We start from the raw sequence: 57,187 nt of genomic DNA on the forward strand, positions 1-57,187 counted from the left end.
CCTCACCAATCTCAAACTCGACTGCCTGGTTCTCTTCCAGCGTCTTGAAACCAGTGCCCTGGATCTCGGAGTAGTGAACGAACACGTCGTTGCCACCGTCAGCTGGGGCGATAAACCCGAAGCCCTTCTCCGAGTTGAACCACTTCACAGTACCCTGTGCCATTACAAAACTTCCCAACTTCAGGATTCGATAAAACAAGTATTCGCCACGCACATCCGGCCACACACGATGGGGTAAACACGGCCAAAGCACCCTTTCGCCTCGTGCGAGTTTTTGCTGGGTGCCCGTTGGCGGGCGATACACTCAAAAAGTCTGCCACGTTTGGGGCGCGAGCGCCGATTAGGAACAGCTTCTTGCCACCCCCGTAAACCCGTGTTCGAGACCCTGACAAACTGGGGTGTCGAATAGCGAGAATGTGGCTGATAGGCAGCGTCGTCAAGCATATGAAGTGCGCGTTTACAGGAAAGGGTGGTGTCGGTGGAGTCGTTTGGGCGGGAGCTGCTGGGGCCGGTTATTCGTGCGCATCCGCGGGCGACGGTGACGCACATTGCGGATCTTCCTGCACGCGCTGGCGTGACTGCGCCTTGGCCTGAGTGGGTGCCAAATTGGCTGAGAGAAGTGCTGGTAGATCGCGGAATTGAGAACCTGTGGACTCATCAGGCGACAACCGCGAACCTTGCCCGCGAGGGCGTGCACTGCGTCGTCGCGACGGGCACGGCGTCGGGTAAATCGCTCGGCTACCTGCTGCCCGTGCTCACAGAACTGTCCGCCACCCCCGCGGCCACCGCGCTGTACCTCTCTCCGACCAAGGCGCTGGGCGCCGATCAGCTGGACACTGCACGCGCGATGGCGCCGGTGTCGCTGAGTTCACTGATTTCGCTTTACGACGGCGACACCCCACAAGATGCCCGGCGCGCCATTCGCGACCATGCCCGTTGGGTGTTTACGAACCCCGATATGCTGCATGTTTCGGTCCTCGGCAACCATGTTCGGTGGACGCGGATGCTGCGCAACCTGCGCTATATCGTCGTCGACGAATGTCATGCCTATCGAGGCGTGTTCGGCGCCAACGTCTCCCAAATTCTGCGTCGCCTCCTGCGGCTATCCCGCGAGTACGGTGCCTCGCCGACCGTGATTTTTGCCTCTGCGACGACCAACGACCCCGCTGACCAGGCTCGTCGCCTCATCGGCGAGCCTGTCGAGGCCATCACCGAAGACGGCGCCCCGGTCGGCGAGCGGACTATCGCCCTGTGGGAACCCGGCCTGCTCCCCGACCTCCAAGGCGAGAACGGCGCCCCCGTGCGCCGCCCCGCCCCGACCGAGGCCGCGGACATCATGGCCGACCTGCTTGTCGAGGGCGCCCGCACCCTGACCTTCACCCGTTCGCGAAGCAGTGCCGAGAAGGTTGCACTCGGGGTGCGCGAGCGCCTGGAAAAGCGCCGCCGCAGCGATATCGCTGAGCGCATCGAGTCTTACCGCGCCGGCTACCTGGCCGAAGAACGCCGCGACATCGAGCGCATGCTCGATGACGGCAACCTGCTAGGTGTCGCCACCACCAATGCCCTGGAGCTGGGCATTGACGTCGGTGGCCTCGACGCGGTGGTACAGGCCGGTTTCCCGGGCACGGTCGCTTCATTCTGGCAGCAGGCCGGCCGCGCGGGTCGTCGTGGTCAGGGCGCACTGGTGGTGTTGGTGGCTCGCGATGACCCCATGGACACGTACTTGGTCCACAACCCGTCCGCACTGCTGGGCAGGCCGGTGGAAAAGACCGTCTTCGATCCCCGCAACCCGCATGTGGTGTGGTCACACCTCTACTGCGCGGCTGTGGAGAAGCCCGTCACCACCAGCCAGCTTCAAGCGTGGGGAACTTTGCCCGTAGCCGAAGACATGGTGTCCGCAGGCTGGTTGCGCAAGCGCACCTGGGAAGGACAAGAGCCCGTCTACTACCCAACCGACCGCGATGAAGGGCCGCGTATCGCCACTGCTCACGATGCCGTGAACGTCCGTGGCGGCGATGGCCAGGAAGTAGCTATCGTCGACCAGACCGATGGTCGACTGCTTGGCACCATCGATCTTGGCCGGGCGATGCAGCAGGTCCACGACGGTGCCGTCTACTTGCACCGCGGCGAGTCCTACGTTGTTGACCAACTGGACTTCAATAGCCTCGTCGCCCTAGTCCACCCCGAGCAGCCACGCTATTCCACCAGCTCGCGCATGGACACCACCATCCGCATCCTCGATATTGACGATATGCGCCACTACCAGGGCTTACAGGTCGCCTCCTGCCAGGTCGAGGTCTTTCACCAGGTCACCTCCTATCTTCGTCGCCTGGATACCGGCGAGATTCTCGACAGTGTTGAACTTGACTACCCTCCACAGCGCTTGGTCACGCGCGCCGTGGCCTACACAATGCCCGAGTCCACCCTGCGCTCGTGGGGCGTGGGCTCCGACATCGCGCCGGGGGCTCTTCACGCAGCCGAGCACGCGGCTATCGGCATGCTGCCACTGATTGCCACCTGCGACCGCTGGGACATCGGCGGTGTTTCCACGGTCATGCACGCCGATACCCAGCAGCCCACCGTTTTTGTGTACGACGGGCACCCTGGTGGTGCGGGGTTTGCCGACCGTGGCTACGAGGCCTTCGCGCAGTGGATTCGCGCGACCCGCGATGCCGTCGCCGCCTGCGAGTGCGAATCCGGCTGCCCATCGTGCATCCAGTCGCCCAAGTGCGGCAATGGCAACGATCCGTTGGACAAAGCCGGCGCAATCAAGGTGCTCAGTGGGGTGTCGCGCGCGCTTAACGACGGCCAGTAGCAGCATCCTCCACCGCTACCGGCCCTGCTCTGGACGTGGCTTTTCTCTCCTTTCGTTGGACGCTGACCTGCACGTCCTCCCCATCAATCTCACAGGTCACAAGGCGTGCGTGGTTAGCTTTTGCGATTGACCCCGCAGCTTTGCAGGCGTCGTCGCTCTCTTGCGCTGCCACGGCGCCGGCCACCGCGGCCAGGTCCGCTGCTACCGCTGCCTGCCGAGCCTGCACCACCCTCACCCCGGCCGTAACTCCGACCAAAGTCAGAACGACGAAAGCGGCGATGAACAGTGCGGCTGCGACTGTGGTGGAACCTTCTTCTTCGCGGAGAAGGCGGGCTGTCACGTTTCTCATGACGATGCCGCTCTTTCCCGCAGTGCGACCGCGCGTGCTTCCAGCGAAAATGGCCCCGCTGAGCGCCGAATGGTCACGCGCACGGTACCGGAGGTTTCCGATATCGCGACCTGCCCATCCGCGTCGGCGCGGAGCTCGGCTACTGTCTCCACATCGCCCCGCGCCTCAGCCCGTGCGATGGCTCCGGCTGCGTCGGTAAGCCCTAGGTACATTGCGATGGTGACCAGCCCTGACAGAGCCGTGACCATGACCGTGACCAGCGCCGCGAGACCGAAAGCGGTTTCTACCGTCGTTTGGCCTTCGTCGCCGACGCACAGGCGATGAAGCGTAGAGCGGATGCGGCTAGACATCGGTGTTGAGCGCCCTTTCGATGATGTCGGTAAGCGCCTGGGTGATATCGCCGCCGGTCACGATGGTGTAGAGCAGGGCTCCGAAAGCGGCGGCAGCGATCGTTCCGAGAGCATATTCCACGGTTGACATGCCATTTTCCTCGGTTACCAGTGCGCGCAGACGCTTGTGCAAATACGAGCGCAGCTGGGACTGCGCAGCGGTCAGCGGATTGGTTGAAGAGTTGGTTGGACGGTTGGCTGGATGGTTGGAGTTTTGAGTGGTCATGAGTGTTTCCCCCTATGTGGATGTCGAGTGACAGGTCAGTTGTGAGGTGTGGTGCGTGTTGGATTGCGGCGCGGCAGGCGGCCCGCGCGCCCGAGCGAAGCCACAGCTGAGAGCGCAACCAGCACTACATTCGGCGCGTGCCAGCGCGCGAGGCTTGGCGCAGAAGTGTCCACGCTTCATGACGGCATCAGTCCTGCAAACATTTCGTCGGCAAGCCCAGCGATGGTGGGCACCAACCCCAGCACCACAAACGCGGGTAGAAAGCACAATGCCAGCGGCCCGGCAATGAGGACACCTGCCTTTTCGGCGACGGCTTGCGCCGCATCGTGCGCTTGACTGCGGTACGTGGCAGCGGTGTCTTCCAATGCCTGCGCCAGAACGGTGCCGGATTCGCTTGCGCGGCGCCCAGCTGTCGCCAGGGGTACGAGCGCGGGTGTGGCAGCAAGGCTGTCCCAAGCTGAGTGCGCGCCCACGGACAACCTGGCGGAACACTGTCGAAGTGGCTCGGCCAGCTCAGGGTCTGCACCATCGGCGGCTGCCGCCATGGCCTGTGACAACGGCATGCCAGAGCTCAAACAAGCGCCAATGATGTCGAGGGCTGCTGCGGCATCGAGCAGCACAACCGGGCTGATGCGCTCACCGCCAATGACAGTTCGCGCACGTTCCCGCACCTGTGCGACAATTTGCGACACCCGATTGGCCACCTGCCGGCGTACGCTTCCCCGCGCGCGAGCATCCGACTCGGCTACCAATTCGGGCAGTCGGCTGCGGACGGGATTGAACGTCGGCAAGCAGAGGTAGACGGCGATGAGAAGTGCGGCGGCGATCACTGTCCGGCCTCCGCGCGATCGATGATGGCGACGGCCCATTCGATGCCCGCGCACACCAGCCCGACACCGATGACCAGCACGATTCCTCCGATGCCGCGACTGAGGAACTCGAATGGGGACGCTCCGAACGCTTGCCCCATGACCAAACCGAACACCGGCAGTGATGCCAAAATGGCAATCGTCATGCGTGGTCCCGCCAGCGCGGCAGACGTCTGTGAGCGATGCGCCTGACGAGCCTGCAAATCACCCCGCGCGCAGTCCAGCAACCCAGCCAAGCTCAGACCGTGTTGCTGCGCCACCGTCCACATACGCCCAATCCGGCGCAGTTGCTCCGAAGATTCTTCGCTCTCCCACGGGTCGGCGAAGTTCGCGCGATGCGCCGCGTGCGCGAGATGGTCAGCCAACACAGTCTCATCCCCTGACCTGCGCAATTCCGCCGCTGTCGCGTTGAGCGCTCGTGATGCCGCCGCACCTGCGCGCAGCTGCGCGGTCAAGGTTTCCAGCGCTACCGCAGCGCTGTCCGCTTCCCGACGTTCGCAGCGCCTCTCCCCCACAGCGTGCACTACTGCCCCTGCGGTGCGGCCCAGCAACAGCCCGGCTATGACACCTGGAATCCCGGCGAGCCACAACAACACGAGCGCCGGGCCTGCAACGATGAGGATTGATAGCCCTGTAGTTCGATTCGCACTGCCAGTGGTTGCTGCACTCGACCCCGTGGAACCAGCACCAAGTCCAACCATGCGCTGCAACCACTTCAGCCCGCCGGACACCTCGCGGGCACGGCCTGCCAGTGCTCGCGAGCGCACCGCCGCCGAGCTGTCCGGCCAGATAGCGACTGCTGCAGCCGCGCCCCCAATGAGCATCGCCACGCTAAATCCCTCCCCCATAGCTGTTAACCTCCCCGTCTAATCCCCTGGCTTTTCCTCTGGTCATTCCACCGGTTATTCCCCGCCGACCAGCAACTTCTGCAACGCTTCCCAACCCGGCCCAGGCCCATCCCGAGCAGTCCAGACCTCCACAACCTCCGGTGGGTTACCCCTCAGCAGCCCGATCTGAGCCAGCCGGCGAACATCAGCGCGTTCGACCACCAACACCACCTGCACCGCCGAGACCAACTGCGCATGCAGCCCGGCGCGACCAAGGCCACCGATCAGCCCCAGGGCCTCAAAGCGCGCGACGACATCCCCGATGCGGTTGGCGTGAATTGTTCCCGCCCCACCGCGATGCCCCGTGTTCAACGCTGCCAGCAGATCCACCACTTCGGCGCCTCGAATCTCCCCGACGACAATGCGGTCGGGACGCATGCGCAGCGCCTGCTTCAGCAACTCCTGCTGCCCAATCGCACCGGCACCCTCCAGGTTGGCGGCCCTGGTCACCAGCTTCACCACATGCGGATGCTGAGGTTGCAACTCCGGAGTGTCCTCGATACACACAATGCGCTGGTCAGGATTAACTTCTGAGAGCATCGCCGCCAATAGCGTGGTCTTTCCCGCACCCGTGCCTCCGGCAACAATAAATGACAGCTGTCCCGCCACGATTCCCCGGAGCACCGGCAGAATCTCTGGTGGAAATAGCCCGACATCGCATAGCTCCGCAAGTCCGCGACGAGCCGGACGCAGCACCCGCAGGCTAATCTGAGTGCCGGTCGCCGACGGTGGTGAAAGCACCGCATGAACTCGCACACCACAGCCGCCGACACCGCCAGGAATATGGCCGTCGGCCCAGGGTTGCGCGTCGTCAAGCCTTCGTCCACACCGCGAAGCGAGCCGCACCGCATACGCGCGCACCTCGCCCTCGTCCGCGAAGGAAATCTCGGCGCGCTCCAGTCCGTTGCCGGCGTCGACCCAGACCTCGCCCGGCGCGGTGACCAGCACATCGCTGACACCCGGGCGTCGCAACAGCGCATCCAACACACCCGCGCCCACCGTTTCCTCGCGAATCGTGCGCAGAATCTCCAGCACCTTCACATCGGAGACAACCCCCGAGGTCTCTGCGCGAATGATGTCGGCGACCTCGCTATGCGATGCCACCCCAGGCCGCTCCGCAAGCGCCGTCCGCACCGCCGCCAACAGCCTGACGTCATCCATCGCCACCACCGCCGACAAGGGCAAACATCGCTTCCAATCCCCGCGTCAGCTTGCCGACGGCCCCAGCGAGCCCGCCCACATCTATCTCGTGAGCTACCTTCTTGCAGTACTCAATCTCACCAACAATAGGCAGGTCGAGAGCGTATTCCACCTCTTCGACACTGATATCGCGGTACTGCTGGTACCTCACTGCAAGATTTGGGGTGAACCCCGCTTGTGCACAGATGCTCGCCAAGGGGCCAGCGGCTGCGATGGCTCGAACGGAGGTGGGCAGGACTATGACGGTGTCATCGGCAAGCGCGCCGAGAGTGGTGACGTACTCCACCTGCTTCGGGCAGTCCACGATGACCGTAATTCCGGCATGAATAAGGCAACTAATGGTGCTGGCAATGTGCCGGACATCGTCGGGCCTGTCGATTCTGTCGGTTCTGTCGGCGCTGTCGAATTTGTTGTTCGCAGAGGCGTGGTTGTAAGTCGTCTCGGGCGTGCGACTGCGAGTCCACGTCAACACTTTCAGCGCGGGCGATCGCGGGCAGGATGGCAGTGCTTCGTAGAGTGCCGCCCCGTCGAGACGGCCATCAGCAGCCGAGAAATCTTGCCACCTCAATCCCGGTTCCGTTTCCATCCCGAGCACCAGATCAATGCCTCCCGCCAGCGCGTCCGCATCCACCAAGCAGATGGGCCTTTCGCGGGAAAGAACCAATGCACTCGCTGCCGCCGCGATGGAAGCACCGGCACCGCCGACCGCAGGAACCAACATCAGGCACGTTGCCGAGGAATCGGTTGTAATTGCCGGCACGTTCGGTACGGGTTCTGTACCTGGCGCTGTAATCACGTCGGTGCTTGCAGGTGACGCTGGGTTCTGATGGTGGTTCAGGAGGCTCGAGCCGTTTTGGTGATCGGTGGGATTCGGAGCATCCGGGCGTACGTCGCCACGACCGAGCAGTTCGACAATATCGACGTTATCCGCGGGCAAACTGGCGCTGTAAACAGGCGCTAAAACCTTCGCTACCTGCACATCTTCCGCCTCAGTATCACTGCGGACCAGGAAGATCGCTCCCTCACTATGAGGCCGTCCGGTCAATCTTCGGGCTGCCGGTGCATCGACGAACACCGCTGGTGCCCGACGCCACAGGGCCGATGACACTCCCGCTCCTGTCGATACTGACGATGGGGAAGGCTCTGGGGCTGATGATGATAGTGATGCTGGCGGCGAAGCAAATGTTTGTGCGGCCACTGACGCTGCAGCCACAGGTGGCACGGTCTCCTGCACACAGTCACGACCGGTAGCAGCGACTATGAGCGCAACCTCTTCACGCAGCGCTTCATCATCGACGGCGTTGACTACTGGATTTGTTGGAGCCTCGGTTCGCTGAGCCATGGACAGTTTCTTGATCGCCATGGCCATAGCGTGCACTACAGGGCGGATTCAATGATGCCCACAAGGGGCCAAAACCTCGCTGTCTGTGGATAATTTTCAGACTGTGGATAACTGCAGAACGCCACGTCGCCTTTGCCTTATGCTACTGCGTAGCATGACTACTGCGCGGCCTAGCCAATGCAAGTTAGTGACTGCGTTTATGTCAGGTGGCGTTGGGTCGATGCGAGTTAGTGACTGTGTTTATGACAAAAATGGCACGAAAAATGACTTGAAAGTGTCATAAACTCATACAGTTTCACATTTGCAGCCCGCAATTTTTACTACGTACCCCTCAACATTGGGCCAAAAAGGGGCGACGCCCCGCGCCGGGGGGGGATTGGCGCGAGGCGTCTTTAACCGGCTCGGGGGGGGATTGAGCCGGGGCGGCCTCGCAGTCTGTTTCTAAAAAGAACAAGAAGGGGCCAGCCACGTCCAAGTATTACATATCCCGAGGAATCTGCAAATACCTTACAAAGGATTTAATGCCCAATATGTTCGATGTCACGTTTCCTCGATTAATCGCGCCCAGGAAATGCCGCGCCCCAATCGCCGCCAAGCCCCCACGACCGCCACCGCCCCAATCGCCCCAGTCCCCCACCCAGCAGTTAAACACTCATAATGCTCTCCCCGAGCCCGACATCCATGGGTAAGCTCGGAGTCTATGAACACCGGCGAGAACAAGGCTTCAACAACGCCGCAGCCGCGCGCTTCTACGGACACGAGCAGCTCTAAAGATGCCCAAATCGCTGCAGGCCTCCACGCCACCGCTGACTCTCGCGTCGCTGCGTTCTTTGACCTGGATAAAACCATTATTGCCAAGAGCTCGGCATATGCGTTCAACAAGCAATTCCTCGAGCGCGGCATCATTTCGCCGACAGACATGCTGCAAATGGCGCTCAGCCATGCCCTGTACATGTCGCAGGGGCACGATGAGGCGCAAATGGAGGCCACCCGCGAGCAGTTTTCCGCCCTTATCGCTGGTCACAGCGCCAGGGAGCTGCGCCAGGTCGCCATCGAAACCCTAGAGCAGAACATCACGCCGTACATCTACGCCGAGGCATTGGAGCTCATTCGTGAACACCGCGCACAGGGGCATCAGGTGTTCATTATCTCGGCATCGGCTCGGCAGATTGTTGAGCCCATTGCGCAGGCGCTCGGTGTCTACAACGTGGTGGCCACCGAGCTGGAGGTCCGCGATGGGCTCTTCACGGGTGAAACGGAGTTCTTCTGCCGGGGCGAAAACAAGGCTGTGCAGATGCGTCGGATAGCGGAAAAGCGCCAGTTCGACCTGGCCGAATGCTTTGCGTACTCGGATTCCATCACTGATGAGCCCATGCTGTCTGCAGTCGGCCATCCCGTTGTGGTCAATCCCGATCGCGCTCTGCGCAAGATTGCGACGGAACGTGAGTGGCCTGTGCGCCAATTCCGGAATCCCGTCCCGCTGTTTCGCGCGCCGTCGAAACGCAATGCTGCAATTCTTGCCGGCGTCACACTGGCGCTTGGCGCGGGTGCGACGCTATTGGCACTGCGCAAAAACGACGACGAGCCAAAGGCCGACTAACTCACCATCCAGCAGCCGGCCTGCCTACACCGCTTCGGCGATACCGCGTGCTTCCACGGCACCGGCCTTCAGCCCTTCCAGGTGCAGGAGAATCCACGCACGCAGGCCATCGGCGCTTCCCGACGCGAACCCCTCTGCAGCCTCGAAATACTCCTGGCGGTGGCGGGTCCAGTAGACCTCGGGCACGGCCAAGCCACGCGGATCCAGGCCGGTTGCGACAGTTGTCAGTCGCGAGGCGGCGCGGGCGATGATGCCGTTGTGATACTCGAAGGGGCGCAGAGTCAGCAGCTCACCGTGCACAATCGCCGAGAGCACGCCAGCATGGATTTGGCTGCGGCCAGTGATGAAGTCACCGAGCACGTGCAGACGCTGCTCCTTCATCGCGGACGAGAGCTTGTCGTCACCGACCGGACGGCCGGCCTTCATCCGCGCCTCGGAACCGTCTTCAGTTTCACCTGCGGGCGATGCGTTCAACGCAAACTTGGCCAGCACCTGCTGCGGAGCGCGCTGCCACACGCGGGTGGTCTCACCAATTGACTCCGGGGAAATGGTGTCGGCAACCCGCAGGGCTGCTGCGAGTACGGGGTCGGTGATGTTGCCGTCGTCGGGAAGCGATGGCTCGCCGCCTTCTAGCCACGCCGATGCCCGAGCGCCACGCAGGACCGACTCGGAGCCGGTGACGTTGTGCTTGCGCAGGTTGGCCTTGTGCCTGTGGACGGACTGGATGGCCTTGGCCGCAACATCAGCCGCGTGTGCAACGCCGTCGAGCTGCCACAGGGGCGCGAGGGGGTCTTTGGGGTCAAGCTGCGGAATAGCAGCGGCGGGAGCACTGTCAGCGCCACCGGCACCCGATTCAGATGCCTTCGCCTGCGCTGCCTCACGCTCTGCGCGCTTCTTCGCCGACACGGAGGACACACCCAGGCTCATGCCAGCTAGGCCACCCTTTCCGACACCGGCGCCATTGCCGACACCGTTGCCAGCACCGGCGCCAATTCCATCGGCTCCACGCACGTTCTCAGGCTGATTGTTCATATCCCACACCCTAATTCTTCACCGCTAAGTAAGTGACAAACTTATATAGAAATGGTCAAAGATGAGAAAAACTTCAACGAGTTCTTGGCTTTTTCGCCCTTATGGCGCGCCCTACCCACAATCAGAGGTAGTATGGCAGTTTGTAACTGCAGTTTTAAAGTTTCAAACCATCTTTTCCAACCATCTGCGTAGGAGGAAGTACACGTGAGCAACGACGATACGAAGGGTCTCTTTACCGACGGCACCGAACCGCGTGTTACCGCTATCCCGCTGAGTGATGTGGATAGCAACGCATCGGGTGATGCTAGCGTCGGCCAGCTCGTGTCTAATGCTTCTTCGCAGATTTCCGCTCTGGTTCGCTCTGAGATTGAGCTGGCCAAGGCCGAAATTGCTGGCGAGGCTAAGAAGGGCGCAGTTGGCGGTGGCTTCTTCGCGGTTGCCGGCGTCGTCGCACTGTACTCCTCGTTCTTCTTTTTCTTCTTCCTCGGCTGGCTGCTGGATGTTTGGCTGCCAACCTGGGCTGCGTTCCTCATCGTTTTCGTTCTGATGCTGGTCATCGCCGGTGTTGCAGCACTGCTGGGTCTGAAGAAGGTCAAGTCGATCCGCAAGCCGGAGAAGACCATCGAGTCGATGCAGGAGCTGAAGGGGGTCGTGCCGTCGGGGTCGGCGAAGAAGTCTTCGCAGTCGAACGGTATGTACACCTAAAGGCTTAAAAGAAATTGGGCGGGACTTGTTGGTCTCGCCCTTTTGTCTTATTCAGTCCCGGTTTAAGCCCTTCGGAAAAGGTATTTTCCCCTCATGACCTCCCTCAGCGATTCTCTCACTGGCCCCTGGCGTCATCGTCTCATTCACGTCCGCGGCCAGCGCCTACACATCGCCGAGTGCGGCCGCCCCTCCGATCCGCTCGTGTTGTTTATTCACGGCTCGACTGGCGGTTGGTTTGAATGGCGCGAGGTTCTGCCACTGCTTAACGACGACTCGGGCGACCCCCTCCCCGTGCACGCTGTGGCTATCTCTATGCGTGGCTACGGTCAGTCCGACCGAACACCGCAAGGCTACGATCCGTTTGAGGCGGCCCAGGACATCGCCTCATCGATTCGCTCGTTGGGGCACTCGACCGCGCTGCTGGTCTGTCAGGGGTTCGGCACCTGGGTGGCGTGGACGTTGGCTTCGCGGCAGCCCAATCTTGTCTCCGGAATTATTGGTTGTGGTGCTGCACATCCGAAAGTGTGGCTGAACCAGTTGAAGAGCCCGTGGTCGGAGGACTTCCGCAGTAGCCTGGCCCCGCTGCTGCGCCGTTCATGGTGGGATTCGCGGCCACGGGTACCGCAGTTGCGTCGCAATAAGTTCAGCACGCAGGCGGCTGAGGCTCGCCAGCAGCGGCTCATTGACCGCATCGTGCGCGAGTCCATGTCCACCACCGGGCAGGGGTTTGCCGAGACCCCTACGGGGAAACAAACCGCGGAACTCATGGCTGACAGCCTGGCCAGTGGTGCACTCCGCCCTGCACTGGCTCACATGAATTGGTGGACGCGACCGGCTCCGGCCGCTTTCCGCAAGTGGTTGGGCGCGATGGAGGGGTCGTCGAAAAGCGATGAGCACACGGTGCTGCTCGTCGGCGAGCAGGACACTCGTACCCCACGTGCGCTAGTGGAGCTCAGCTCGAGTCACGTGCGCGTTGTGCCGGATTGCGGGCACTTCCTGCCGGCAGAGAAACCGCAGGCTGTGGTGCAGGCAATCAGGGATCACCTGCACTGGTTGCCAGAGGGGTCTTAGACTCCGGCTCGGCTGGGGCTGGCGCGCCCCACACAACTTTCCGCTTACCCCGCCACGCACTGCTGCGTGCCGATGGCCCCGTAGTTATTCATCGCCTCATCGATGTGTGGCTGGACCTCGGCGTGCGTCAGCGCGTAACCAGTCTGGTCATTGTTCACACCGGCACCGAAGACCAAGCCCAGGATCTGGCCCTGCGGCGTAATCAGTGGGCCGCCCGAGTTGCCGTGGCGCACATCCGCCTTCAGAACATAGGACTGACGCTCGTGCCGAGTCGACGAATAAATATCCGGGCCTCGAATAATGATGTTCTCCGTCACGCGCGCAGGTGTGGCCTTAAAGGGGCCGGACTCGGGAAAGCCCAGCACTACCGCGTCATCGCCCGGACGAGCTTCCTGATCCGCCCACTGCATGGGCTCCAGGGGTAGGTCGGTGGTTCGGAGCAGTGCGACGTCGTCAAGCGGATCGTAGTGCACGACGTTCGCGTCAGCCATGCCGACCACGGTTTCCAGCCGAACAGTGGTGGCGCCAGCGACCACGTGCGCGTTTGTCAGAATCAAATCCGGCGCGATGACAAAGCCAGTACCCTGCAGCAAGCGTTCACACTGCGGGGCCTCGCCCAAGACGCGGACGATGGACGGTCGAATACTGTCGACGACACCTTGTGAAATCACATTGGGGTCGGCGGGCTCATCGGGGACGTTCTGCTTGTAGCCGAATGGCGGAGCGATGGCGGGCATTCCATCATCGCGAAGCTGACGGAGGATGCCACTGAAGCCGTCACTCCATTCGTCGGGCGCGACCTGGTCAATGAGGTTCATGCCCTTGGACTCACGCACCCAGTCGGCGAACTGCCCGGGCACGGCGGTGGCCAGCGGCACGGCGATCATCCATGTCACTACCAGCGCCGTCACGGACTGCACGATGGCACCGAGGCTAGAATCCAGGCCGACTGCCAGCGGCGAGCGAATGGTATTCCGCAGCGACTGCCCCGCCACTGTTCCCACCGCATGACCAATCAACGCCAACAGAATCACCGTGCCGAGGCCCAGAAGAACCTTTCCCGACTGGTTCTCGACCTGCGCCATAGCTAGCGGCGCCAAGGGCACACCAATGACCAAGCCCAGGACAACGCCCAAAATGGCCATAATCGACGAGACGGCGCCCTGCTGCCAGCCGACGATAAGCGCGAAAATGAAGACCGCCAGCAGCGCAACGTCAAACACAGCGATTGCAGGCATCATCGTCGGCCTCCCTTCAGTACGGACAGTTTTTCACCATTAGCGGAACGCGCGAGCACCGGCAAAAGTTTCTGCACGTTGGTGTCGTCCCACGGTTCCGACCAGCCGGCCACGTCTAGCAAGTAGGACAGCACGCCGCCGGTAAAGCCCCAAACGACGAAGTCACCAACCTTAAATGCTGGCCCTGTCCAGCCGTGATAGCCCAGCATCATGCGGTTGTCCGGATTCGTCAGATGGCTAATTGGCACATTGAGCACCGATTCCGTCTCTGCAGGGTCGACCACACGCAGCGGATGCGGTGCATGCCAATACGCCAACACCGGATTCACCGCGAAGCCAGTCCGCGAAATGTCAATCGAGTCCAGCACCCGCACCGGCGTCACCGTCTCTCGGTTCAGGCCGGTTTCTTCCTCGGCTTCACGCAGCGCGGTATCGATTTCATCCACATCCTCGGGATCGACACGACCGCCCGGAAAAGCCATCTGGCCTGCATGCTTACGCAGGGTTGTCGCTCTGTGCGTAAGTACCACGCTGGCATCCTCCGGCCGCTGGTGCGCCTCCGCATCACCGCTGATCAGCACCAACACCGCCGACCGCGCCGGATTCCGCAACGGTTTCTCCTGCGTCGAGGAGTCTCGCCGCAACTTCGCAAACGCGCGCTTCACGCTTGACGACGAAGCGGAGCGGCCGGCCACCTGCTGCTCCGAGTGGCCTGTTGTGGCGTGGCTGGCGCTGCTGGCGTGACCTGCCGCGTCGTGATCAGCGCTGACCAGGTGCGGCGGCAAACTATTGGTCAACCACTTCGGCAGATACAGCCCCGAGCTTGCGTCACGATTCCACGACTGTCCCTGAGTCACTTCAATGCACCTCGCACGAGATCAGTAATCTGCTGCGCATCGGTGAATTCACCAGGATGAATAGTCGCCACCGTGCCATCTGCCTTAAACACCACGGTGATGGGCACAACTCGCGGTAGATTCAACGCTGGTCCGACCACGTCGACCGTGTCCGAGTAGGTCGGTAGCTTCACTCCGATTTCCTGCAGGAAGGCCTGGCCACGCCCCGCCTCGCGAGCCGCATGCACCGTCGCCACCTGCACGTCCGGATTGTCCTTGGCCCATTGCTCAATAAGCGGTAGCTCTTGGCGACACGGCGCACAGTTCCACGCCCAGACATTAAGCACCGTCGGCTTGCCCTCGACGACCTGCCCCATGTCCACCAGTTCCACTTGCCCAGCCTCGTTGTCCTGGCCTGCCGAGTCTCCCGACTCCGCCAACAGCGGCAAGCGCACACTGGTCAGCGAGCCACTACCCGCTACCGCCGCGATCTCATCCTTCGACATCGCTGGCGCTGCCGGTGCACCATCCACTTCACCCTCACTGCCAGCGCCATCACCATTGCCAGCGCCATCCGCACCGACACTCACACCAGATCCGGTCCCACCACCGTCGGCCTCGTCATTGCCACCAGTGGTATTCACAATCGCGAAAATCACCAGACCCACAATGCTAACTCCCGCGATGAGCAGCGTAATCAGCGATGCCGAACGGTTAACGTCCGCCTGCCGATCCTCATAGTGGCCACCATTGTGACTATGACCGCCCTGCTCATTCACGAAAAGTGCTCCTCGACTAGTCCTGTGTCGCTGTGGTGTTGCGCGCGCTATCCCCGTCGTCAAGCGCGGAAAGTTCCTCCCCACTGTAGCCGTCATTAAGACCGGCCAGGTAGAGAAGCCATTCCCTGTCGTCTGACTTAATCAACTTCTCCGCAGTCTCCGGCTCCGCCGGACCCGCGATGCCGTACGACGGGCAATCCGCCGCCAAGAAGCACGCCCCGCACGCCGCCCGGCGCGAATGGCACACCCGGCGACCGTGGAAAATCAGCCGATGCGAAAACCACGTCCACTCCGCGCGCGGCAGCACCTCCATCATCTCGTGCTCCACGCGCACCGGATCTTCCTGCTCCGTGAGGCCCATGCGCCGCACCAGACGCCCAAAATGCGTATCGACCGTCAAACCCGGCACCCCAAAAGCATTCCCCAACACCACATTTGCCGTCTTTCGCCCCACGCCCGGCAGCTTCACCAGCTCCTCCAACGTGCCCGGGACCTCGCCGCCGTGCTGCTCCATCACCCCCTGCGCAAAACCGATAATGTTCGCAGCCTTATTCCTATAGAAACCCGTCGGTCGAACGAGCTCCTCGACCTCCTCCTGATTCGCAACCGCCAAATCGGCCGGGCTGGGGTACCTAGCGAACAACGCCGGCGTGGTCATATTCACCCGCACGTCCGTACACTGCGCCGACAGAATCGTCGCCACCGCGAGCTCATACGGATTACGAAAGTCCAGCTCACAGTGAGCATTCGGGTACGCCACCGCCAGCGTGCGGTTAATCCGCCGCGCGCGCCGCACCATACCCAGGTGCGTCTCCTTCCCCCGCGCCGCCGGATGCGCCCCCACCGCCCGACGCTTCTTCGACGTCAGAGAGCCCTGCGGGTGCGTGGGTTGGGGTTTGCTTATCTGGTGCGTGCTTAACGACGATGCCTTGCCGGTCGTATCCATGGTCGTAGTGTATCGGCTACCCCGGATTGCAATTCGCGTGCGCACTTTTCGCGGGCCGAATCTTTAGATTCGTCCGGGATGCGGATGGAACCGGTAGCAGCTCGGGCATATTCGGTCAAAAACCAAAGAAGTCATGCCCCACCACATCTTGGAACACCGTTAGCGAATTGTTAGTTATAAATACACAGTTCAGCGGCTTTTCACCAGAATTCCCCACAGGCGCAGTGGCTCTTTTGCTACAGTGGTGCTTATCACATCTTGGTGACGGCGTAGTTTTGGGATGCATCTGTAGAGGCGATTTGTCGTGAAATTCGTCCAGGGATGAACCTGCCTTGAAAGCTGGCAGCGGCGTTACCGGGAAAGACCGAAAGTAGTGGGACTAGTGGGACGGGGCAGTTTCTCTTCCTGTTTGGCCACTGCAATCTGTAGTCGAGTGTTAATTTGGTGGCTGCTGGCCTGTATTTACGGTGGTTAGTGGCCAAAGACAGGAGAATTTTACCGTGGATGACGTCAAGGAGATTCTCTCCCGGGCCGGTGTATTTCAGGGAGTTGACCAGGAGGCTGTGCAGGCCCTGCTCGGTGAGCTCGAGACGGTTCGCTTCCCGCGTGGAACCACCATCTTCAATGAGGGTGAGCCGGGCGATCGGCTCTACATCATTATTGATGGCAAGGTGAAGCTGGCTCGTCGCTCAGCCGACGGTCGTGAAAACCTGTTGACCATCATGGGCCCATCCGACATGTTCGGCGAGCTCTCCATCTTCGACCCGGGCCCGCGCACCTCCTCGGCGGTCTGCGTCACCGAAGTTTCCGCCGCGTCCATGAGTGCCGATCAGCTGCAGGAATGGGTTGGTTCACACCCTGATGTTCCAGCTCAGCTGCTGCGCATGCTGGCCCGCCGTCTGCGCCGCACCAACAATTCACTGGCTGACCTCATTTTCACCGACGTCCCAGGTCGCGTTGCTAAGTCCCTGCTTCAGCTGGCCAATCGCTTCGGTGTTCAGGAAGGTTCTGCTCTCCGCGTGAACCACGACCTGACTCAGGAGGAAATCGCACAGCTCGTCGGCGCCTCCCGAGAGACCGTTAACAAGGCTCTGGCAGAGTTCGCCCACCGCGGCTGGATTCGCCTTGAGGGCAAGTCCGTACTCATCTCCGATACGGAGCGTTTGGCCCGCCGCGCACGTTAGCTTGTTGCGCACGTTAGCTTGTGGCGCACGTTAGCTTGTTGCGCTTGTGGCGCTGCCCAAACGACTCACATCCCGCAGCCTCTGCTTTTGGATCCCCGGTTCCCGTAGGAGCACATGAAACGCATGAGGCTCGCGGGATTTTTGTTGTCTTCCCCGCTGGCCTGGCATGCTGACCTGGCCCGCTGGCCTGCCATGCCGGCCAAGTTTGGCGCACTTATCGACGCTTTTCTGCCACTTATCGATGCTTTCCCGGCACCTATCGATGCACCATTCACCGATTTCTCCCCGCATCAATCACTTGTCGATGCGCTGTTCACTTATGCGCGCGCTATAGCTCATCGACAAGTGGATACCTCATCGATAAGTGATTGAGCTGCCCCCAACGAGGCCACCCCAACCCACCCCAACCAGCACTAGCCCAAACAATAAGCGCGCAACCCGCAAAACTGCAGGTCACACGCTCTTTTCATGCGGTGAGTCAAGCTCAGCTTCACTCAAGCTCGGCTTCAGCCCAGTCTCAATTAAGCCCAGCCCAGACCAGCCCAGCAACTGGCCGAAGCCCAAGCCGAAGCCAAAGCCAAAGCCCAAGCCGAAGCCAAAGCCCAGCAATTACTCCCCGTGATCGCGCAGGTAGCGCAGGGTCACACGAGTCGACTGCTCAGCAGCATGACGCAGCACCGGATCGACATCGGTGTAAATCTCATCCACAATCTGGTCGACTGTAGCTTCGTCGCCCAGCTTGGCAACGGCATCCTTCACCTGCTGCAGGCGCAGCTTACGACGCTCAATGTACTTCTGCGTCATTACAGTGATATCCGGCAGGTCAGCACCATGACCAGGCAGCAGACGAACACCCTTGCCGCGCGAATCCAGCATTTTCAGGGTTTCCATATACTTACCCAGGTCGCCGTCGGTCTCCGAGATCATAGTGGTGTGGCGGCCAGCGATTGTGTCACCGGTAACGATGCCTTCAACATCGTCCTCGCCATCACCAGTGTGGATGAAGAAGCAGACGGAATCAGCGGTATGACCAGGGGTTGCCACGACCTCAATCTGCGGAGTCACTCCGTCGAGGACGATACGTTCGCCGTCGACAAGCGGATCCTGACCTCCCGCGCAGTACTGAGACTCCAGCTCACGAATCGGCGCGCCGGTGAGCTGGCGGAAACGTGCGGCGCCATCAGCATGGTCGCCATGACGGTGCGTCAGCAGAATCAACGCAACGTCGCCGGCATAACGCTGCAGGACGTTCAGGTGTCCCTCGTCCTCCGGGCCCGGATCGATGACAATGCTGCGGCTATCCCCCTCAGCCTTAATAACGTAGGAGTTCGTACCCTCCAGCGAAGAGTAGCTGGGGTTCGGGCACAGAACGACGCCCACAGACTGAGAAATCTGACGCAGTTGGCTATACGCAGGATGCTCCATGTCCTCTATCCTACGTGGTTGCGCAATCCGGGGAGCGCGCCACGTCGTCCAATTCGGCTCATTTGGGTGTAAACACGCTTTACGACGACTCGGAGAACGCAGCATTCCCGCTGCTCACGGCAGCAAACACAGCAGCTACTGGGCTACTTCAACGATGATCTCGACTTCCACGGGAGCGTCCAGCGGAAGCTGATTCACACCCACTGCTGAACGAGCGTGCTGGCCGCGTTCACCGAAGACCTCGCCGAAGAGTTCCGAGGCTCCATTGATAACGCCCGGCTGACCAGTGAATCCGGCGGCGGAATTGACGAAGCCGACGACCTTCACGATGCGGGCGACATTGTCTAGGCCAACCTCAGCATCGACTGCGGCCAAAGCGTTAAGAGCGCAGGTGCGGGCGGCCTCCTTGGCCTCCTCAGCAGTGACTTCTGCGCCGACGTGGCCGACGTGGGTGAGCTCGCCGTTAACGAATGGGAGCTGACCGGAGGTGAAAACGAGGTTGCCCGTGCGCGTTGCGGGTACGTAGGCCGCAACTGGCGCGGCAACGGCAGGCAGAGTAAGCCCCAGGTCCTCGAGGGCCTGGGACGGAGTGCGAGATTCAGAGTTGCTCATTTGAGTTAAGCCTTTCCACGGCGACTGGGGCCCGACGAATAAAGCCGGACAAAGCAAGATGGCAGCCAACTGTTAGTCAGCTGCCAATCGAAAGCACAACCGCCGTTGTTAGTTAGGTGCTAGACACTGAGGTAATTAGTCAGCCTTCGGGCGCTTGAAGTAACCGACGTGGTTTTCGCCGGTCGGACCCGGGAGAACAGTGACAAGTTCCCAGCCGTCCTCACCAAAGTTGTCCAGGATGGCCTTGGTGTTGTGAATGAGCAGCGGTGCGGTGAAGTATTCCCATTTAGTAGTCATGGAAGCTACTCTATCTGTCCCCCAGCCTCGCGCGCTGGGGGTTCAGTTTTACTTCGGTTTAAGTTCGGTTTTTACTTAGCCAGCTTTGCCTTGCGCTGAGCTGCGTACTGCTCAGCGTAGAAGTCGGCCCACGAAGTAATTTCCGGGTGCTCGCGCAGCATTGCGCGGCGCTGACGCTCGGTCAGGCCACCCCAGACGCCGAACTCGACGCGGTTATCCAGAGCGTCGGCACGGCACTGCAGAACCACTGGACAGTGGCGGCAGATAACTGCGGCTTCGCGCTGTGCGGCGCCGCGAACGAACAACTTATCCGGGTCAATATCGCGACACTTAGCGCGCGGGACCCACTCCTGGCGATCGCGGAAGCTCTCTACACCGAGCTCGTATTCTGGCGTAGTAGCAGTGCGGTTGCGATCTGGAATCGTGGCGGTCATTGTAGCCTCCTCGTGCCTGCGATTTTCGTTATTTCGAAATAGTTTCAACTAAATAGTGCTGAAATTTTGTTGTAAGTCTATTCACACCACCCAAATAATGTCGATTGGGTCACACTAGAAGGGTGGACGTGGCGCAGCTCTAAATATAACGATGCAGGTGGGGCAACTTTTTCCAACAAAAGCACGGGGGTGATTTGCGTCACTATGAAAATCTTTTTCCGGAAACCACTACACGACGAGTTGCGCGGTGTTGTAAGGGCATTCGTAGCGCCCCCTCCCCCGCTCGCCAGGCGTTTTACTGGACTCCCCGGGCATGTCACTAGGTGGATTTTCGAAAACCCACTTCGGCTCAATCCGCCCTACCTTGTAGTGTGATTGCTGTGAATAAAGGTTCGACGCTGTTCAAGCTCTCCGTTGCCACTGTGTTGGCAGCGTTGATTATGGCCAGCGCCCTCTTTCCTCTTGTGGGCGGCTCGGCCTACCTCGTTGCGCGCACGGCTGATGAATTCGCGTCGGCGTCGCGGTCGGTGATTTCTAAGGACGCACCAGGGGTCACCACTATTACGGATCGTAATGATCAGCCAATTGCGTGGCTCTATGATCAGCGGCGGTTTAATGTGCCGTCGGAACGCATCTCGCCAGCTATGAAGGATGCGCTGGTCAGCGTGGAGGATAGGCGCTTTTATGAGCACTCTGGTGTGGACTGGAAGGGTACTGCTCGTGCGGCGGTAAAGAACTTCATGTCTCAGTCGGTGCAGGAAGGCGCCTCCACGATTGAGCAGCAGTTGATTAAGAACCACACGCTGCTCGTGGACGCGCAGTCGGAGTCGGAGCGCCGCGCTGCCACTGCCACGGATTATGGTCGCAAGATCCGCGAGATTCGCATCGCGTTGGATCTGGAAGATGAGCTGACGAAAGACGAGATTCTGACCAAGTATTTAAACTTGGTCCCCTTCGGCAATGGCGCTTTCGGCGTCGAAGCTGCAGCTCAGACCTACTTCGGCATTCCCGCGTCCGATCTGAATGTCCCGCAGGCCGCTCTGCTCGCGGGCATGGTTCAGCAATCTTCCGGGCTCGATCCGTATACAAATCCGGAAGGTGCGCATGCACGGCGTAACGACGTGCTTGCGGCTATGGAATCCACGGGGGCAATTGGCCCGCAGGAGGCTCAGGACGCCAAGGCAGCTGATCTCGGTATTCTTCCGGAGCCTCAGCGCCTGCCGCAGGGCTGTATCGCGGCGGGCGATCGGGGTTTCTTCTGTGATTATGTGGTCTCCTACTTGGAGAACCACGGTATTGAGACCGATAAGCTCAAGCGCGGTGGCTTCCATGTGAAGACCACACTGGACCCGCGTGTGCAGGACAGCGTGCAGGAGTCTCTGCGTCAGCAGGCGTCACCGACTGCGGATGGCGCAGCCGAGGTTATGAGTTTGCTTGAGCCTGGGGATGACTCCAGGAAGTTGCTCGCGATGGCGTCGTCACGCGTATACGGCCTCGATGCGGAACAAATGCAGACCGTGCAGCCGCAGCCATTTACGCCGGTGGGCAATGGCGCGGGCTCGATTTTTAAGATTTTCGCGGCGACGTCGGCGGTGGAAAAGGGGCTGGGTATTGACACCAACTTCCCGGTGCCGCGTCGTTATGAGGCCTCCGGACTGGGCACCGGCGGCGCAGAGGGCTGCCCGCCGGGCCTGTACTGCGTGGAGAACGTGGGTAGTTTCCCGCCGTCGATGTCGCTGCGTGAGACGCTCGCGCGGTCGCCGAATACGCCTTTTATTCAGATTTCGGAGCTGGTTGGCGTTGATGGCGTGATGGACATGGCGGTACGCCTGGGCATGCGCTCATACACGGAGCCGGGCAGTTTTGATGGTGAGTCCTCGGTGGCGGACTATGTCTCGGAGCATAAGCTCGGCTCATTCGTGCTGGGTCCGACGGCGGTGAATAACCTTGAGCTGTCCAATGTCGCTGCCACCCTGGCCAGCAATGGCCGCTGGTGCGAGCCCTCTCCAATTGAGTCGATCACGGATTCCAAGGGCAATGCGGTCAAGCTGAATGTGCCACCGTGCGAGCAGGCAGTGGAGCCGGGTGTCGCGCACGCAATTGCTAATGCGCTCAGCAATGACGCCACCGATGGCACCGCGAAGGATGCCGCGAAAGAGCTGAATTGGGAAGGCCCAGTCGCGGCTAAGACCGGTACCACCGAGTCGAACCAGTCCGCGGCATTCCTGGGCTTCACCGGCGGCCTGGCCGGATCGGTGTACGCCTACAACGACACCCCGACGGTCACGGAGCTGTGTACGTCACCGCTGCGCCAGTGCCCAAGCGGCAACCTCTTTGGTGGTCGCGAGCCCGCGCGGACATGGTTCGGCGCAGTTGGCCCAGTCATCGAGGACTACGGCGGAAAGAACCTCCCACCACTGGATTCGGACTACGGCCTGGGCACCTCGATCACCCAAATGCCGAATGTGGTGGGCATGCAGAAGGCCGAGGCTCGGGAGACCCTTAAGAAGGCTGGCTACAAGGTAGAGGAACGCACAGTCTCCCTCACCGGCGAGTCGCGCGGAATCGTGGTCGGGCTGGATCAGCCGCCGCTGCTTCTCAAGGGTGGCACCGTCACAATCCGCGTGGCCGATGGCACCCGCCGTCCGACCCCGCCACCAGCGCCGTCGCCGCGGCCGGACTCGACGACGACCCGGCCGGATCCGCTACCGCAGTTCCCTCGCCCGAACACTCCGCCAGCGCCGAGCTTGCGGGATCTGATTCCGCTGCTGCCGTTCTAGTTCACCCTAGAAGGCAGCTCCAACGCTTATCGCCGAAAAAGGAAACGGCGAAAGGTCGCGCTAGCCCTGCAGGGCAGCCTTAACGGCCTCGGAAAGCCGCTTGCCATCGACCTGGCCAGCGGCCTTTTCCTTAGCCACCTTCATAACCTGGCCCATGATCTTCATGCTCGGCGCGTCATCACCAGCAACCTCGGCCACGGATTCCGCGACGAGGTTCTTCACGGCGTCGTCGTCAAGCTGTTCCGGCTGGTAGCGGGCGAAAACCTCTGCTTCGGCGAGCTCGGCGTCGGCAAGTTCCTGGCGGCCGTTCTCGGCGTACATCTCAGCGGACTCGCGACGCTTCTTGACCTCCCGCTCAATCACACGCAGCACCTCGTCATCGGTGAGCTCGTGCTTGGAGCCGGAGACCTCCTCGGTCTGGATGGCGGCCTTCAGCATGCGTAGCGCCGCAACGGTTTCCTTGTCGCGGGCCTTCATCGCGGCGGTCATATCGGAGACAATTGTGTTCTTCAGTTCACTCATACGCCCTAGATTACCGCTGTAGTTGATAGTGTCTCTGTCATGACATCGCGCGCTTTTTCCAACCGAATTCTGCGGTCTGCCGCAGCTATCGCCACGCTTGGCTTGACGACGTTCATCTACGCGAACCAAATCGAATTGCGCGCATTTAAACTCCACCGTGTGCAAGTTCCCGTGCTGGCACCCGGCACGCTCGCCCGGGCGGGAAAGCGCGAGGGTGAGCCTTTCCGGATTCTGCATGTCTCCGACTTCCACATGCTCCCCGACCAGAAGTTGAAGCAGAAGTGGGTTGCCAGCCTCGATGCTCTGAACCCTGACCTGGTGATTAATACCGGCGACAACCTGGGCAGCGACAAGGCCGTCCCCAGTGTCCTCGCAGCGCTCGGCCCCCTACTGAACCGTCCGGGTGCCTTCGTGTTCGGTACGAATGACTACTTCGCGCCGCGGCCTGTCAATCCGCTGAAGTACCTGACGGGCAAGAAGCGCAAGCCCTCGCGCGTCGAACTGCCGTGGCGCGGCATGCGCGCTGCGTTTATCGAACACGGTTGGCAGGATGCCACCCATGCCCGGCTGGAGTTTGTGGCGGGTGGCGTGAAGGTGGCGCTGTCCGGTGTAGATGACCCTCATCACGAGTTGGAGGATTATTCGCAGATCGCCGGTGCCCCGAATGCGGATGCCGACATCGCTATCGGCCTGTCGCACTCCCCCGAGCCGCACGTGTTGGACGCTTTTGCGGAAGACGGCTACGACCTGGTGCTTTCCGGCCATACCCACGGTGGTCAGGTCTGCCTGCCCGGAGGGAAGGCCATTGTGACCAACTGCGGTATCGACCGCTCGCGGGCCTCGGGGTTGTCGCGCTGGACCGAGAAAACATGGCTGCATGTCTCCAATGGCCTCGGCACTTCCCCTTACGCCCCGGTGCGCCTGTTCTGCCGCCCATCCGCGACCTTGATTGAGGTTGTGGAGCGGGATTCGTAGTTCGTAGCTCGTAGGGGTGCGGTTCGTAGTTTGTAAGGGCGCGGCGGAGACCGCGGCTTGTCCCCACAGCCCGTTAAGCAGGCGTTTTGCATTCTGACTCAGCGTCGGGCTAAAGTAAGTCCTCGCAAGCACAGCACTAAGACGTATGTTCCCAGTTTGTGTCTGTGGCCTCGGGGTATGGCGCAGCTTGGTAGCGCGCTTCGTTCGGGACGAAGAGGCCGTGGGTTCAAATCCCGCTACCCCGACCAAGTAGAAACCCTCTCTCACCTGGAGTTATCCAAGTGAGGGAGGGTTTTGTCATTGGCTTCTGGGCCTACTTTTCGCCGCCGTTCAGGGTTGATAGCCAAAGAGTGCATCCAGTTCTCAAGGTAGTGACTGGTCAGACCCCGACTTCGGCAGCACCACAGCCCGGGGTTACGTGGCAAAACTGTCGACCCGAAAACTCAGGGGCTGCAAATGTGAAACTGTCTGAGTTTATGACACTTTCAAGCCATTTTTCGGGCCATTTTTGACATAAACGCAGTCAGTAACTCGGATCAATCCAACGTCACCAGACATAAACGCAGTCAGTAACTCCCACCGACGCCCCGTTCATCACTCGTTCCTATGTATTTTCATTACTGGATCCACAGAGCCTTTCCCCGCTCCCCCAAATGCCCCTTTCACCCCGCGTGGAGCAATTTCGTGGCTGTTAGTCTGTAGAAGTACGAACCTTTTTAACAGCAATGTGAAAGTAGCCCCCAAGTGACGCACCTGGCAGCAGCTCTGGCATCAGCCAGCTCCTTTACAGCCAGTCCGCCGTCGGCGACCGCACCACCAGACCAGACATTGGCTTCTGAGTTTGCGTCCGGCGGCGTATCGGCAACATTGAATTCTTTAGATTCCGTTCTTTCTGCCCCGGCAACGATTACCGCCCAAGCAAGCAGCTCCGCAGAGCACGCAACAACGCTCGCGGCTCAAGCAGCCCAAGCTGCCCAAACAGTCCAAACTTCCGCCAACAGCCTGACCCTCCTTTCGGTCCCGCTGTTGGTCGCGGTTGCCCTGGCGCTGACCCCGCTGTTTGTGAAGCTCCTTGGTCGTCACGCAGGCTGGCCCATCGTCGCGTTTTTTCTCGCGTCGGTGGTCCAGCTTTCGCGTGTAACGGGCGATATTCTCGACGGCACCACCTTCACCTGGTCCCGCGTCTGGTCCCCGGAACTGAACGCGGCGTTTGCGCTGAAGCTCGATCCCCTCTCCATGGTGTTCAGCTTCTTGGCGCTGTTGGTGGGCTCGATAGTCTTCATCTACTCCACCGCGTATTTGCCGCCGAAGAAATCCGCGATGAGCTTCTACGTCCTGATGACGGCGTTCATGCTGGCGGTTTTGCTCCTCGTGCTTGCCGACGACATCATGCTCCTCTTCATCGGGTGGGAGCTGGTCTCGATGGCGTCGTTCCTGCTCATTGCAAGATCGGGCTCGTCGGGTGAGCTGGGCTCGTTGCGCACACTTCTGCTGACCTTCACCGGTGGCCTGCTGCTTCTGGCCGCCCTCGGCGGTGCGGTGTGGCTAACCGGTTCCACGAACCTCACCGAGGTTTTGGCTTCGCCTGAGTGGGAGGCCAACCCGGCAGCGCGCAGCCTCATTGCCGCGCTGGTGGCCCTGGGCGCTTTCACGAAGGCAGCTCAGTTCCCCTTCCACGCCTGGCTTCCAGAGGCCATGGCGGCGGCAACTCCCGTCTCGGCTTTCTTGCACGCTGCGGCCGTCGTCAAGGCAGGCGTTTACCTGCTGATGCGTTTTTCCACGGTCTTCGCGGACGTGCGCGTGTGGCAGTTGCTGCTGATCGTCATGGGTATGTGGACGGCTGTTGCCACGGCCTACTTTGCGCTGCAGCAGACTGACCTGAAGAAGCTGATTGCGTACTCGACGGTCTCGCAGTTGGGTTGGATTGTCGCCACGATTGGTGTGGGCACGAAGTTCGCGATTATGGCTGCGGTTGTGCACACCATTGCGCACGCGATGTTTAAGTCTTCGCTGTTCATGATGGCTGGTGTGGTTGATCATCAGGCGGGCACGCGCGATATTCGTCGCCTCGGTCCGCTGTGGAAGCAGATGCCGTGGAGCTTTGGCTCGATGATTTTCGGTGCGGCATCGATGGCGGCAATTCCGCCGTTCTTCGGCTTCATGTCGAAGGAGGGCATGCTGACCGCATTCGAAGGTGCGCCGCTCAGCAACACCGGTGTCGTCATTCTGCTGACGGTGGCGGCGATCGGTGCGATTGGTACTTTCGCGTACTCGGCACGTTTGGTGTTCGGTGCATTTGTGGATGGTCCGCGCAACGTTGACCACATCACTGAGGCTCCAATTTCGCTGTGGCTCCCGGCTGCCATCCCTGGCGTGCTCAGCCTTCCAGCCGCCTTCGCTGCCGGCGCTATTTTGAACCGTCCGCTGGACCGCGTGGCAGATACGGTCGGTCAGCTTCCGGCTGGCACGACTCAGGAATCGCACTTGAGCCTGTGGCACGGCGTGAATGTGCCGCTGATCATCTCTGTGATTGTGCTGGCTGCCGGCGTGGGCTTCATCTTCACTCGTGCCCGCGTAGGCGCCGTTATGGCCGACCGCAAGCTCTTCCCGTTCACTGGCGTGGAGGCAATCAACGCGTCGCTGAGCGTCTCGCAGCGTGTGGGGCGCGCGATGGGCAAGGTGGCGCGTTCGCATCAGCCATCGCGTCACCTGTTGCCGCTGCTTGGTTTGCTCGCGGTGTACGCCCTGGTTATTGCGATCGCTCCGGGTGTCGGCGGCGCTCCGGTGCTGCCGAAGATCGACGGCATCGATCACCTGACCGATCTGATTCCGCTGGTTGTTGTCGTGATTGGCGTGTGGGCCACACTTCGGGCGAAGAACCGCTTGCAGGCGGCTGTGCTGCTCGGCGTCACCGGTGTTGGTGTCACGCTGCAGATTCTCCTGCTGGGCGCACCGGATGTGGCATTGACGCAGTTCATGGTGGAAATCCTGACTGTCGTGTTGATGATGCTGGTGCTGCGCTTCCAGCCGCGCGCGTTCTCTGAGACCTCAAAGAACCGCCAGGCTTCCGCCGCGGTCGTGGCGGTTGCCGTGGGCTTGGCTACGTTCGGCGCGGTGTGGTTCCTCACTGGCCGTCGTCAGATGCCTGAGGTCGCGCAGTGGTACATCGACAACACTGAGAAGGTCACGGGCGAAACCAACATTGTCAACGTGATCCTGGTTGAGTTCCGTGCTTTCGATACGATGGGTGAGCTGGCGGTTCTCGGTATGGCGGGTGTCGCGATGGCGGCGGTTGTCACGTCGATGCCGCGCTTCCCGCACCTGCTCGATCAGCCTTCCCCGCTTGCGGAGCCCGCTCTGAACTCCATCATGATGCGTTGGCTGGTCCGCTGGTTGGCTCCGCTTCTGTTCGCCCTGTCCGCTGTGGTTCTCTACCGCGGCGGTACCGCTCCGGGCGGCGGCTTCAACGCGGCGCTGATTGGTGCCGCTGCCGTCATGCTGATTTACCTGTCCAAGGACCGCGACGAGCTGGTCTTCGGCAAGAAGATCCCGGTGGCGCTCAGTGCTGCGGGTGTCATCACGGCTATCGGCACGGGCTTCGTCGGATTCGCCAAGGGGTCGTTCTTGGCACCGTTGTACGGCGAGTTCCTGGGGCAGCACCTCACCACGGCATTGCTTTTCGACGTCGGCGTGTACCTGGCCGTCATCGGCATTGTGGCAACCGCGCTGAATCTCCTGGGCGGCCCGAACCGTCCTGGTGTGACCGGGTCGGACGATGTGATGCAGGATCTCTACTCAGACCGCTCGAGCTTGCGGGTGCCGCCGGAGATGGGCGTGTTCGCCTCAGAAGCGGAGAGCGCCTCCGCCCCCGCCCCAGCTCATGCCACCGTTGAGGAGGCTAAGAAGTGATTATCGCCATCATGGCTGCCGTCCTCGCAGGCGGTGGCACGTACCTGGTGCTACAGCGCGGCATGCTGCGCACCATCATCGGCATGACTCTGATTTCCCATGCCGCCAACCTGATTATTTTGTCCACGGGTGTCGGCGCCTGGCGCGGCGAACCGCTGCTGGGCAACGAGACCACTGCGGGCGCTGGCGCTGCCGAGCAGATGGCTGACCCGCTGCCGCAGGCATTCGTGCTGACGGCCATCGTGATTACCATGGCCGTCACCGCGTTCATGCTGGCACTGTCTGGTTTGGGCCGCGATGACGACACTCGTATCCATGAGGACCGCGAGGCTATGCGACAGCTGTCGACGGCTGGTCGTCGTGCGGGTAAGCACATTCCGTCGGACTCAGACTCCACGGTCACCGGCACCCCAGGGGTCTCTTCGGCTCCGAATAAGTTCCCGCGCGAGACCACATTCGGCGGTGACGAGAAATGGTAGAAGCCTCTGCAATGACCTCTGCAATGTCCCCTTCAACTCTGTCTTCGCTACTGCCGCTGTTTGCGGCACTGCCGCTGATTCTGTCGGCGGTCGCAGCCATTCTGCCGAAGCTGTGGATGCGCGCGACGATGGGCATCGCCGTTCCGGCCCTGTCGTCGCTGGCTGCGTTTTGGGTGATGTTCTACGTCGCTGAAAACGGCCCGGTCGGCCACGGTGTGGGCGCGTTCCCCGGTGGTATCTCGATTCCTTTCTTAGCGGACACGTTCTCCATGCTGATGCTGGGTGTGGCCGCAGCTGTGGTTGCCATCGGTAACTGGTTCGCCCACGTCGCAGGCGAAAACACATCGCGGTTCTTCCCCTCCCTGACACTGATGATGTTGTCCGGTATGTCGGGTGCTTTCCTGACTGCCGATTTGTTCAACTTCTTCGTGTTCATGGAGGTCATGCTGCTTCCCTCCTACGGCCTAATTGCGGTCACCGGTACCTGGCACCGCTTGGCTGCTGGTCGCAACTTCGTGCTGGTCAATCTCTTGACCTCCACGGTGCTGCTGATTGGTGTCGCGCTGATTTACGGCTCGGCGGGCAATGTGAACATCGCAATGCTGGCCGACATGGCCAGTGAGGGCGGCCCTGGCGGCACGGGTGTGGTCGCACTCGGCATTGTCATCATTGCGCTGTGCGTGAAGGCTGGTTTGGTTCCGGCGCACACATGGCTGCCGAGGACGTACCCGTCGACAAGCCCTGCGGTGATGGCACTGTTCTCTGCGGTACATACAAAGGTTGCGGTGTACATGCTCTTCCGCATCTACGTCGTGATTGTCGGCATGAATCCCTCCTGGCACTGGCCGATCATTATCATCATGGCGATCTCGATGCTGGTCGGCGCGTTTGCTGGGCTTGCGGAGAACACCATGCGTGAGGTGCTGGCCTACCAGATGGTCACGGGTATGCCGTTCATTCTGATTGTGCTGGCGTTCACGGATGCTAACGACGGGGGCGGCGCCAAGGCGGCGCTGGCTGCGGGTATTTTCTACGCAATCCACCACATGGTGACTGTCGGCGCCCTCATTCTGGGCTCCGGCGCAGTGGAAGAGACCTACGGTACGGGTACGCTCTCCAGGCTTTCGGGGCTTGCTCGCCGCGACCAGGCGGTTGCCTGGGTGATGGCGGCAATGAGCTTCTCCATTGTGGGCTTCCCGCCGTTTTCCGGCGTGTGGGGCAAGGTGGGCATTGTCTTTGCCTCTGCCGCCACTGGCGATGCCCGCTCGATCGTTGCGATCACCGCAATCATCGTTGCCTCGCTGGGCTCGCTGCTGGCCATGATTCGCCTGTGGCGCGCGGTCTTCTGGGGCCGACCCATGCAGGGCGTGGATGATTCTGTTCGAGTTCCGGGAACGCTGGTTGCGCCGTCCGCCATGCTGGCAATTGTTTCTGTGGCCATGTTCGTCGCGGTCGGCGCCGTCACTTGGGCGACCACCGGCGCGGCTGATGCGCTGCTGAATATTGATGGCTACCGCGAGGCGACTCTCGGCGGAGTTGAAAACGCCATCGGAGGTACTTACTGATGAAGTTTCTGCATGTTATCCGCTATTCCCTATGGCTGGTCTGGCAGGTTGTTGTGGCTGCGACGGACGTGGTGCTCGATACTCTGCGCCCGAACCAGAAGCAGCAGCCGGTGCTCATTGGGCTGCCACTGCGTGTGAAGTCTGACCTTGAGGTCACTCTCTTTGCCGAGTCCATCACCATGACCCCGGGCACGCTGGTCTGTGGTGCCCGCGAGACCGATGCGGGGCGGTTGTTCATCATCCACGCGATCTTCGGTGCCGACCTGGACGCGCTGTACGACTCCCTCTACGACATGGAGGAGCACCTCGTCCCCAGCCTCCGCGATGTCCCCCGCCCGAAGGCTTTCGTCTTCGAGGAATACAACGCAGACCAGTTCATTGACCCGGATGCCGTCGTCGGTGTTGCCGCTGAGGTCGACCATGGTCTGCCACTGCCGGACGGCATTGCCTCCAATGGCGAAGACAAAGGAGCACGCTCATGAATGACACATTGATTGATCCCACCGCAGTACAGGTAATTAGCGGCATTGGCATTGCTCTGTGTTCAGTGGCGCTGCTTGTGGGCGTGGTGCTGATCTTCCGGGTCAAGGGCAATGTCTCACGGGCAGTGCTTTCCGACGCCGCTTTCTACCCCATGGTGGGAGTGTTCCTCACAACTGCCATGCTGCGAACTACGGCCATTACTTTCGATATTGCAATGCTGGCGGGCTTGCTTGGCATTTTGTCGACCGTGGGCCTGGCCCGAGTTATTTCCCGTGGCCGCCGCTAAGACCGATTAAGGACGAATCGCAATATGAGTATCGCTTCAATCCTTGTAACTATCTTGTTTGCCGTGCTGGTCATTGGCGGATCTTTGTACCTGCTTCTGGCGGGTGTGGCCATGTGGCGCTCTAAAGATGCCCTGAGCCGGTTGAACCAGCTTTCGGCCGGAATCATGGTGGGCATCCCCGCGCTGGTGATTGCCAACTTGGTCTTAGAGGCCGACCAGGGCAATCTGACGTGGGGCAAAACCCTCACGGCCATTCTGGCCATTGTTGCTGTTCTGGTCGTCGCTACCGTCGCCTCCGAAGTACTTGGACGCGCGGTGCTGGGTGCCCGTGACGGCTCCGCTGAGGACTACGCCCCGGAGCGGTAGCTAGCGGCGCGGGAAACGTCCTGAACACACCGTTAGCGGCCAGTTTCACAGCGACCCCTCAGCGCGCTCCGACACCCCCTTTAGGCCACCCGGCCTACCCAAAAGGGGGTATATTTCCCCACACTTTTGGCCTCCCACAATGTGATGTACCTCTCATAGGCTATGGCCCGGTCGTTAACTCCATTTATGCCCCTAAATTGAGTGGCAGTTTTTGCCGTTTACTAACGTTTGGTTTTCCTTACTTAGGGAACCCTTAGTTATCATTTTTGATGAATTTGTCGTTTGCCTGCACCTTTGTGACACCAAGAACAAAACAATCAATGCAATTCCGGTAAATTTTAAGAAAACAACACTCTTGTCATCCGATATTCAGGCAGAGGCCGGAGTCGTCACAGACACCACCAAACCGCCCTCTTTCCAATATTTTTAGGCGAATTTGAGCGAGCTTTGAGGGACGCAACCGACCGGAAGCGGATCGAGGCACTTATTTTTTCATTGCAGCCCCTTGCCCCATCGGTTAACTTAATTTCTGTGAGTTCGCCAAGAGCGACTCAAAATCTTTACCCCCGAGAACCTAAGGATTTTCTCATGTCCTGCTCCGCAGAAGATATCGCAACCATCCTCGAAGCCCTTCCGGCCGTCACCGTTGAGAGCCCGCTGCCGGCTTTCGAGCAGCTGGCTGGCAACGACGTCAACTTCGCTAACGTTGGCGGCGACCTGAACCTGCCGTTCGGTAACGACTTCCTGGACATCTCCGTCACCGACGACCACTCCACCACCGACTCCCACGACGTCGAGGTTTCCGACTTCCTGAACCCGGAGACCACCGTCGACAAGTCCGACCAGCGTAAGTTCGACTTCCTGAACCCGACCATCTCTGGCATCGGCGGCTAAGCCCCCGGGCTTCATGGCAGGACAATAGCTCCGCCAATCCTTGACACAATAAACCGCGAGTCTCTAAAAAAGACTGCGGTTTATTGTTCAGTTAAAACCGATATTCTTCATTTCGTTACTGTCTAAAAGGAACACCAAAAATGGACGTCACTCCTATCGTTGAGGTTCTGGAAGCAATGCCTTCCGGCCCGACCGTCAACGTCACCTTCGAGATTAACCCGACCATCGATGGTGATCTGACCCTCCTGGAAACCGGTGACTGGAACGCTCCGTTCGGCCGCGACTTCATGGACATCAACATCACGAACGATCAGTCCACCCACAACGACAACTCCACCCACGTCTCCGGCGTTGAGGCTGATAGCGTCTCCGACGCTGCCGAACAGGGCCGAGAGGTGTCCGAGTCCGCTGATGAGGCTGACGAGGCTGCAGCTGCTCCGAAGTCGCTTTTCAACGGCTCCCCGAGCCTGCCGGGCATCGGTGCCTAAAACAGCTCACACTTAGGGTTGTTCCTTAGCCGCCCCAACCGGGGTCGGCGTGCAGACAACCACAAAGCCGTGGCTGTCATGCACAGACAGAAGTTTTAAATAAAGCGTTAGCCCTGCAGATGGTTTGACCATCTGCAGGGCTAACGCTTTTCTATTTACTTTGACCTACCGCATGACTGTGCAACTTTACTCTGCGGTTTTACTGCACAGCCCTACGCGGTTGCTTTACTTCGTTGCCTTGAAGCGCTTTTCCACCTCGGCACCGAGCCAGGAATCAACGTTGGTCCAGTACTGGTAGACACGCTGCTCCACCTCTGGAGAAACACCCTGCATGGCACCGACGATGTTGTCTGCCAAGCGATCGCGCTCGGCATCGTCCATCACGTTGCGAACAAGGTCGCCTGGCTGCGAGAAGTCATCATCCTCAGGGTGCTGCACGTAGGCGCCAGCATAGAACTCTTCGCCCACACTCTCCCACTGACCAAAGGCACCAGCATCGACCTGGCCGGCGTGACCGGAGCGCACTGGGCAACCAGCAGCCTTAGCTGCAGCCGCAGTATCGGCCTCCGGACCGCGAGCAGTGGCGTTGGAGCCGTGAACCGGCAACTTCGGATCCGAGTAGTAGTACGTGGCCGCACCATCCTGCGAGAAGGAATTCACTGGGCAGCGAGACTGGTTCACCGGCAGCTGATCGCTGTTGACGCCAAGACGGTAGCGGTGCGCATCAGCGTAGGAGAACACACGCGCCAGCAGCATCTTGTCCGGCGAGAAGCCGACACCCGGGACCGTATTCGACGGTGCGAAAGCGGCCTGCTCAACCTCAGCAAAGAAGTTGCCCGGATTGCGGTTCAGAGTGAAGTGGCCGACCGGAATCAGCGGGTAGTCCTTCTGAGACCAGGTCTTGGTCAGGTCGAACGGGTTCACCTTGTAGCTGGCGGCCTCGTCGTAAGGCATGATCTGCACCTTGACATCCCAGGTTGGGTAGTCGCCGCGCTCAATCGCCTCGAAGAGATCCTGGCGAGCGTGGTCGGTGTTTTCGCCAACCAGCTCGGCGGCTTCATCATCCGTCAGGAACTCCCAGCCCTGGCGAGTCTTAAAGTGGTACTTAACCCAAAAACGCTCCCCTTCAGCGTTAATCCACTGATAGGTGTGAGAACCGAAGCCATCCATATGACGGAAGTCCTTCGGAATACCGCGGTCACCCATCAAGTAAGTGACCTGGTGAGCGGACTCCGGAGAGGCAGTCCAGAAATCCCACTGCATATTGGCGTCGCGCAAACCTGTGTCCGGCAGGCGCTTCTGAGAGTGGATGAAGTCCGGGAACTTAATGCCATCGCGGATGAAGAACACTGGCGTGTTGTTGCCCACGATATCGAGGTTGCCCTCTTCGGTGTAGAACTTCAGTGCAAAGCCGCGCACGTCACGCCAGCCATCCGGGGAGCCCTGCTCACCTGCGACAGTGGAGAATCGCGCCAGCATCGGCGTGACCGTGTTCGGCTGGAATACTGCAGCCTTGGTGTACTTGGAGACATCCTCGGTGATGGTCAGTTCACCGAAAGCACCTGCACCCTTAGCGTGAACAACGCGCTCCGGAATGCGCTCGCGGTTGAAGTGCGCGAGCTTTTCCAGCAGGTGGATGTCGTGGAGGTTAATACCTCCCTGTGGGCCATTGGTTAGCGAGTGCTGCTCTGTAGGAACCGGCGCACCGTTGAGGCGAGTGGTCGGGCCATTGGAGCCTTCATAGAGATTGGACATGGGGATTTCCTCCTAAAGACAGGGGCTAGATGGCAGTCACAACATGCCCTGACGTTTTCCACCCTACACGAAGTTTCATATTTTTCCTATCAGTCTCCCGCGATTGATATGTGGACTTAATTATTAGTCCGATTAGGTTCGCTGTATCAGCCACAAAAATCGACCCAAAAAGGGCAACATCTCCTCCACAAAAACCACACGCAATGACCGTCGTAAAGCACTTACCGCGCTTTCATGCAATACCTATCAGCACTGAATAAAAGGTATAGCCAGCACTACCACTGCCCGCGGAGGTTAAGGGTAGGATTTCACGCGTACCACGCTGTCAATTTGGATTCTGATCGGATACTTCTGCAGACATGAAAAAACAAGGGAGGGGCGCGAAAGCGCTCACAGTCTTCAAGTACACGCTGGCGTTGCTGGCGACCGTTGCGCTTCTCAAGATCGCATTCTTCCCCGCTAACGACGAGGACTATGCGCAAGCAACCGGTGATTTCTCCCAGCCCACCACGGAGCTATCCCCTCAGCGGATCAATAACACGCAGAAGCTGTCTGCCACCATCGTCCCGGACGAGCCCACCGTGATCCGCGCCAACGCTTCCGGCGAAATCACTGACGCCTATGTCAACAGCGGCGGCAACGCCGTAGAGGGGCAAAACCTGCTTCAGGTGAAGAAGACCTCGGTATCTGAGACTGCCAGCACCTCCGGCGGCGCGGATTCCGATGAAGAAGGCGCCGCAGCCGCCGCACCCGAAACTACCGTGACCTGGGGAAACATCACCGCTAAGGCCTCTGGCACTGTGCAGTGGGATATCGTCATCGGCCAGACGGTTGAGATCGGCCAGGAGATTGGCACGATTTCGCCGAACAGCTTCCACGCCGTAGCACCTATTAAGCCGAGCCAGCTGTACACGCTGGGAGACTCGATTAACAATGGCCGCCTCGCCATCACTGACGGCCCGGCACCATTTTTGTGTGATTCGGTGAAGACTGTCACGGGAAGTAGCGCGGGCTCGCAGAACACTGGCGCCGGAGATGGGGCTGGCATGGGTGCCGCCGCTGCTGGGAATTCCTCGGGCGGCCCACAGCTACGCTGTGACATTCCCGCAGATCAGACCGTCTACGAAGGTGTTCCTGCCACGCTGATTCTTGGCAGTGGCACCACCTCGGAGGTCCCAGCACTGCCGGTGACCGCCGTGGAGGGACGCTTCCGCGAAGGTGTCGTCTACGCTCCGGCTAAGGATGGCGGCAAGCCCACAAAGATCAAGGTTGAGCTGGGCGCCAACGATGGCACTTTCATTGAGATCAAGCGCGGCCTGAAGGAAGGCCAGCAGGTCTTGGAGTACGTCCCTTCCTACAAGGACGAGTCCGCCGGCGACGGCACTGGTGATGGCGCTGGTGATGGCAGCGACACTGGCTTCGATGAGTCCGGCGATGACGCTGGCTCTGAAAAGTAGGCCCGCGCCATGCTTAGTTTGACCGCAGTCACTCGAACAGTGACGCTCCCCAACGGCGAGGAGCTGCCTATTTTGAAAGGCATCGACCTCGACGTGCCCCGCGGTGAGCACCTCAGCATTGTCGGCCAGTCAGGTTCGGGTAAGTCAACGCTGCTGAACATCATTGGCATGCTCGATTTGCCGGACTCCGGCACGTACACGTTCGACGACACTGATATTTCCACCTTGTCGGACAGGAAACGCGCTGCACTTCGCGGCGATAATTTGGGATTCGTCTTCCAGCAATTCAATCTCTTCCCCTCCCGCACCACGCTGGAAAACGTCGAGGTTCCGCTGATGTACGACCGAGGTGAGAAGTTCTGGAATCGCACCGAGCTCGCCGCCGCGATGCTGGAGCGCGTCGGCCTGGGCGATCGCCTAGAGGCCACGCCTTCCCAGCTTTCCGGTGGTGAACAGCAGCGTGTGGCTATTGCCCGCGCGCTCGTGCGCCAACCGCAACTCATTCTTGCCGATGAGCCCACCGGTGCGCTCGATGTCGACACCGGCAAGATCGTCATGAATTTGCTCGAAGAAGTCGCGGCGGAAAACAACGCCGCATTGATTCTGATCACACACGATTTAGAGGTCGCCGAGCGCGGCGATCGTGTGCTTGAGCTTCGCGACGGTCAGTTGCACGCCGACTCCGTCCTGCTATCTGCTGCCAACGTCATGCACGGCTCCGAGGAGGTTGCTGATGACGACGAATAATGAAACCGAATCGAAGTCACGGCCTTCCTTCCTCTATGCAGCAACGCCTTATCTCGGCGCTCTGCTGGAAGCGTGGCATGAGCTGCGCATTAACCGTGGCCGCATCATGCTGTCGCTGGTCAGTGTGGCCGCCGCAGTGTGGGCGATGACTACGGTTATCGCACTTGGCAATATTCTCACCAGCTCTCAGGATGCGGTCACCGCACAGAGCACGGGTGTCGCCGGAACGGTCACGTTGACGGCCGGAGCGGGTAATTCCGATTCCGAGGAAGGCGGTAACTTCGGCGACGGTGGCTTCAGCGGTGACGGCAGCGCCGGCACAATGGCCGATAGCTTTGGAAGCTTCGGCGGCGAGGGCACCGGCGGAAACGGCCCGGACGATTTGAGCGTCATCAACCCAGACGGGTCTATCAACGACGCCTTTTCCGCTGCCACCCACCGCCTGGTGGAGACCACTCACGCCAACTTGTGGTCGCGAGTTCGAATGCAGCCAGCGACTCCCGAGCAAAATATGGATGACTGCGCCCCGGATGATTACGAGTGTTTTTCGCCAGGTACTCCCGAGCTGATCGCCGCTGACCCGGGATGGTTCGACATCTACGCCCGCACCATCGTGCAGGGACGCCGTTTAGAGGATGCCGATGGCCAGCGCTTGATGAACCCCGTCGTGATCAACGACCAGTTCTACGAAAGTCTGGGCAACCCAGCACTAGCCGACCATCCAACCTTCAGGTTGAAGGAAACGGGCAACACCACGTTCACCGTGGTGGGAGTGTATAAGTCCCTCGGATCGTGGGACGCCCCGAGCATCGTCACGCACTACGATTCCTTCCTCAACGCCGGCTACGAGGGACAGGTGGGTGAGCCGCAGCTTCTCGTCGCAACGCCTGAAGAGTCCGCGAAGGAGAACCAGAAGGCGCTGCACAACATTTTCCAGGCGGAGCTCGGCCCCAGCTGGAAGGTGAATACCTCCCTGTCGGAGAAGGACACGCAGATTTCCCAGGAGATGAATAACACCATCACCACTGCGCTGGGCATTATCGGCGGCATTGTGATTGCGCTTGGTGCATTGGGGCTGCTCACGGTCTCGATTGTCACCATTGGCCACCGCGTCCGTGAGATTGGTATTCGTCGCGCAATGGGCGCGTCGGCAGGCAGGATCTTTATCTCTGTGTTCCTGGAGTCGATTGTCGCCACGACGGTGGCGGGTGTGGTTGGCGTGATTGCCTCGATCATCACGGTCAAGCAGCTGCCGCTGGATAAGATGCTGGCGTTGCCGCTGGAGACCGGTGCCGTGGCCTACCCCGTCACGGCCGCTGTGATTGGCGTGCTGGTCGCAACATTAGTGGGTGCCTTGGCGGGCATCATCCCCGCCACTATTGCCGTCCGCGTCAAGCCCATCGACGCCATCCGCTTCTAGCATTTCAGCCCCTAGTTCGCCTGGCTGCGTCGCCTCCTGCTTTTTGCAGGTGAGGCCATGTGCAGCCAGGCGAATTATCTTTAGGTTTTAAGTTGCTAAGCTATGTCCATGACTCCCGCACGCCTCGTCTCTAATGACGAATACATCACGCAGCTGGCGCTGAAAGCCGGCCGCGGTGATCAGGCTGCGCTGACGGAGTTCGTGCGGCTGACGCAGAAGGACGTGTGGCGTCTTGTCGCACATCTGGGCGGCGTTGATGCCGCAGATGATTTAACGCAGGAGACGTATCTGCGTGTCATGGGGGCTCTTCCCCGCTTTGCGGCGCGTTCTTCTGCCCGCACGTGGCTGTTGTCGCTGGCCCGGCGCGTGTGGGTGGATTCGGTCCGCCATGATTCGGCGCGCCCGAAGAAGTCTGCGGTGGAAGTGGAAAACGCTGCCGAGCAGTTCACGACCGGCGAGTCGTGGTCAGAGCTCGCTGATGCCCGCGTGCTGCTGGAGCAGCTGCCGGAGGAACGCCGCGAGGCACTCATTCTGACGCAGGTGCTGGGGTACTCCTACGCGGAGGCCGCGGAAATCGCAGGTTGTCGCGTGGGCACTATTCGCTCACGCGTCGCCCGTGCGCGCCGTGATCTGGTTGCCGCGCTTGACGACGGCGACAGTGCCAGCGGCGACTCTGCAGCTGTGTAAACCCGCTCCCCCCAATGGACGTTGATCTTTCTTCTACCCCATTTTTGGAACACTATCGCGCATGATTGCTCAGTTGAGCGTAGGTTCTGCCTTAACTGATAGTTTTATACATTTCCTTATATTCGCGATACGAAACGGGTATATGAACTGCCCAGTACGCATACGTTCCATCTTTTCCGACGAGATTAGCTTTGTTTTGGGCCACCACCGACCAACTCACTGAGGAGCAGATTTCCCCATGAATAGACCTTCATGGATTTTCACTGTCACTGCCGTTATCACCGCTACAACCGGACTACCCGCCTACGCCGCCACCATTAACCAAGGTGATCCAGTAGTCATCATTCACGCTAATGGACCACAAGCTAGTGTCTGTACAGCTGGCTATGTCGACAAAACCAAGTCGCAAATCTACACAGCAGGTCATTGTGGACAAGAGGGAGACACAGTGACGGATGGGACCTTTCAGAAAATTGGAGTTTTCCAACCGTCTCCCACCTATGACCATTCACTAGATACGGGGAACGATATTGGCGTTGTCTCGCTTGACGACCCCGCTACTGCAGGCGTGAATTCGTATTCGGGCGACTCAATGCTATCCCCCACCGATGTTCAAACTGGCGAGACAGTCTGCATATACGGAAATACTACGGGGAAAGTTTCCTGCGGTTTAGCCGCTGATCGCGAGGCATACCAAATCGAGGACAACGCTCTACAGGTTCAAAACGTACAGGCTCAACGCGGCGATTCCGGAGGGCCTGTATGGGTTCCGGAGAAAGGTGCTGTCGGTGTTGTTTCAACTACCTGGAACATCATCGATGGGAACGGACAGAAGCTGGGTTCCTATATCACCGCTAATTCACCCTGGTAAGAGCGCTTTGTTTACGTAGGGCTTGTCATCCTCTGAGGTCACGTCACCCGACCGAGGAAAACAAGCCATCACCGATAGCCAAAGGCGAAAGCCCGCCTCTCCTACCGATTACTCAGTAGGAGAGGCGGGCTTGATTCGTCAGAGGGAATTGGCTCCCTCCGAATCCCTAGCTCTTAAGCGTTACGACGTCGCATTGCGAAGACTCCGGCAGCTGCCAAAGCAGCACCAGCCATCGCCCACAGTGCCACACCGTTGCCACCAGTCTTAGGCATTTCGCCCTTGGTCACATCGGCAATCTGCAAAATGCCCACCTTCGAATCACACTCTGGAATGCCAGTCTTATCGCACTGATTTCCAGACACTGCGACACCGCCACCGGAGAGAACTTCGATAATCGCATTGCCCTTTTCATCCCACGCCGTGGAGAACTTAATGGGCTCAACGAGCAAGTTGTAACCCTGCGGTGCCTTAGTTTCAATCAGGTAGTAAACACCCGGCGCATCCAGGCCCTGGAGTTCAACACGGCCCGCAGTGTTTGTCTGAGACTGTCGCACTACTGGGTTCGTATCAAGGTTGACACTTCCGTCAGAATTCAAGTTCAGCGCGCCATTGGGGTCGGCACGGTGAACTGCAAACTCTGCACCGTCGAGCAGTCCGCCGGTTTGAATCTGATCCGGCGCATCCGGGTTGTAGCTGACCTTCTCCAAGAAGATTCCCATCTTCTTTTCTGGAGGGGTCAACGGGATACAGTCGGTATCCTTCCAACCGCCCATTTCTGCCTCATTCATAAGGCCAAAGTTGGGTTCGTAGAGACCATTCTCCTCATAGCAACGGTAGTTACCGGACGGCTCTGATGGGTGCCCTTCAGGCACAGATGTTTCATCCAACTTCGATGCGTCGAGAGTGAAACGAACAGTGACCTCATAGACATGCTTGCCGGTACTACCGTCAACACCTTCTGGTTTCGTAATCTTCGGAGTGTTGTTGCCATTTAATGCATACGGACCTGGGCCACGGAATTCCCTAGGCTCACTTAGGCGGTTAAATTCGTCGCGGAACACTACCGTTGCCCCGGTGACGGCCGCCGCACCGACAAACTTCGGCGTGTCTACCAGTTGCCCATAGACGACTTCATTCGACTCGTACCCCGGAGTCTTAGGGTACTCCACGACCACGTTGTACCTTGCAGTAAATTCATTTTGCGTGCCCGGTACCGGCTGAGGTTCTGTATCTACCGCAACCTTGTCTACGCAAGCTTCAGTGGAGACATTATCCGCGTCACCCGGACCCGACTCAGAGTCTGTTGCGACGAGCTTCACACGGTTAGGGCTACAGACTGTCTTTAGATTGCCGTGTTCATCTGTACGCACTGGAGCAGATACAACGAATTCAACCTTTGCATGAGGAGGAATCGTACCGACATAGCCGGTCATGTATTTTCCTTCGCCTCCCGCAGGGGCTGCCGCATTCATGCCCGCAAAAATACCGCTGCCGGCACCAATCTGGTCTGGTCCGGGTTTACGTCCGTTGACCAACGAAGACCCGGGACCAAAGCCCTCAAACTTCGCAGTTGGCTCCTTAGCATTTACACCGTAATGGGTATCTGTCGGAAGGTACTCGTAGAAAGTACCACCGGAGCTTGGGAAATCACTCGTGTTTTCTACCGTAATCGTCCAGAAGGTTCGTGGAACTCCATTGACAATCTCCGTCTTAGAGCGGAGCTTTTTCACAGCAAGGTTGGACTGAAACTCTGGCGGAGGCGCCACCAAGTTAGACGCCGCGTCCGTATTGAACGAATCCGGAAGATTGTTCAGAATGTTAACCAACTCAAAGGTCGGCTGGCTGGAGGAAGGGTTGTCAATCTTTAGCTCAAAGCCATTTTGGCCAGCACTTTGACTACCAGCACCAAAACCCAGATTTCCGTTCGCGTAAGTCCAGGCCTTACCCCAAGAGGCTGAGCTAAATTCAACCTTGCGTCCATCGAGCGTGGTCAGGTTAGACAAATCCCAGGTAGAGATCTGGCCCGTAGCAGTATCGATCCGCTCCAGAATCACCCTATCTCCGGCCTTCGCCTTACTCTGGAAGCCCCACATATACCGTGGCGCTTCCGGGAGTACTGCCCAGTCTTCCGAGTAGGAGGCTTGGTTACCGAAGACTCTCTCTGCGGTGGAATTATCTGTGTTGACCCGGTAGAGCTTTCTGGTACCCGACGTCGAGGTATTGGCCACAAAGTAGCCATTTTCGGTCCATACACCTGTATTCGAGACATTACGGTCGCCATCAGTTTCGAACGCAGTGACTTGGGTTCCTGGTTTCGTAATCGGCCCCAGATTGTGGACCTCGCCTGTGCGAGGGTCAATCTGAAGCAGATTACCGCCTGGGTAGCAGGGATTACCTTCGAGACCATGCACTTGGCTCACCGCGTAAAGCCAATTGTCATTCGGGTCATATGCCAAAGAGTTATAGACCCAACGCGATCGACCGACCTCCTGGTAGGCCTTACCTTGATCAATTTGTCGGCTCAAAATCGAGGTATCTCGCCTAAGGTCCTTCGGTGTACTGGTGACGACGTACACCGGGCTGCCGTAGGCAAACTCTTCAGCCGTCAGCTGACGCGGTGGCAGCTTTCGGACTACTTCCGTCTCTGGGGTCGGGTTCTCGCACTTCGGGACGATTGGCGGGCTGGGAAGATTAAAAGTCGCCGAAAAAACCGTGTTGGCAGGACCACGATGCACGCCCTTGAACTGGATCTGTGTGCTACCACCGATAGTAATCTGCGGCAAAGTTACTTCGTATTGCGTATTGCTAATTCTCTTGTAGGGAACTGCAATCTCGCGCCATTTGCCACCCTCATCAGTGTAGAAAATGGTCAAATCGGCCTGATTGGTGGAAAGGTAACTCGTTATATTCGATTTGAGAATGACCTTAGTTCCAGCGGGTAGGGTAATCGATCCATTCGTCAACTGATCCGAAGGAATATTAAAGTTCGGAATATAGCGACTCCCCTTGAGGACGTAGTCAGTATTTTGGGGAATCGTAAAAGTATAAGGTCCGTCAGCCGCCGCCGGTGCAGCCATCCTCTGTGGCGCACGCTGCGGTTGTGCAGCACGAGGTGCCGCTACCGGATCTTCAAGGGAGGGCTCTGACACCTCAAGCGGTGGCTCACCGGCTTCCACTCCCGGAACATCGGGCGAATCGGCAGCAACAGAGGCGTCTTCCTGCTCGACCGCGCTAGAAGACTCAGATGGTTTAGCCGACTCCGAATTATCTGGCTGAGGGGCTCCAGAAGTCTGAGCAATCTCGCCTGATGCTGCTACCGAAGTATTGCTGAAGATAGCGCCACTCGAAATTTCGGGGGTCTCAAAAACAAACGTTGTTCCATCGGCGACTTTAGCGTTCAAGCCCGTAATGCTGAACTTTACGGGATTCGAAGAAACATCGACCCCTAGATTGTCTCCCTCACGGAGAGCAATCTTTTTACCATTGATGGTCAACGAATACTTGCCGTCGGCAAACTCCAAATCAGAGGCACTATCTGCGCTAATCTCCAACTCGCTGAGAATTGCATCACTGGCAAACTTTCCTTCAAACTTCGCGGTATCACCGCTGGTGACCGTTAACTGGTCGCCTGACGTCAACGCCACACCGATATCAGTGGTCTGCGCTTCCGCCACAACACCAGCCACCTCTGGCATGCCTGCTGGCATGACAACACCGAAAGTGAGGGTCAGCGCCGCAGCGACCGACGCCATCACGCGCACATTTCGCCGCGCGGATTTCGGCTTGCTAAACATTGTCCAGGACATTAGCGTCCCTCACTTCCTTTATCTTTCTTCCTGCTCACCGCAATAATGATGAAGCCCGCACCAATTAATGCGGCAGCTGCCGCCACCAATCCAGCAACCTGCACACCTGTCAGCGCCAGAGAACCTGATGCCCCTGACGATGACGACTGGCCTTGACTTGAACCTGACGCCGATTCGCCAACCGGTGTCTTCGGAGGTTTGGTGGGCGCAGTAGTAGGCGTTGTCGCCGGAGTAGTCCTACCATCCTCCGGAGTCGTCGGAGGAGTGTCCGGCGGAGTCGTCGGCGGTGTCTTAGGTGGCGTCGTCGGAGGTGTCTTAGGTGGAGTTGTCGGAGGTGTTGTCGGTGGTGGAGTTTTACCCGGCGTATGCGACTTCGCCACGATGACGCCTTCGACCGGGTTGGGGTCTTCCGTCACTGTGTGGAAAGGTACCGCGACCAGGAAAGCGTTGATTTCACGGTAGTTACCGTCCGGCGCACTTGAGGTCACAAGGTAGATACCGTCGACAAGCCCGGAAAACTGAACCTCGCCGTTGGCATCTGTCACCTTGGAAAGGTTTAAGTCCTTGTTCCATTTTTGGATTTCGTCAAGGCGGGCCGATTCCACTCGCTTCATATCCGCTGGATTTTTGGGGTCAATCCCCTCCAACCGATCTAGGTGAATGGTCACTCCCTCAACGGAACCTGCGACAGTCTGACCGTCATCATCGGGGTTTCCCTTGGTCAAACGAATCTTCAGCACATTCGTGCCAACAGACTGCTCGACTCCCGCCACGCCGTCACGTCCTGCGACAGGGACAGCCTGCGCGATATCCGCACCTGCCCCAAGGCCAGCGCAGGTGAAAGCAAGCGCAATGGTTCCTGCAACTACGCTGTTCAGCCGGTTATCACGGTTATTAATCATTGTCATGCTCCCACCAGCGGTCTTCATCGTCTCCGTCTTGCTCGGAAGCTGATTGCGGCTGCGACGGATCCGATTTTTCAGCTCGCTTTCTCGTGCGCCTGTGGCGACCGCCAGCGCGATGGCTGGTAACGCTTTCGTCGGCCTGATCGCCGTCATAGTTATCAAAGGAATCTTCGGCCATATCGCCGTCGTGATTGTCTTCATCGAAGGCGTCGTCAATATCTTCCAGCTGGCGTTGACGCCATACCCACCAGGCAAAAGCGGTGCCAAGCACTAGCACGACTACAAGCAAGGTGTACATCCACCACTGCCAACCCGCACCGTGGGTCTGACTGAAAACTTCATCATCCGCTTCATTCAGCGGCACTTGATGGCCACGCACCAAAAGCCTGTGGGTGTTAATGCCATAGGGCGTACACGTAATAAGCGTGACGTAGTCCTGATTGGGCACAGGCCTCAAATCGTCAGTTTCGTGTGGCAGAACGACCTTAATTTGATCGACTACATACTTGAGCCGATGACCGGACACCTGAATATAAAAGGCGTCACCTTCACGGGCTTTGGCTAAATGGTCGAACATTGTTGAGTTCGACAGACCAGTGTGCCCAGTGATAATCGAATGCGTTCCGACGCCGCCGACCGGTAAATCGGATCCATACAAATGACCTAAACCACGTTGCAGGGTCTCATCCGAGGTTCCATGCAGTACAGGCAAATCTACATTGATGGATGGGAAAATGAACCGAGCCATCGCTTCGGTCTCATTTAGTTGATTTAAGTACTCTGCGTACTCGGGATTATCCGCATGGATGCGGTTCAACCACGGGTCCAGGATTGGACCGGTATCGCGGCCCTCGTTGTACGCATGCGCCCGTTCCCACTGTGTGTTCTTCACATCTTGTGGAATGTCTTTATCCAACTGCGCATACGCTCGCGCGGCGCGCGACGCATTCATGTTGTTCCATGCTGTCGACACCACCGGGTACAGCATGACCAACAAGCCGATTACAACAATAATTGCGGGCAGCGTAAGGCTTTTACGGGCCGGCTTTTCTGATTGCTGGCTAGCATCCAGCTCGACTACCGAAGCAGACGACTGTTCCACGGGACAACTCCCCAAAGATTCCTAAATACGCATAGCCTTCAACAGCCAGATACACCAAACCCGCCGCCAATTGCCACTGCGCAGACAACCAAAATCAATCACAACAGCAGCGCACTGACCACAGTGCGCTAGGCAAAGCAGGGTACACAACGCGTACCCTGCTTCACCGTCCTTAGAGCGGCTTTCGCTCTAAGGCACCGAGTACAAACTCGGATTTAGTTCTTCGATCCGCGGCGAGCGAACCATGCACCAGCTGCGACGATAGCTGCACCGATGGCAGCCAGGATGCCGACACCGGCACCACCAGTCATCGGCAGGTTTGGAGTGTCCTGCTTGATGTTCTCAATCTCAGAAACCAAAGTGACCTCATCGTCACCCTCGCGCTCACCGGTTGCAGATACATTGGCTCGAGTGAACTCAATCTCAGTGACATCCTTTTCCGGCAGCGCGTAGCCAGCAGGAGCCTTGGTCTCCTTCAGGCAGAACTTCTTGGTTGCCGGGGCTTCCTTGCCATCCTCGAAGTCAGTCAGGTGCAGACCATCAATGGTGAAAGTACCGTCAGCACCGGTGGTCCACTTGTCCTGGTCCTTGACCTTCAGCTTCGCGCCCAGGTCAGTTGCCGAGGTGCACTGGTAGAGCTCGAACTCAGCGCCTTCCAGGACCTTACCGGCCTCCTTGCCGTCCTTCTTCACAACCTTCAGCTTGCCGTGGTAGGTCACGACCTCGTTGGTCTTGTTCTTGACCTCGTTACCGGTATTCGGGTTGTTGAAGATGACGTCAGCCTGGTTCCTCAGCTCAGTGGTGTCACCAACCTCCTTGCGCTTGACCTCGAAGGTCAGGGACATCTTGGCGCCGGACTTAACCTTGGCCAGACCCTGCTCAGTCAGCGTGACGACGAGCTTGTTGCCATCGCCAGCCGGATTGTTGACAGTGTAGTCACCGTCACCCAGAACGACCTCTCCAGCCTTGACCTCGGTAACCTTCTGGAAGTCCAGGCGCTGATCCAGCTGATCCTCGAAACGGAAAGCAGTCAGGCTCTTGTCCCCACCCCAGGTCGGAGCGTCAGCATCAATGGTGTAGGTGTATGCGTCCTGGATGTGCTTGTCCGCATCCTTGACGGTCTTTACGGTCTTGGTCTCCGTGTTCTTCGGGTAAGCAACGACGTCGTAGTTCCACGCATCGGAAGCCTCATTGACCATCGGAACAGAAACGATGAACGGAGCACCAGCAACGATGCCGGCCGGAGCGTCCGTTTCCTCGACCAGGTAGATACCCAGCTCCAGGTTCTGGAACGACACCTTGCCATCGGCACCGGTGGTCTGCTCAAACGTCTTGTCGGTCTCGTGGCCCTTGGCATCGGCAGCGTTCTTCGGGAAGGTCGACCAGTCACCATTCTGCAGGTCGTAATCCAGCTTGGTGATCCTGTAGGTCACACCAGCGAGCGGCTCGCCCGGTACACCCTCCATCTCCTGGCCGGTAGCCGCAGTGTCCGACTCAGCACCCTTCTTCTTGTGGAGGGTGATCGACCCCTTCTTGTTGAAATCGATGTTTGCCTTGTTGACAGCCCCCTGCTCAACAGCAGGCCCTTCAGGCTGAGCAATAGCAGCAGGAGCAGAGATGCCCATAGACAGGCCGACGATTGCGGCGAAGGTTACCGAACGAGCGGTACGAGAGAACTTATTCACGGAAAACAGGTCCTTTACAACGGTCCAAAATGAAGCGACACGCTTCAATACGTCTCGCGATTCACTCCAGACGGCGACACTAACGTTCCCCGACTTGCCAAAACTGAGACTTTCCTTAAGAGAAAGACCAGTCTGTCTAACCTTTTAAGCCTAAGCGTAATGAACTTTAATGTTTATATGTTCAAACATTGCAGCTCAAGCCCATTGCTCGCTCGGTTAATAGCGCTCAGTGAACCGCTTATAAATAACTTAACCTGTTCAGCACTTTGTTGATACTCGACATAGAAAAGACACCAAGGCGGACACCTGAGAAACCTACACAAACGTAAGAATTGCAAGAGATTGATATCTTTTTATCGAGGTCACAGCGGTTTTTTCCCACCACACCCGAAACCCTCTCAATTTCCCACACAATCAAACCCACCCAAAAATGGGGGTAGTCAATTGCCTTATAGCGATGACTCCCATGTGTAACCATTATCGCCGCAGCGCACGCCGGGAAAATGAGGACTTATCAACCTTCTCGTGTTTGCTGTCACATCATCGTCGGCAAGCGAAAGCAAAAACCGTTTGAAGCAAAACGCCCCGCGGCGCACCACCCTGTACTAGGACCTGTAAAAGCACAGAGGCAGTAAACGACACGGGGCGCGCTGTGGCGTCACAAGAGGCGTTTAGAGAACCGCCCAGTAGTGAACATCGTTGTAGCCGTTGAGCTTGAGGACGTCACCAATCTGATCGACCTTCTTCTTGCCCTCAGGGGTCATGCCATCTGGCATGATCTGCACGTCAGCGCTGTGATCACCAGTGAAGGTGATGTTGACGTAGTCCTTGCCATCGCGATGCTCGAGCTCGAAGACGTAGCGGTTGACGGCTAGCTTGCCCGAGTGGAGGAACCCACCCTTGCCCGGAGCGACAACTGCAGTGTCAGCAGAGTTTGCAGGTGCAGCTACCGCCTGTGCGGCAGTAGCAACCGGAGCGGCAAGCACGAGTGCGCCCACACCCCAGACACCAATTTTCTTCAACATGTTCATAGGTACTTCCTTATCTTCTGTGTTTCTGCAGGGTTTCTGCAGATTTGTTCTGTGTTTTTCTGCGACTGCCGGCGCCGCCGTTGTTCGACGGCGTTCAACAGTCGCAGCCAATGAAATTGGTCAATGAATCGAGGCTGCGCCCTAGTGCCCTAGTGCGCTAGGGCACTGGATTAGCGCACTGGAGTGGCCTCGACGATGATGTTGTCGGCGTAACCCAACGTGCCGCCGACGAACTCGCCTCCGCAGGTGATGAGGACCAAGCGGTTCTCACCAACTGCATCGTTGACGACCTCAGGCATCTGAGCGCCCTTGACCACCTGGATCGGATCCTTGCTGACGGTGAAGTCTCGGCTTTCGCCATCCACCTTCACCGTGACAGTGTCACCAGCCTTCAAGTCAGCGAAACGTGCAGCGTAACCATCACCCTGATCCACCTCATTGACGTGGCCAGTAATGACGGACGATCCAGCAGCACCTTTCTCACCGGGAATCGCTGAAGCTGAGTACCAGCCCAGGCGAGAAACATCGGTCGGAGGAATCAGAGATCCCTGATCAGTCAGCTGAACGAAATCAATCGGAGCCGACTTACCATCAATGAGCATCTCCATCTCGTGCACAGCTCCCCGAGAACCCGGTGCTGGAGTGGGCAGATTCTCCTGCGCACCTTCGAGCGCCGAATCATTGCGGTGCAGTTGGGCAATCACCAGCAGAGCGATAACGCCGATTAATGCGATAGCGGCGATATACACCCTTGGCTGCTTCCACCAAGGCACGTCCTGCAGGTCTTCGACTTGGCCATCGGCCTGGTCTTCGTCCTGGCCAAACGCATCAACGTGGTCGAGTGCGCCGGTTTCGGTTTCCGGTTCGATGCCTGGTGTATTTCCAGGTTCCTTGCCGGTCTCGTCCGAGCCAAACTGATCAGTCATGGAATCTCCTTAGTTCGTGGCTACCGTCGGCAGAGCGTGAGTAGCCAAACCGGTCGGGCCAGACGGAACCGAACTAATTGCACGTCGTTCCGAGTTCGGAGCCAACGGCTTTCCGTGGTTCTTCTGCTTGCCCTGGCCAGTGCCACCGATGATGGTGACGTTGGTGTTGTTCTGCTCCGAGTGCTGATTAATCACAGTGGTCGGGGTGGCAGAGTCGCTGGTAGGTGCAGAGGAATCGTCGTTAGGCGTGTTCTGCTTGCCCTCATCCTTCGGCTGCTCAGATGGCGTGTTCTCCGGGGTCTTGCCATTCGTGACAGTCTGCTCCGCAGAGTTGATGTCCTTGTGAACAGCAACTTCCTTGCCATTGGCATCGGTCAGAGTCTCGAAGGCAACCTGGGAAGCGCAGTCGCCGTCAGTGATGATGATCGGAACATCAACCGTGCCGGCGGATGCCGTCGGCACAAAGTGCAGGCGGCTCCTAGCGCCAGTGGACTTGCCGGTTTCCTTGCACATCAGCTCACCGGTCAGCGTGTACTTCGTGCCCGGCTTCAGGCCAGTGAAGTGCACGGTGTCGATGACGACAGCGCCCTTTTCAACCAGAGCCTTGCCGGCAATACCGGCAGTAGTCGTGATGGCTGGGTTGTCCTCAGACTGCGCTGGGGTGCTCGGGTGGTTCGGCTTTTCCGGCTGAGCGGGCTTGATCGGCTTGCTCGGCTTTTCCGGCTGGGCAGGCTTCGTCGGCTTGCTCGGCTTCTCTGGCTGAGCAGGCTTGGTCGGCTTGCTCGGCTTCTCTGGCTGGGCAGGCTTGGCCGGCTTGGACGGCTTTTCCGGCTGAGCGGGCTTAGTCGGCTTGCTCGGCTTCTCTGGCTGAGCGGGCTTCGACGGCTTGCTCGGCTTCTTCGGCTGAGCGGGCTTCGACGGCTTGCTCGGCTTGCTCGGCTTTTCGGACTCGGACGTAGACGGAGTTGTCGTCTCAGACGGCTCTTCCGGCTGTGTCGTCTCCGGCTGCTCGGACGGCTCATCGTCGCTCGGCGTTGCCGGAACCGTGGACGTGGTCGGCTCAGTCGAGCTGGTCTCCGGTGCGGTCGTCTCCTCGGACGGAGTTTCGCTTTCCTCAGTCGGAGTGTCTTCCGGCTTCTCCGGAACCTCGCCGGTCACGGTCTGGCTAGCGTCGTTGATGTCTGCGTGGTCAGCGATCTCATTGCCCTGACCAGCGCTTTCCTTACCAGTCGAGTCAACCTCATCAGAGGTCAGGTGCTCGAACACGACAGCCTCGGCAACAGGAGTCTTAACAGAGTCAGACACCTCAAGAGTGACAGTCACAGTACCGCTTGCCGACGTCGGCTTGAACGTCGCCTCGCCATGACCAATCACAGAGCCATCAGCCTTATTAACAAGTTCACCGGAGAGGGTGTAGTTCTTACCAGGCACCAGGCCCTCGAAATGTACGGTGTCGACAACCTTGGCATTGGCCTCAATGCGGTTGCCCTGAAGCTCGGCTACCGTGCGCAGCTCCGGCTCCAGCGGCGTATCAGCGGGCTCGCTCGGCTTAGACGGTTCGGTGGTCTCAGTCGGCTCGGTCGGCTCCGTGGTCTGCGACTCAGTGCTGTCAGTCGGCTCGGTCGGCTCCGTCGGGGCAGCCGGCTTCGTGGACTCGGAGGCGTTAGGAGTAGTCGTCGAAGAGCTCGGCTGCTCTTCGCTTTCCGACGTCGTCGGAGCCTCAGATTCGCTGGTCTCAGAGGTAGCGGTCTCGCTGGACGACGGCTCCGTTGTCTCCTCGGTTGTCTCCTCGCTCGTCGGAGTCTCTTCGGAGGTCGACGGCTGCTCTGGCTTTTCGCCGTGAACGGTCTGAGCTGCGTCGTTAATGTCCTCGTGGGAGGCGATTTCTACCGGCTGACCATCGGCGTTGTCCTGGCCATCGGCGGTGACCTCTGTCGAGGTCAGCTTTTCAAATGCAACAGCAGCGGAAACCGGCTCATCCACATCATCGGAGACGGTAATCATGACAGCCTGCTCACCCGAAGAAGTCTCTGGAGTGAATTCGACGCTGCCGGTACCCAAAATGCGATCAGCACTGGTCTTGTCCACCAGGGTGGCATCCAGACGGTAGTTCTTACCCGGAACCAGGTCAGTAAACCTCACAATGTCCTTAACCACAGCGCCCGCAACAATCTTGTTGCCGTTCAGACGAGCCTGAGTAGAGATCGACGGCTTAAGCGTGGTCGGCTTCTCCGGCTCGGACGGCTTGGTCGACTCGGACGGGGTCGTGGTCTCCGCAGGAGTGGTCGGAGTAGTTGGCTTCTCCGGTTCTGTTGGCTTTTCTGGCTCGGACGGCTTCTCCGGTTCAGACGGCTTCGTCGGCTCTGCCGGAACTTCACCTGAAGACGGCGTGACATTGTCAATCACAATGATGTCTTGTTTCTTACCATTGTTGAAAATGTAGCCAGTGCGGTTCGTACCGTCGACGGTGCCCTGACCGATGTTAGCCGGACCAGTGAGGTAGTCGTAGACAGCCTTCGTCGATGGGTTGTGAATGCCCTTGGAGAAGTCAATGTCATCGGAGAAGTGCCACAGAGCGAACTGAGTTGCGTTATTGGCATCCAGCACATTCAGACGTCCTTTAACTCCAGCTGCCTTCCCCAGTTCATCCAAACCAACAGCTGGCGAACCGTGGTGCGCAATCCAGTTGAGCTTCCGGTATCGGTCAAAGTCGTTCCGCAGCTTGTTATTGGTATCTGTACTGCGCGAGAACTGACTGAAGTTCTGCACACGACCGGTGTCATAAAGATCACCGCCGACGCTGGCCTCAATGCAGTAACCCATTTTGTGGCTACCATATGGAGTTGCAGCCTCGTCAAAGGCCGCAATAAGTGGCCCAAAATCACGGACATTTCCATTGGCTTCAACACCCTTAACTGTTCCAGGAACACTCAAAATCTTCTGGATCGTCAGGGTTTCGCCAGTGTCTTCTGCCTCCTGCGCATGCGCAATTATTGGAGATTTAGCGAAGAAAAGAGCGAGCACAGCCACGAAGCTAAAAAGCGCCAACCAGCGCTTCTCGTTTGTAAAACGACCGAACATGAGCCCTCCCCCTTCCTTCGATTTCAGTGCGTTATACACCTTTCGCTACCTTTCCAGCCTTCAATTAACAATCAATGACCACGCATAAGCGTCTCCAGCCCCCATCACAGGTAGCCCAGTTGACATCGCCTTCTAATTCTCATTTATAGCGTTGGCCGTCCCCGAATATAACAAATACATTTTATGTTTGTTGAGTCATTTAATTGGCACCCCTATTGTCTTTTATTTCAATGCCAATAATTGTTGTTTGCATATTTTTTCTGGGGTAGCCATATGGATACCGGACAAATGCCAACATTCCACCTTCCTCTACGACGCCTAGCCATTCAGCCCAGATAAGCCTCCATTACCTGCAGGTATGAAGATTTTTCAATAAATCTCCACCCATTAATTCGGGTTGAAATGTCTCCCATGTCACGATTCTTATAATTGTGAGATAAGGCACAGCCGACACCTCACCCCCACCTAATGAAAATGCATCCCAATAAATTCCGAACACAATAATGACACCTCTGAGCTATTTGCAAAAACACCCCCCCTAGGCGCATTTAATAAGCCACATAATTGTGCGTTAATTGCGGCTGCATAAATTTTTGCCTCTCCACCCCCAGCCCTCTCCATCCGCAGTTAATAGATAAAAGTGGGTCTGATTCAAGGCATTCCAGCAGATCACGTTATGCAAATCGCGCCTGAATAGAGGGCTGCAAATGTGAAACTGTGCGAGTTTATGACACTTTCAAGCCATTTTTCGGGCCATTTTTGTCATAAACGCAGTCAGTAACTCGGATCGACCCCACGTCGCCAGCTATAAACGCAAAAAGCGCCTCCCCACTCCACAAAGAGTGAGAAGGCGCTCGTGCGCTGTTACGCGCTAATCGCCGCGCAAGCTAACAGCTGCGCAGTGCAGTGCCTAAATCGGCTTAGACGGCCTTAGATAGCCTTTGCACCGGTGAGGTCCAGGTCGACTGGCAGGTTGTCACCTGCACCGTCCTCGGCCAGCAGACCACCCTGGTTGTTGCCACCGGTCTGGGCACCCTGCTCCTGGCCGCCAGTCTGGAGGCCACCCTGGTTCTTACCGCCGGTCTGCATGCCCTGCTCTTGGCCGCCGGTCTGGAGACCATTCTGGTTCTTACCGCCGGTTTGGAGGCCCTGCTCCTGGCCACCGTTCTGCAGACCCTGGTCGCCACCGACGTTCTGCAGGCTCTGATCCTGGCCACCGGTCTGGAAACCGGACTGACGCTCACCAATCTGGCCCTTGTCGTTAACCTGGTCGCCGCCGACCTTGTCGCCCTTGTCCAGCTTGTCGCCGCCAATCTGGTCGCCACCGTTCAGCTGGTCGCCACCAGCGTTCTGGAGGCCCTGGTTGCCGCCAACATTCTGCAGAGCGTTGTCCTGATCGCCGCCAACGTTCTGCAGACCCAGGTTGCCGCCCTCAGTCAGAGAGTGGAAGTTCGGGAACAGAGAGTCGACCTGAACCAGTGGGCCCTCCGGGAAGTTCACGTTGAACTCAGGTACCGGCAGCGGAGCCGGTGCTGGCAAGGAGGAAATCAGTTCGCAGATATTGCACAGGTTATCCATGATGATCCTTTAGAAAAATGAAGTGTAGATAAATGGTGTGGCGCGATGCCCAGAGCTGAAGGTAAAGGGCTTCTCGCCTTCTCCTTTGCGGCCACTGCCGTGCTCACACGAAAACCGTACCGGTGATGAAAAACGGTCACAATATAGAAATTCGACCCACTTCAGCCAGGAAATTGGAAACAGAATAACGGCAAAATTTAACCTGCACTTATGCCCAAACGTCGCATGTCACGGGTCACATTGCTAGCCGTTTGGTCACCCCAAACCAGGCTCGCCTTTTCCAGCAGAAACGCCTCGGCACCTAATGAACTGCTCCCCATTAGTTGGACTGAGAAATCAGTTACCGACTAGTGGGGAGTAGTTGTCATTGAGAGCACGAAGTTCGCTAAGTGAATATCAGCGCGAGCAGTTGGTTGAACTATTTGAGCAAGGCATGGGTTATACAGCCGCTGCCAATGCCCTTGGTGTCTCCAAGTATGCCGCCCGTATGCTCTGTCGTCGGTTTAAGCTGCATGCAGGCTATGTCTTGTGGAGAAACCGACTAAGCAGCAGTACTCGTTCGAGATCAAGAAGGAAGTTGTCCAACGCCACCTTGCTGGCGAGACAGCGATGGATCTTGCACGTGAATTTGGCCTGTCATCACAGCAGCTGGTCCGCGGGTGGACGTGGAAATGGCGCAAAGACGGCGATGACGCGTTGAAACCGAAGCCGAAGGGCAGACCCAAAGGATCGGTCACGCCGAAGCCGCTGTCGGAGGAAGACAAGCTGCGTGGCGAAAACGAACGGTTGCGGGCCGAAAATGCCTATCTAAAAAAATTGCGGGACTTGAGGAATCAGGGACGCGCCTGAAAGTCCAGGCGATTGTCATCCTCAAGTCGCACCACCGCTTGGAGTACCTCCTAGAGGCAGCAGGTATGCCACGGTCGACGTTCTTCTACCACCAGCAACGACTCAGTAAGCCAGATAAGCACGCCGAGCTCAAGCAAGCGATTCGGGAAAGCTTCGAGCGTAACAAGCATCGCTACGGCTACCGACGAGTGCTACTTGACCTGCGCAACCAGGGCTGGGTGGTCAACCACAAACTCGTCTACAAACTCATGTGCGAGATGGGGCTGCGAGCCAAGATCCGCCAACGTAGACCTTATGTTTCCTACACCGGGACGATCAGCCACATTGCCGACAACAAGCTTGACCGCAAATTCACCCCAGATAAGCCAAATACCGTCTTTGTCAGCGACGTCACCGAGTTCAGGGTCGCAGGCCGCAAGGTCTACCTGTCACCGGTGATGGACTTGTTCGACCGCTCAATCGTTGCCCACACTGTGGCTACATCGCCGTCGACAGCGTTGACCACCGATTCTTTGCCCAAGGTGATCGCGGCGTGGGCACCTGAACCCGGGTGGATGATGCACACCGATCAAGGTTTCCAGTACCAGCATGCCTCGTGGCGTGACCTGATCGGCGACAACGGCGGTGTTCAGTCGATGTCGCGTAAAGCCAACTGTTACGACAACGCGGTCATGGAGAACTTCTTCGGCCACGTGAAAACCGAGATGTACCACGGAGAAGTCTTCGACACTGTCGCAGAGTTCAACCAAGTAATCGACGAATACATCCAGTGGTACAACACCGAACGCGTCCAACAACGACTCAAGGGCCTGACCCCGATGCAATATCGAAATCAGACCCTTGAAGCCCTAACCGCCTAGAGTTAAACCAGTCCAACTTTCGGGGACCAGTTCACCTCGGATCCCCGCGGGGCTTTTTCTGCCCCTCACCCTTTCACTTTTGCTTTAGGTAAGGGTAAGTTAACTCCCACTATGACCTCGAACCCAGTTACCCTGAACACTCCGACGAACACTTCCGCCTACCGCGCGGCCTTTTCTGACCACCTACTCTTGGCCGCCCCTTCTGAACCGCACCATCGAATCATCCGCGCCACTGTTTATGACGTCAGCGCCCCGGCAGAAAACCTGCAGAGGATTGTCATCCGCTCCCCCGAGCTAGTCGGCTTTCAGCTTTCCGGCCCGGACGAATTCTTTGGCCTCTTTATGCCGGCTAAGCCCGGCGAGAATCTCCATTTACCCCTCCACGGAGGTGGCGCCAATATCCGCGCAAGCGTTACAGCCATGCCGGAGACCCAACGCCCAAATTTACGTTGGTACACCGTACGCTCACTCGATCCCGAGTGCGGACAGATAACTTTCGACGTGGCGACACATGGCGTCAAAAATCCAAAGGATGAGCACGTCGGACCAGGGCTCGCCTGGGCTCTTGCAACTCGTGTTGGCGACCAGGTAGGCATCTGGACATGCCAGGGCCTCTGGCACCGCGCGCAAAGTTCACAAACACTTATCGCAGACCCATCTGCCGTACCTTCCGTTCGCGCCATTTTGGATTACGCGGATGCGTTTGCCCCGGAACAGTTGCGCGACATACACCTCGTAGTGGTCGCCGAGAACCATGGTGACCTCGAGCCATCCCTCGTCGCCGACTGGGAGAGCAAGCTGGGCAGCCTAGAAGTGCTGTTTAGCGCTACAACGGACTTCAGCACGGCAGTGATGTCCCACCTACAGCAACTGGACCGTGCCGAACACCCCGCAACACAGTCGAAGTACGTCTGGGTCGCGGGTGAAGGACAGCTCTGCAAGGAAGTACGGCGCCACGCAATTCACACCTGGGGCCTCAATAGCGAATCCGTGCAGTGGTGCCCCTATTGGTTCCTAGGCAGGGCACGGCCTTAATTAGCCACAATCCCTCGCGGCACAATAATCGGAGCCATACCGCGGGGATCTTCCCACACCTCGGCATTCAGGCCATATGCCTCGCGCAACACATCCACCGTCAGAGCCTCCTTTGGAGAACCCTCGGCGATCTTTTCCCCTTCCTTCATGACGATCATCTCGTCGCTAAAAGCTCCCGCCAGGCCAAGATCATGAAGTACGGTAATCACCGTCTTGCCCTCTTGAGCGAGCTCCCGCACGATACTTAGAATCTCTATCGCATGTGCCGGATCTAGGTAGGTAGTCGGTTCGTCCAACAGCACAATTGGCGTATCCTGCGCCAACACCATCGCCATCCAGACCCGCTGCCGCTGGCCGCCAGAAAGCTCCGCCACGTCGCGGGCAACAAGATGGTCAACCTTCGTCTTCT

At 58.7% G+C, this 57,187-nt stretch carries 49 protein-coding genes, 1 tRNA gene and 2 pseudogenes (2 of these 52 running past the window's edge); 24 read left to right on the forward strand and 28 right to left on the reverse strand.

The window, feature by feature from the left end:
* Positions 1-163 carry the 5' portion of a cold-shock protein gene (locus HMPREF2820_RS08040; RefSeq protein ID WP_005511370.1) on the reverse strand. Its footprint begins 41 nt before the window's first position, so only the first 163 of its 204 coding nucleotides appear in the window; it begins with the start codon at positions 161-163; its stop codon lies beyond the left edge, outside the window.
* Between the two features lie 315 nt (positions 164-478).
* Here HMPREF2820_RS08040 and HMPREF2820_RS08045 point away from each other — a divergent pair, with 315 nt between their 5' ends.
* Entirely contained in the window at positions 479-2,815 is a 2,337-nt protein-coding gene (locus tag HMPREF2820_RS08045; RefSeq protein ID WP_070603672.1) for a DEAD/DEAH box helicase, read from the forward strand.
* Here HMPREF2820_RS08045 and HMPREF2820_RS08050 read toward each other — a convergent pair.
* From HMPREF2820_RS08050 to HMPREF2820_RS08080, 7 genes are all read right to left on the reverse strand, one after another.
* On the reverse strand, positions 2,799-3,164 hold the full coding sequence (locus HMPREF2820_RS08050; RefSeq protein ID WP_070603587.1) for an Rv3654c family TadE-like protein: 366 nt from the start codon (positions 3,162-3,164) through the stop codon (positions 2,799-2,801). The two genes, HMPREF2820_RS08045 and HMPREF2820_RS08050, sit on opposite strands and share 17 nt — an antisense overlap.
* Positions 3,161-3,514, reverse strand: coding sequence for a TadE family type IV pilus minor pilin (locus tag HMPREF2820_RS08055; protein WP_070603588.1), 354 nt, complete (start codon positions 3,512-3,514; stop codon positions 3,161-3,163). Before HMPREF2820_RS08055 ends, HMPREF2820_RS08050 begins: the two co-directional genes overlap by 4 nt.
* Positions 3,507-3,779 (reverse strand): DUF4244 domain-containing protein, encoded by a 273-nt coding sequence (locus tag HMPREF2820_RS08060; protein WP_070603589.1) that lies wholly within the window; start codon positions 3,777-3,779, stop codon positions 3,507-3,509. Before HMPREF2820_RS08060 ends, HMPREF2820_RS08055 begins: the two co-directional genes overlap by 8 nt.
* Before the next feature lie 176 nt (positions 3,780-3,955).
* A complete protein-coding gene (locus tag HMPREF2820_RS08065) occupies positions 3,956-4,609 on the reverse strand; it encodes a type II secretion system F family protein (protein ID WP_070603590.1) in 654 nt (217 codons plus the stop codon).
* Entirely contained in the window at positions 4,606-5,496 is an 891-nt protein-coding gene (locus HMPREF2820_RS08070; RefSeq protein WP_070603591.1) for a type II secretion system F family protein, read from the reverse strand. Before HMPREF2820_RS08070 ends, HMPREF2820_RS08065 begins: the two co-directional genes overlap by 4 nt.
* Positions 5,497-5,550: 54 nt before the next feature.
* On the reverse strand, positions 5,551-6,696 hold the full coding sequence (locus HMPREF2820_RS08075) for a TadA family conjugal transfer-associated ATPase (RefSeq protein WP_070642808.1): 1,146 nt from the start codon (positions 6,694-6,696) through the stop codon (positions 5,551-5,553).
* Positions 6,689-8,098, reverse strand: a complete 1,410-nt coding sequence (locus HMPREF2820_RS08080; RefSeq protein WP_246822243.1) for a CpaE-like family protein — start codon at positions 8,096-8,098, stop codon at positions 6,689-6,691. The genes HMPREF2820_RS08075 and HMPREF2820_RS08080 overlap by 8 nt, the downstream gene beginning before the upstream one ends.
* Before the next feature lie 679 nt (positions 8,099-8,777).
* On the opposite strand from HMPREF2820_RS08080, the gene HMPREF2820_RS08085 reads away from it, so the two are divergent.
* Positions 8,778-9,677, forward strand: a complete 900-nt coding sequence (locus HMPREF2820_RS08085) for an HAD family hydrolase (RefSeq protein ID WP_083308459.1) — start codon at positions 8,778-8,780, stop codon at positions 9,675-9,677.
* 24 nt (positions 9,678-9,701) lie between these two features.
* On the opposite strand, the gene HMPREF2820_RS08090 is transcribed toward HMPREF2820_RS08085, so the two are convergent.
* Positions 9,702-10,709: a Fic family protein gene (locus tag HMPREF2820_RS08090; protein WP_083308460.1), complete on the reverse strand. Its 1,008-nt coding sequence runs from the start codon at positions 10,707-10,709 to the stop codon at positions 9,702-9,704.
* A 204-nt stretch (positions 10,710-10,913) separates the two neighbouring features.
* Here HMPREF2820_RS08090 and HMPREF2820_RS08095 point away from each other — a divergent pair, with 204 nt between their 5' ends.
* Both HMPREF2820_RS08095 and HMPREF2820_RS08100 read left to right on the forward strand, forming a co-directional pair.
* The gene (locus HMPREF2820_RS08095) at positions 10,914-11,414 is read left to right on the forward strand and encodes a phage holin family protein (RefSeq protein ID WP_016421928.1); all 501 of its coding nucleotides are present in this window, start codon (positions 10,914-10,916) and stop codon (positions 11,412-11,414) included.
* Between the two features lie 93 nt (positions 11,415-11,507).
* The gene (locus HMPREF2820_RS08100; protein ID WP_070603594.1) at positions 11,508-12,485 is read left to right on the forward strand and encodes an alpha/beta fold hydrolase; all 978 of its coding nucleotides are present in this window, start codon (positions 11,508-11,510) and stop codon (positions 12,483-12,485) included.
* 44 nt (positions 12,486-12,529) lie between these two features.
* Here HMPREF2820_RS08100 and HMPREF2820_RS08105 read toward each other — a convergent pair whose 3' ends face one another.
* The 4 genes from HMPREF2820_RS08105 to nth are packed head-to-tail and all read right to left on the reverse strand — an operon-like array spanning position 12,530 to position 16,284.
* The gene (locus HMPREF2820_RS08105) at positions 12,530-13,726 is read right to left on the reverse strand and encodes a MarP family serine protease (RefSeq protein ID WP_049189453.1); all 1,197 of its coding nucleotides are present in this window, start codon (positions 13,724-13,726) and stop codon (positions 12,530-12,532) included.
* On the reverse strand, positions 13,723-14,580 hold the full coding sequence (locus HMPREF2820_RS08110; RefSeq protein ID WP_016421925.1) for an NUDIX hydrolase: 858 nt from the start codon (positions 14,578-14,580) through the stop codon (positions 13,723-13,725). Before HMPREF2820_RS08110 ends, HMPREF2820_RS08105 begins: the two co-directional genes overlap by 4 nt.
* A complete protein-coding gene (locus tag HMPREF2820_RS08115; protein ID WP_070603595.1) occupies positions 14,577-15,338 on the reverse strand; it encodes a TlpA family protein disulfide reductase in 762 nt (253 codons plus the stop codon). The genes HMPREF2820_RS08110 and HMPREF2820_RS08115 overlap by 4 nt, the downstream gene beginning before the upstream one ends.
* 16 nt (positions 15,339-15,354) lie before the next feature.
* The gene (gene nth, locus HMPREF2820_RS08120) at positions 15,355-16,284 is read right to left on the reverse strand and encodes an endonuclease III (protein WP_168164050.1); all 930 of its coding nucleotides are present in this window, start codon (positions 16,282-16,284) and stop codon (positions 15,355-15,357) included.
* Positions 16,285-16,784: 500 nt separating this feature from the next.
* Here nth and glxR point away from each other — a divergent pair, with 500 nt between their 5' ends.
* The gene (glxR, locus tag HMPREF2820_RS08125; protein WP_005511668.1) at positions 16,785-17,468 is read left to right on the forward strand and encodes a CRP-like cAMP-activated global transcriptional regulator GlxR; all 684 of its coding nucleotides are present in this window, start codon (positions 16,785-16,787) and stop codon (positions 17,466-17,468) included.
* Between the two features lie 114 nt (positions 17,469-17,582).
* A complete protein-coding gene (locus HMPREF2820_RS08130; protein ID WP_141751992.1) occupies positions 17,583-17,840 on the forward strand; it encodes a hypothetical protein in 258 nt (85 codons plus the stop codon).
* Between the two features lie 237 nt (positions 17,841-18,077).
* On the opposite strand, the gene HMPREF2820_RS08135 is transcribed toward HMPREF2820_RS08130, so the two are convergent.
* The 4 genes from HMPREF2820_RS08135 to HMPREF2820_RS08145 form a co-directional block, all read right to left on the reverse strand.
* Positions 18,078-18,893, reverse strand: a complete 816-nt coding sequence (locus HMPREF2820_RS08135) for an MBL fold metallo-hydrolase (protein WP_005511689.1) — start codon at positions 18,891-18,893, stop codon at positions 18,078-18,080.
* A 135-nt stretch (positions 18,894-19,028) separates the two neighbouring features.
* Entirely contained in the window at positions 19,029-19,505 is a 477-nt protein-coding gene (locus HMPREF2820_RS08140) for a RidA family protein (protein WP_070603597.1), read from the reverse strand.
* A gap of 135 nt (positions 19,506-19,640) precedes the next feature.
* Complete coding sequence (locus tag HMPREF2820_RS10835; RefSeq protein WP_005511670.1) at positions 19,641-19,802, reverse strand: Sp36 family protein; 162 nt, start codon at positions 19,800-19,802, stop codon at positions 19,641-19,643.
* A gap of 71 nt (positions 19,803-19,873) precedes the next feature.
* A complete protein-coding gene (locus tag HMPREF2820_RS08145; protein ID WP_038627417.1) occupies positions 19,874-20,236 on the reverse strand; it encodes a WhiB family transcriptional regulator in 363 nt (120 codons plus the stop codon).
* A gap of 371 nt (positions 20,237-20,607) precedes the next feature.
* On the opposite strand from HMPREF2820_RS08145, the gene HMPREF2820_RS08150 reads away from it, so the two are divergent.
* A complete protein-coding gene (locus tag HMPREF2820_RS08150; protein ID WP_070603598.1) occupies positions 20,608-23,016 on the forward strand; it encodes a transglycosylase domain-containing protein in 2,409 nt (802 codons plus the stop codon).
* 60 nt (positions 23,017-23,076) lie between these two features.
* Here HMPREF2820_RS08150 and HMPREF2820_RS08155 read toward each other — a convergent pair whose 3' ends face one another.
* A complete protein-coding gene (locus HMPREF2820_RS08155; protein WP_049189436.1) occupies positions 23,077-23,538 on the reverse strand; it encodes a GatB/YqeY domain-containing protein in 462 nt (153 codons plus the stop codon).
* A gap of 39 nt (positions 23,539-23,577) precedes the next feature.
* Here HMPREF2820_RS08155 and HMPREF2820_RS08160 point away from each other — a divergent pair, with 39 nt between their 5' ends.
* The 10 genes from HMPREF2820_RS08160 (at position 23,578) to HMPREF2820_RS08205 (ending at position 32,983) form a co-directional block, all read left to right on the forward strand.
* On the forward strand, positions 23,578-24,513 hold the full coding sequence (locus tag HMPREF2820_RS08160) for a metallophosphoesterase (RefSeq protein ID WP_070603599.1): 936 nt from the start codon (positions 23,578-23,580) through the stop codon (positions 24,511-24,513).
* 171 nt (positions 24,514-24,684) lie between these two features.
* Positions 24,685-24,761: transfer RNA gene (locus tag HMPREF2820_RS08165), tRNA-Pro, on the forward strand.
* Positions 24,762-25,515: 754 nt separating this feature from the next.
* Complete coding sequence (locus tag HMPREF2820_RS08170) at positions 25,516-28,422, forward strand: DUF4040 family protein (RefSeq protein WP_070603680.1); 2,907 nt, start codon at positions 25,516-25,518, stop codon at positions 28,420-28,422.
* Entirely contained in the window at positions 28,419-28,901 is a 483-nt protein-coding gene (locus HMPREF2820_RS08175; RefSeq protein ID WP_070546318.1) for a sodium:proton antiporter, read from the forward strand. The genes HMPREF2820_RS08170 and HMPREF2820_RS08175 overlap by 4 nt, the downstream gene beginning before the upstream one ends.
* 11 nt (positions 28,902-28,912) lie before the next feature.
* A complete protein-coding gene (locus HMPREF2820_RS08180) occupies positions 28,913-30,466 on the forward strand; it encodes a monovalent cation/H+ antiporter subunit D family protein (protein ID WP_083308463.1) in 1,554 nt (517 codons plus the stop codon).
* Entirely contained in the window at positions 30,466-30,948 is a 483-nt protein-coding gene (locus HMPREF2820_RS08185; protein ID WP_049171106.1) for a Na+/H+ antiporter subunit E, read from the forward strand. Before HMPREF2820_RS08180 ends, HMPREF2820_RS08185 begins: the two co-directional genes overlap by 1 nt.
* Positions 30,945-31,235, forward strand: coding sequence for a monovalent cation/H+ antiporter complex subunit F (locus HMPREF2820_RS08190; protein ID WP_005511667.1), 291 nt, complete (start codon positions 30,945-30,947; stop codon positions 31,233-31,235). The genes HMPREF2820_RS08185 and HMPREF2820_RS08190 overlap by 4 nt, the downstream gene beginning before the upstream one ends.
* A gap of 24 nt (positions 31,236-31,259) precedes the next feature.
* Positions 31,260-31,601 carry a monovalent cation/H(+) antiporter subunit G gene (locus tag HMPREF2820_RS08195; protein WP_070603600.1) on the forward strand — a complete coding sequence of 114 codons (342 nt, stop codon included), beginning with the start codon at positions 31,260-31,262 and terminating at the stop codon, positions 31,599-31,601.
* Positions 31,602-32,189: 588 nt separating this feature from the next.
* Complete coding sequence (locus HMPREF2820_RS08200; RefSeq protein ID WP_070603601.1) at positions 32,190-32,495, forward strand: hypothetical protein; 306 nt, start codon at positions 32,190-32,192, stop codon at positions 32,493-32,495.
* A 140-nt stretch (positions 32,496-32,635) separates the two neighbouring features.
* The gene (locus tag HMPREF2820_RS08205; RefSeq protein WP_070603602.1) at positions 32,636-32,983 is read left to right on the forward strand and encodes a hypothetical protein; all 348 of its coding nucleotides are present in this window, start codon (positions 32,636-32,638) and stop codon (positions 32,981-32,983) included.
* 225 nt (positions 32,984-33,208) lie between these two features.
* On the opposite strand, the gene HMPREF2820_RS08210 is transcribed toward HMPREF2820_RS08205, so the two are convergent.
* Positions 33,209-34,738, reverse strand: a complete 1,530-nt coding sequence (locus HMPREF2820_RS08210; protein WP_070603603.1) for a catalase — start codon at positions 34,736-34,738, stop codon at positions 33,209-33,211.
* Positions 34,739-35,097: 359 nt separating this feature from the next.
* Between HMPREF2820_RS08210 and HMPREF2820_RS08215 the strand changes: the two genes are divergently transcribed.
* The 5 genes from HMPREF2820_RS08215 (at position 35,098) to HMPREF2820_RS08235 (ending at position 39,920) form a co-directional block, all read left to right on the forward strand.
* A complete protein-coding gene (locus HMPREF2820_RS08215; RefSeq protein WP_070603604.1) occupies positions 35,098-36,195 on the forward strand; it encodes an efflux RND transporter periplasmic adaptor subunit in 1,098 nt (365 codons plus the stop codon).
* Between the two features lie 9 nt (positions 36,196-36,204).
* Positions 36,205-36,942, forward strand: coding sequence for an ABC transporter ATP-binding protein (locus tag HMPREF2820_RS08220; RefSeq protein WP_070603605.1), 738 nt, complete (start codon positions 36,205-36,207; stop codon positions 36,940-36,942).
* A complete protein-coding gene (locus HMPREF2820_RS08225) occupies positions 36,929-38,362 on the forward strand; it encodes an ABC transporter permease (RefSeq protein WP_070603606.1) in 1,434 nt (477 codons plus the stop codon). The genes HMPREF2820_RS08220 and HMPREF2820_RS08225 overlap by 14 nt, the downstream gene beginning before the upstream one ends.
* A gap of 102 nt (positions 38,363-38,464) precedes the next feature.
* The gene (locus HMPREF2820_RS08230) at positions 38,465-39,049 is read left to right on the forward strand and encodes an RNA polymerase sigma factor (protein WP_210398710.1); all 585 of its coding nucleotides are present in this window, start codon (positions 38,465-38,467) and stop codon (positions 39,047-39,049) included.
* Positions 39,050-39,287: 238 nt separating this feature from the next.
* Entirely contained in the window at positions 39,288-39,920 is a 633-nt protein-coding gene (locus HMPREF2820_RS08235) for a trypsin-like serine protease (protein ID WP_070603607.1), read from the forward strand.
* Between the two features lie 173 nt (positions 39,921-40,093).
* Here the strand turns inward: HMPREF2820_RS08235 and HMPREF2820_RS08240 are convergent, their stop codons facing one another.
* The 8 genes and pseudogenes from HMPREF2820_RS08240 to HMPREF2820_RS08275 form a co-directional block, all read right to left on the reverse strand.
* Positions 40,094-43,726: a prealbumin-like fold domain-containing protein gene (locus tag HMPREF2820_RS08240; protein ID WP_070603608.1), complete on the reverse strand. Its 3,633-nt coding sequence runs from the start codon at positions 43,724-43,726 to the stop codon at positions 40,094-40,096.
* Positions 43,726-44,628, reverse strand: coding sequence for an isopeptide-forming domain-containing protein (locus HMPREF2820_RS10920; protein ID WP_168164051.1), 903 nt, complete (start codon positions 44,626-44,628; stop codon positions 43,726-43,728). Before HMPREF2820_RS10920 ends, HMPREF2820_RS08240 begins: the two co-directional genes overlap by 1 nt.
* A gap of 285 nt (positions 44,629-44,913) precedes the next feature.
* Positions 44,914-45,655 (reverse strand): annotated as a pseudogene (locus HMPREF2820_RS08250) (class C sortase); the annotation flags it as partial.
* 293 nt (positions 45,656-45,948) lie between these two features.
* The gene (locus HMPREF2820_RS08255; RefSeq protein WP_070603682.1) at positions 45,949-47,418 is read right to left on the reverse strand and encodes a SpaH/EbpB family LPXTG-anchored major pilin; all 1,470 of its coding nucleotides are present in this window, start codon (positions 47,416-47,418) and stop codon (positions 45,949-45,951) included.
* A gap of 671 nt (positions 47,419-48,089) precedes the next feature.
* Complete coding sequence (locus HMPREF2820_RS08260) at positions 48,090-48,449, reverse strand: hypothetical protein (RefSeq protein ID WP_070603610.1); 360 nt, start codon at positions 48,447-48,449, stop codon at positions 48,090-48,092.
* Positions 48,450-48,619: 170 nt separating this feature from the next.
* Entirely contained in the window at positions 48,620-49,375 is a 756-nt protein-coding gene (locus HMPREF2820_RS08265; protein WP_070603611.1) for a class F sortase, read from the reverse strand.
* Positions 49,376-49,384: 9 nt separating this feature from the next.
* Positions 49,385-52,456 (reverse strand): VaFE repeat-containing surface-anchored protein, encoded by a 3,072-nt coding sequence (locus HMPREF2820_RS11095; RefSeq protein ID WP_070603612.1) that lies wholly within the window; start codon positions 52,454-52,456, stop codon positions 49,385-49,387.
* Between the two features lie 930 nt (positions 52,457-53,386).
* Entirely contained in the window at positions 53,387-54,034 is a 648-nt protein-coding gene (locus HMPREF2820_RS08275) for a hypothetical protein (RefSeq protein WP_070603613.1), read from the reverse strand.
* 519 nt (positions 54,035-54,553) lie between these two features.
* Here HMPREF2820_RS08275 and HMPREF2820_RS10730 point away from each other — a divergent pair.
* Both HMPREF2820_RS10730 and HMPREF2820_RS08290 read left to right on the forward strand, forming a co-directional pair.
* A pseudogene (locus HMPREF2820_RS10730) lies at positions 54,554-55,743 on the forward strand (IS3 family transposase); the annotation flags it as partial.
* Positions 55,744-55,854: 111 nt separating this feature from the next.
* Positions 55,855-56,778, forward strand: a complete 924-nt coding sequence (locus HMPREF2820_RS08290) for a siderophore-interacting protein (protein ID WP_016421889.1) — start codon at positions 55,855-55,857, stop codon at positions 56,776-56,778.
* Here HMPREF2820_RS08290 and HMPREF2820_RS08295 read toward each other — a convergent pair.
* Positions 56,775-57,187 carry the 3' portion of an ABC transporter ATP-binding protein gene (locus tag HMPREF2820_RS08295; protein ID WP_016421888.1) on the reverse strand. The gene runs 382 nt beyond the window's last position, so the window shows 413 of its 795 coding nt (coding positions 383-795); its start codon lies beyond the right edge, outside the window; the stop codon is at positions 56,775-56,777. The genes HMPREF2820_RS08290 and HMPREF2820_RS08295 overlap by 4 nt on opposite strands.

Source organism: Corynebacterium sp. HMSC064E08, from assembly GCF_001811805.1.
GTDB lineage: Bacteria > Actinomycetota > Actinomycetes > Mycobacteriales > Mycobacteriaceae > Corynebacterium > Corynebacterium jeikeium_D.

Excerpts from the sequence above, each read along its gene's own strand:
- HMPREF2820_RS08050 (WP_070603587.1), bottom strand. The coding sequence starts at position 3,164 with ATGAGAAACGTGACAGCCCGCCTTCTCCGCGAAGAAGAAGGTTCCACC.
- HMPREF2820_RS08055 (WP_070603588.1), bottom strand. The coding sequence starts at position 3,514 with ATGTCTAGCCGCATCCGCTCTACGCTTCATCGCCTGTGCGTCGGCGAC.
- HMPREF2820_RS08060 (WP_070603589.1), bottom strand. The coding sequence starts at position 3,779 with ATGACCACTCAAAACTCCAACCATCCAGCCAACCGTCCAACCAACTCT.
- HMPREF2820_RS08070 (WP_070603591.1), bottom strand. The coding sequence starts at position 5,496 with ATGGGGGAGGGATTTAGCGTGGCGATGCTCATTGGGGGCGCGGCTGCA.
- HMPREF2820_RS08075 (WP_070642808.1), bottom strand. The coding sequence starts at position 6,696 with ATGGATGACGTCAGGCTGTTGGCGGCGGTGCGGACGGCGCTTGCGGAG.
- HMPREF2820_RS08080 (WP_246822243.1), bottom strand. The coding sequence starts at position 8,098 with ATGGCGATCAAGAAACTGTCCATGGCTCAGCGAACCGAGGCTCCAACA.
- HMPREF2820_RS08085 (WP_083308459.1), top strand. The coding sequence starts at position 8,778 with ATGAACACCGGCGAGAACAAGGCTTCAACAACGCCGCAGCCGCGCGCT.
- HMPREF2820_RS08090 (WP_083308460.1), bottom strand. The coding sequence starts at position 10,709 with ATGAACAATCAGCCTGAGAACGTGCGTGGAGCCGATGGAATTGGCGCC.
- HMPREF2820_RS08100 (WP_070603594.1), top strand. The coding sequence starts at position 11,508 with ATGACCTCCCTCAGCGATTCTCTCACTGGCCCCTGGCGTCATCGTCTC.
- HMPREF2820_RS08105 (WP_049189453.1), bottom strand. The coding sequence starts at position 13,726 with ATGATGCCTGCAATCGCTGTGTTTGACGTTGCGCTGCTGGCGGTCTTC.
- nth (WP_168164050.1), bottom strand. The coding sequence starts at position 16,284 with ATGGATACGACCGGCAAGGCATCGTCGTTAAGCACGCACCAGATAAGC.
- HMPREF2820_RS08130 (WP_141751992.1), top strand. The coding sequence starts at position 17,583 with ATGAAACGCATGAGGCTCGCGGGATTTTTGTTGTCTTCCCCGCTGGCC.
- HMPREF2820_RS08135 (WP_005511689.1), bottom strand. The coding sequence starts at position 18,893 with ATGGAGCATCCTGCGTATAGCCAACTGCGTCAGATTTCTCAGTCTGTG.
- HMPREF2820_RS08140 (WP_070603597.1), bottom strand. The coding sequence starts at position 19,505 with ATGAGCAACTCTGAATCTCGCACTCCGTCCCAGGCCCTCGAGGACCTG.
- HMPREF2820_RS10835 (WP_005511670.1), bottom strand. The coding sequence starts at position 19,802 with ATGACTACTAAATGGGAATACTTCACCGCACCGCTGCTCATTCACAAC.
- HMPREF2820_RS08145 (WP_038627417.1), bottom strand. The coding sequence starts at position 20,236 with ATGACCGCCACGATTCCAGATCGCAACCGCACTGCTACTACGCCAGAA.
- HMPREF2820_RS08155 (WP_049189436.1), bottom strand. The coding sequence starts at position 23,538 with ATGAGTGAACTGAAGAACACAATTGTCTCCGATATGACCGCCGCGATG.
- HMPREF2820_RS08160 (WP_070603599.1), top strand. The coding sequence starts at position 23,578 with ATGACATCGCGCGCTTTTTCCAACCGAATTCTGCGGTCTGCCGCAGCT.
- HMPREF2820_RS08180 (WP_083308463.1), top strand. The coding sequence starts at position 28,913 with ATGACCTCTGCAATGTCCCCTTCAACTCTGTCTTCGCTACTGCCGCTG.
- HMPREF2820_RS08185 (WP_049171106.1), top strand. The coding sequence starts at position 30,466 with ATGAAGTTTCTGCATGTTATCCGCTATTCCCTATGGCTGGTCTGGCAG.
- HMPREF2820_RS08190 (WP_005511667.1), top strand. The coding sequence starts at position 30,945 with ATGAATGACACATTGATTGATCCCACCGCAGTACAGGTAATTAGCGGC.
- HMPREF2820_RS08195 (WP_070603600.1), top strand. The coding sequence starts at position 31,260 with ATGAGTATCGCTTCAATCCTTGTAACTATCTTGTTTGCCGTGCTGGTC.
- HMPREF2820_RS08200 (WP_070603601.1), top strand. The coding sequence starts at position 32,190 with ATGTCCTGCTCCGCAGAAGATATCGCAACCATCCTCGAAGCCCTTCCG.
- HMPREF2820_RS08205 (WP_070603602.1), top strand. The coding sequence starts at position 32,636 with ATGGACGTCACTCCTATCGTTGAGGTTCTGGAAGCAATGCCTTCCGGC.
- HMPREF2820_RS08210 (WP_070603603.1), bottom strand. The coding sequence starts at position 34,738 with ATGTCCAATCTCTATGAAGGCTCCAATGGCCCGACCACTCGCCTCAAC.
- HMPREF2820_RS08215 (WP_070603604.1), top strand. The coding sequence starts at position 35,098 with ATGAAAAAACAAGGGAGGGGCGCGAAAGCGCTCACAGTCTTCAAGTAC.
- HMPREF2820_RS08220 (WP_070603605.1), top strand. The coding sequence starts at position 36,205 with ATGCTTAGTTTGACCGCAGTCACTCGAACAGTGACGCTCCCCAACGGC.
- HMPREF2820_RS08225 (WP_070603606.1), top strand. The coding sequence starts at position 36,929 with ATGACGACGAATAATGAAACCGAATCGAAGTCACGGCCTTCCTTCCTC.
- HMPREF2820_RS08230 (WP_210398710.1), top strand. The coding sequence starts at position 38,465 with ATGTCCATGACTCCCGCACGCCTCGTCTCTAATGACGAATACATCACG.
- HMPREF2820_RS08235 (WP_070603607.1), top strand. The coding sequence starts at position 39,288 with ATGAATAGACCTTCATGGATTTTCACTGTCACTGCCGTTATCACCGCT.
- HMPREF2820_RS08240 (WP_070603608.1), bottom strand. The coding sequence starts at position 43,726 with ATGTCCTGGACAATGTTTAGCAAGCCGAAATCCGCGCGGCGAAATGTG.
- HMPREF2820_RS10920 (WP_168164051.1), bottom strand. The coding sequence starts at position 44,628 with ATGATTAATAACCGTGATAACCGGCTGAACAGCGTAGTTGCAGGAACC.
- HMPREF2820_RS08260 (WP_070603610.1), bottom strand. The coding sequence starts at position 48,449 with ATGAACATGTTGAAGAAAATTGGTGTCTGGGGTGTGGGCGCACTCGTG.
- HMPREF2820_RS08265 (WP_070603611.1), bottom strand. The coding sequence starts at position 49,375 with ATGACTGATCAGTTTGGCTCGGACGAGACCGGCAAGGAACCTGGAAAT.
- HMPREF2820_RS11095 (WP_070603612.1), bottom strand. The coding sequence starts at position 52,456 with ATGTTCGGTCGTTTTACAAACGAGAAGCGCTGGTTGGCGCTTTTTAGC.
- HMPREF2820_RS08275 (WP_070603613.1), bottom strand. The coding sequence starts at position 54,034 with ATGGATAACCTGTGCAATATCTGCGAACTGATTTCCTCCTTGCCAGCA.
- HMPREF2820_RS08290 (WP_016421889.1), top strand. The coding sequence starts at position 55,855 with ATGACCTCGAACCCAGTTACCCTGAACACTCCGACGAACACTTCCGCC.